This window comes from Aeromonas sp. V90_14, assembly GCF_029967615.1.
GTDB lineage: Bacteria > Pseudomonadota > Gammaproteobacteria > Enterobacterales > Aeromonadaceae > Aeromonas > Aeromonas hydrophila.
The window spans coordinates 1-54,371 of the sequence record NZ_JASCAS010000038.1 but is presented as its reverse complement, the minus strand read 5'-3'; the positions used below and the strand labels follow the sequence as shown (position 1 = coordinate 54,371).

Below are 54,371 nucleotides of genomic sequence, written 5' to 3'. Positions count from 1 at the left end.
TTGCATGAGGCGCTGGGGCGCCCCATGCAACACGTAATTGGGACATAGCCATAAAGAAACGGCCCCATCAAGGGGCCGTTTTCACATCGATTGGAGTCGGTTCGATTTATTCGACCGTGGCTTCCACATCGGTGAAGTACTCGATCTTGGCAGACTTGCGCAGCTCGTCGATGAGAGACTTGTAGCTCACCTGAGCCTTGCCCTGACCCAGCTGCCCTTGCAGCAGCTTGGCCATGCCGGACGGCTCCTTGGCGACAGTCACCTTGTCCAGGGCCACCACCACGCGGTCGCCATTGGCTTCGGTCACCAGCTCGACACTCGGCTTGCCGTCGATCGGATGAGGCATGCGGAAGGCCTGCGCCACCAGGTTCTGATCCAGATCCTGAGCGAAGCGGGCTACCCCGTCATGATTCTCCACCTTCAGCCCCAGCGCGGTCAGCTCGGCCTGGATATTCTCGCCAGCCTTGAGCTTGTCCAGCAGACCCTGCGCCTTGCCACGGGCCACTTCGCTGGCCTTGTCGTGCTTGATGGCTGCAATCACCTGGTCTTTCACCTCCGCCAGCGGTTTGGCCGCTTTCGGCTGATGACCGGTGATGTGCATGACCAGTGCCTTGCCATCCGCCAGTTCGATCACGTCGGAGTTGGTGTTGTCATCGCGCAGCTGCTCGGAGAAGGCGGCGGAGAGTGCCTTGGGATCGTTCAGCGGTGCCGGTGCATCAGCCTGGCTGAAGTAACCGGTGGACTGCACCTTCAGACCCATGGTGTCGGCGGTCAAGTCCAGCGAATCCGGGTTCTCGAAGCTGCTGTCGGCCATCTTCTGCTGCTCGGCAAAGAACAGCTCCTTGGCCTTGTCTGCCTGCAGACGGCTGATGGTCTCTGCTTTCACATCGGCAAACGGCTTGGTCTGGGCCGGTTCAACCCCCAGCAGCTTGATGACGTGGAAACCGAACGGGCTCTTCACCACGGTGGAGAGATCGCCGGCCTTGGTCAGCGCAAACGCAGCCTTCTCAAATGCCGGATCCATCACCCCTTTCTCGAACCAGTCCAGCTCGCCGCCTTTCTTGGCGGAGAAAGTATCGGAGGAGTCGGCCTTGGCCAGCGCGGCGAAATCGTCACCGGCCTTGGCTTTGGCCAGCACGGCTTCGGCCTTCTGCTCGGCGGCTTTCTCGTCCTTGCCGAACGGGATCAGGATATGAGCCACATGACGACGCTCGGCACGCTGGAACAGATCCTGGTGCTGATCGTAGTAATCCTGGGCATCCTGCTCGCTCACCTTGACGTCTTTGCCAAGGGTGGCGGCGTCCAGCAGCAAGTAGTCGACCTTGACCTGCTCGTCATTCATGAAGTGGCTGCTGTTGGCCTTGTAGTACTGCTCCACCTCTTCATCGGAGACTTTCACGTCCCCCAGGTAGGCAGATGCGGCCAGGCGCACCAGACGCAGATCGCGAGTCTGGTTGTAGAGCTTGTCCAGTTGCTCGGCTTCACCCTTGAGTGCAAATTCGGTGCCCAGCAGGGCGCCCATCAGTTGCTGGCGAACCATGTCCTGGCGCAGGGAGTCACGGAACATCTCAGGGGTCATGCCGGCGCGGCGGATCAGCTGCAGATAGCGATCGTTGTTGAACTTGCCATCTTCGGCAAACTCTGGCATGGCGACGATGGCCTGCTTGATCTGCTCATCGCTGACGCGCAGACCCAGTTCACGGGCCTTGCTGTCGAACAGGGCCTGATCGATCAGACGGTCCAGCACGCCACGGCGGAACTGCTTCATGTAGTCAGGATTGGCGGCCAACTGGCTGAAAGACTCCCCCATTTGGGATTCCATGCGGGCCCGCTCGTTGCGATAGGCATTTTCCAGCGCAGCGGAGCTGATGTCATTGCCGTTGACGGTGGCGGGGGCGGTACGAGCCGGGCCGTTGAGGTAGCTACCTACACCGGCCAAGGCAAAGGAGAGGATGATCAGGCCCAAGATAACCTTGGCTACCTTGCCCTGCGCCCCTTCGCGTAGTTTATCCAACATCATGTTTGTACTTATGCTCCCGAACTCGATGGGCGTAAATAATGAAAAGGCGCACCGATTGCGATGCGCCTTGGTCAATCAGTATGAGGGAGAGCCCTCTCACTTGTCTGGTCTGTGACCAAGGACGGTGGCCGATGTGATATCAGCGCCCGGCTTAGTTGACAGCGTCTTTCAGGGCCTTACCGGCTTTGAAGGCAGGAACTTTACCAGCGGCGATTTCGATGGTCGCGCCAGTTTGCGGGTTACGGCCAGAACGGGCAGCACGCTCGCGCACGGCGAAAGTACCGAAACCTACCAGAGCAACCTGGTCACCCTCTTTCAGGGCTTCACCCACGGCGTCAATGAAAGCATCCAGCGCACGGCCAGCAGCGGCTTTGGAGATATCAGCACCGTCTGCAATCTTGTCAATCAGTTGAGATTTATTCACTCTTATATTCCCCTTTTATCGAACATCGCTGCGGCGCCGATTTCCCTGGCCACAACAAGTGGAGGTTTTATAGCAAGCCTCCTGATCAGTTGCAAGTGACAATCTAGCGCAAACCCGCGCCACATCACGCATTGCGACTCATCATGAGTACCCGATCGGTGGTCAAGGCTACTTCCGTTATCCGGCGCATGCAAGCCTTAACCACCCCTCGAATGCGCCAAATTTGCGGCGCATCAACATTTACACGACAGAAACGCGCTCAAACCCTTGTGGATTGTCCTGCAACGCCAGTTCCAGCACCTCGTCAATCCAGCGAACCGGATAGATTTCAAGGTCTTGTTTGACGTTGTCCGGGATCTCCTCGAGGTCACGCTCGTTCTCTTTCGGGATCAGCACCCGCTTGATGCCACCGCGATGGGCGGCCAGCAGCTTCTCTTTGAGACCGCCAATCGGCAGCACTTCGCCGCGCAGGGTGATCTCCCCCGTCATGGCCACATCAGCACGAACCGGATTACCGGTCAAGCTGGAGACCAGGGCGGTACACATGGCGATACCGGCGCTCGGACCGTCTTTCGGGGTCGCCCCTTCCGGTACGTGCACGTGAATATCGCGCTTCTCGTAGAAGTCGGCATTGATGCGCAGCTTCTCGGCACGGGCCCGAACCACCGTCATGGCGGCCTGAATGGACTCCTGCATCACGTCACCCAGAGAACCTGTGTAGGTGAGCTTGCCCTTGCCCGGCATGTTGGTGGTCTCGATGGTGAGCAGATCGCCCCCCACTTCGGTCCACGCCAAGCCACACACCTGACCCACCTGGTTCTGGTCAGTGGCCTTGCCGTAGTCAAAGCGCTGCACCCCGAGGAACTCCTTGAGGTTGGCCTGATTGACCTGAACATGCTTGATGCTCTTGTCCAGCAGGATGCGCTTGACCGCCTTGCGACAAATCTTGGAGATCTCGCGCTCCAGGCTACGCACCCCCGCCTCGCGGGTGTAGTAGCGGATCACCCCGACCAGAGCGGAATCCTCGATGGTGATCTCGGACTCTTTCAGGCCGTTGCGCTGGATCTGCTTGGAGACCAGATGCTGCTTGGCGATGTTGAGCTTCTCATCTTCGGTATACCCGGAGAGGCGGATCACTTCCATCCGGTCCAGCAGCGGACCCGGGATGTTCATGGAGTTGGAGGTGGCCACGAACATCACGTCCGACAGGTCATAATCCACTTCCAGATAGTGATCGTTGAAGCTGTTGTTCTGCTCGGGATCCAGCACTTCCAGCAGGGCTGAGGCGGGATCGCCACGCATGTCCGAGCTCATCTTGTCGATTTCATCGAGCAGGAACAGCGGGTTCTTCACGCCGACTTTCGCCATCTTCTGGATGAGCTTGCCAGGCATGGAACCGATGTAGGTACGGCGGTGACCGCGGATCTCCGCTTCGTCACGCACCCCGCCGAGCGCCATGCGCACGTACTTGCGACCAGTGGCCTTGGCGATGGACTGACCGAGCGAGGTCTTGCCCACGCCGGGAGGCCCTACCAGACAGAGGATGGGGCCCTTGAGCTTGTTGACGCGCGCCTGCACCGCCAGATACTCGAGAATGCGATCCTTGACCTTCTCCAGGCCATAGTGATCGGCATCCAGCACCTCTTGCGCCTTGCCCAGGTCTTTCTTGACCTTGGAGCGCGCCTTCCACGGCACCTGTACCATCCAGTCGACGTAGCTGCGCACCACGGTGGCCTCGGCCGACATGGGCGACATCATCTTCAGCTTGGCGAGCTCGGCCTGCGCCTTCTCACGGGCATCTTCCGGCATGCCGGCCTCTTCAATCTTGCGATTGAGGGCTTCGAACTCATCCGGACTGTCTTCCAGCTCACCCAGCTCTTTCTGGATGGCCTTCATCTGCTCGTTGAGATAGTACTCGCGCTGGCTCTTCTCCATCTGCTTCTTGACCCGGGAGCGGATGCGTTTCTCGACCTGCAGCAGGTCAATCTCCGACTCCATCATGGCCATCAGAAACTCGATGCGCTCGGACACGGAGGCGATTTCCAGCACCTTCTGCTTGTCTTCGAGCTTGAGCGGCATGTGGGCGGCCATGGTATCGGCCAGGCGCGCCGCATCGTCGATCGCCGAAATCGAGGTGAGCACCTCGGGCGGGATCTTCTTGTTGAGCTTGATATAGCCTTCGAACTGACCGATGGCGGAGCGCACCAGCACATCCTGGTCCTTCTCCTCAATCGCCTTGGAGGCGATGTACTGTGCCTCGCCAACGAAGAAGTCCCGGTCGTCGATCATCCGCTCAAGACGGGCACGCTGGCCCCCTTCCACCAGCACCTTGACGGTGCCATCGGGCAGCTTGAGCATCTGTAGAATATTGGCCACTGTCCCGACGGAGAAAATCTCCTCCACCGTCGGCTCATCGGTTGACGCATCCTTCTGGGCCACCAGCAGAACTTTCTTGTCCTGCTCCATGGCCGCTTCCAGACAGCGAATGGATTTTTCCCGCCCCACAAAGAGTGGAATGACCATGTGGGGGTAAACCACCACGTCACGAAGAGGCAGGACGGGAATCTCGATGCGTTCTGAACGCTCTAGGTTCATATATGTCCTCTCGGCTTGTTATACCGTTGGCAAAGCGCTTGGCTGAGTATATGGGGGCGCTTAGATGAGATTCAATCGCCGAAACCGCAAAAAGCATGAAAGGGGCAAAAAGCCCCTTTCATTTGATTAAAAATCAGACATTTACTCTGATGCGGCGGCCTGGGTCTCGGGATTTTCGTAGATCATCAAGGGCGCGGAGTCCCCCTTGATCACGGTTTCGTCGATCACCACCTTGCTGACACCGTCCAGCGACGGCAGGTCATACATGGTATCGAGCAGCACGGCTTCCACAATGGAACGCAGACCGCGGGCGCCGGTTTTACGCTCCATCGCCTTGCGGGCAATGGCGTTCAACGCGTCGTCACGAAACTCCAGTTCCACCCCTTCCAGATCGAACAGCGCGGCATACTGCTTGGTCAGCGCGTTCTTCGGCTCTTTCAGGATCTGGATGAGGGCAGCCTCGTCCAGTTCGGTCAGGGTCGCTACCACCGGCAGACGGCCGATGAACTCGGGGATCAAACCGTATTTGATCAGATCTTCCGGCTCCACCTTGGCAAAGCTCTCGCTCAAGGTCGCCTTGGCGCTCTTGGACTTGACCTCGGCACCAAAGCCGATGCCGGTGCCCTTGACGGAGCGCTGCTCGATCACCTTGTCCAGACCGGCAAAGGCGCCACCGCAGATGAACAGGATCTTGGAGGTATCAACCTGCAAGAACTCCTGCTGCGGGTGCTTGCGACCACCTTGCGGCGGCACGGAAGCGATGGTCCCTTCGATCAGCTTGAGCAGGGCCTGCTGCACCCCTTCCCCGGACACGTCGCGGGTGATGGAGGGGTTGTCCGACTTGCGGGAGATCTTGTCGATCTCGTCGATGTAGACGATGCCGCGCTGGGCCTTCTCTACGTCGTAGTCGCACTTTTGCAGCAGCTTCTGGATGATGTTCTCCACGTCCTCGCCCACATAACCGGCTTCGGTCAGGGTGGTGGCATCGGCCATGGTGAAGGGAACGTCCAGCAGGCGAGCCAGGGTTTCAGCCAGCAGGGTCTTGCCGCTGCCGGTCGGACCGATCAGCAGGATGTTGGATTTGCCCAGCTCCACACCACCGGACTCGCTGCCGCTGCGCAGCCGCTTGTAGTGGTTGTAGACGGCTACCGCCAGCACTTTCTTGGCGTACTCCTGCCCGATCACATAGTCATCCAGATGAGCGCGGATTTCATGAGGGGTCGGCAGCTCGCTACCATCGCGCTTGGGCGAGATCTCACGGATCTCTTCGCGGATGATGTCGTTGCACAGCTCGACACACTCATCACATATGTAGACGGAAGGGCCAGCGATCAGCTTGCGCACTTCATGCTGGCTTTTGCCGCAAAAAGAGCAGTAGAGCAGCTTATCACCCTCACCCTTGCGTTTTTCTGTCATTCAGCAACCTCGTTTTATCAATAGAGGATGGATTGTCCTGTTGAGTTTACAACAGTCCGGAACACCCTGCCCATGCCTGATCTGCCGATTGAGGGCATCATCAAACCAGATGATGCCTTCGACGATGGTACGGGCTAGCTCGTGGCTCAGCCGCGGCGGCTCAGGACACCGTCAACCAGACCATAAGCCACTGCCTGCTCGGCCGACATGAAGTTGTCACGGTCGGTGTCACGCTCGATGGTGGCCATGTCCTGACCGGTATGGAAGGCCAGACGCTCGTTCAGGGTATTCTTGATCTTCAGGATCTCCTGGGCATGGATCTGGATATCAGATGCCTGGCCCTGGAAACCGCCCAGCGGCTGGTGGATCATCACGCGGGCATTGGGCAGGCAGAAACGCTTGCCCTTGGCACCACCGGCCAGCAGGAAGGCCCCCATGGAGCAGGCCTGCCCCATGCACACCGTGCTGACGTCCGGCTTGATGAACTGCATGGTGTCATAAATGGACATACCGGCCGTGACGGCCCCACCCGGAGAGTTGATGTAGATGCTGATGTCCTGATCTGGATTTTCAGATTCCAGGAACAGCAGCTGAGCCACCACCAGATTCGCCATGTGATCTTCAACCTGACCGGTCAGGAAGATCACCCGCTCCTTCAGCAGACGAGAATAGATGTCGTAGGAACGCTCCCCTTTCGCGGTTTGCTCTACCACCATCGGGATGAGCGCATTGCGTGGGGATTCAGTCACATCGTTATAGTTCTTGTACATAAGGCATTGTCCCTAAAATAAAATGGCCCGAGTGGAGATCACACGAGCCATTATACTTAACAGTCTTGACCTTAAGTCAAATGTTCTTAGGCAGCGGCACCGGACTTGTTGATCACTTCGTCAAATGCAACTTCCTTCTCGGTCACCTGGGCCTTGGACAGGATCAGGTCGATGGCTTGATCTTCAACTGCCAGGTTGCGAACGCCGTTCAGCATCTGTTCGTTCTTCTGGTAGTACTCGATCACTTCCTTCGGATCTTCGTAGGCAGTGGCCATGGATTCGATGATGCTGTTGACGCGCGCTTCATCAGCCTTGATCTCGTTGGTACGGATCACGTCGCCCAGCAGCAGACCTACGCGTACGCGACGCTCGGCCTGACCCTGGAACAGCTCGGCCGGCAGTTCAGGAGCGTTGCCGCCCTGGAAGCCACCGAAACGCTGCAGCGCCTGCTGACGCAGGGCATCGATTTCCTGAGCAACGGCAGCCTTCGGCAGATCGATCTGGTTGGCTTCAACCAGACCGTTCAGAACCTGCTCTTTCACGCTGTTTTTCAGGGCTTGAGCCAGTTCGCGCTCCATGTTCTTGCGCACTTCGGCTTTCAGCTCTTCAACGTTGCCGCTTTCGATGCCGAAACGCTTGACGAACTCTTCGGTCAGCTCAGGCAGGATCTGCTCTTCAACCTTGTTCAGCTTGGAAGCGAACTTGGCGGCTTTGCCTTTCAGGTTTTCAGCGTGGTAGTCAGCCGGGAAGGTCACGTCGATGGTGAACTCGTCGCCTGCTTTCTTGCCCATGATGGCGTCTTCGAAGCCCGGGATCATGCGACCGGCACCCAGTACCAGGTTGAAGCCTTCGGCCTTGCCGCCGTCGAACTCTTCACCGTCGATGGAACCGACGAAGTCCATGGTCACACGCATGCCATCGGCAGCGGCGGCGTCCACTTCACTCCAGGTAGCGTGCTGCTTGCGCAGGGTGTCGATCATGTTGGCCAGATCTTCATCCTTCACGGTAGCAACCGGCTTCTCGACCTTGATGGTCTCGAGGCCAGCCACTTCAAACTCGGGGTACACTTCGAAGGTCGCGGTGAATTCGAAGTCCTGACCTTCCTGGATCTCTTTCGGATCCATGGTCGGGGCACCGGCCGGGCTCAGTTTGTTTTCGATGATGGCCTTGATGAAGTTGCTCTGCATCATTTCGTCAGCAACGCGAGCATGAGCCATGGCGCCGAACATCTTCTTGATGATGGCAACCGGAGCCTTGCCAGGACGGAAACCGTCGATGCGACGGGTTTTGGCCAGGCCGTTCAATTCTTTGCGCACGGCGGCGTCAACGGTAGCGGCCGGTACGGTGATGGTAAGACGGCGTTCCAGACCCTGGGTTGTCTCTACAGAAACTTGCATTCTTCTACCTCGTTCAACTCAGCACTGCGTGCTGACCCTTTATTGCCCCTGGGCAAAGCCCGGAGTCTTCCTGTTTATAAAGACAACGACTGTCTTTGTGATGAGAAAATATGACGCGACATTATAGCGGCGCACTTTGATCGAGTCGAGCCACACGTCCCCCAACCGGGCAGGGGATGGCACAATTCCCGCCAAACTGCCCTTTATATGGGGAATGACGGGGCCGACTTCAAGCACACAAGCCGCAAGAATTTGCACTTGCTCACCTTTTTTCGTGCAAGAGCCTACTTTTTCACCTCATATCCCTCCATCGCGGTCTCTTTTCACCCCCTGCGACCCAAATTGTCCACCCCGCCCCTTCAACCATTGCGTCCATGACCATCGCTCGTTATGGTGGCAGCCATCTTGATAAGTCTGGAGTCACCGACATGGCCTTTTTCCGCTTCTTGTTCAATCTGCTCTGGTTCGTACTGGGAGGCGTCTTCATGGGGCTGGCCTGGTGGCTGGCCGGGCTGATCTGTTTTATCTCCCTCATCGGGATCCCCTGGGGACGCGCCTGCTTCGTCATCGGCACCTTCACCTTCTTCCCGTTCGGCAAGCAGGCGGTCAACCGCAAGACCATGACCGGTCTGAGCGACATGGGCACCGGCACCATGGGGCTGATTGGCAACATCATCTGGTTCGTGCTGATCGGGATCTGGCTGGCCATCGGCCACATCGCCTCGGCGTTGGCCTGCTTCGTCACCATCGTCGGCATCCCGTTTGGCATCCAGCACCTCAAGCTGGCGCTCATCAGCCTGGCCCCCATCGGCCAGATGATCGTCACCAATCAGGAGGCCGAATCCGGTCGTTATATTCGCTGAAGGCGATGCCGCCAGCCGTAAAAAAGGGCAGACTAGGGTCTGCCCTTTTTCATTGCCATCTTCGAGGTCATCCATGCTGCCCAGCCACTTCTTCGCCAATCTCGCCCGCATGAAGCTCATCTACCGCTGGCCGCTGATGCGCAACATCCAGCCCGAAAACATCGCCGAGCACAGTCTGCAGGTAGCCATGGTGGCCCACGCCCTCGGCCTCATCAAAAACCGGCTGTTTGGTGGCAGCGTGGATGCCGACCGCGCCGCCGTCATGGCCCTCTATCACGACAGCAGCGAGGTGCTGACCGGCGATCTGCCCACCCCGGTCAAGTACTTCAATCCCGAGATTGCCCGCGAATACAAGAAGATTGAGCTGGCCGCCGAGCAGCGCCTGCTGGGCATGTTGCCGCCGGAGCTGGTCGAGGATTTTCGCCCGCTGCTCGATTCGGCAGCCCAGGATGGCGAACTGGCCAGACTGGTGAAGGATGCCGACACCCTCTGCGCCTATACCAAGTGCCTGGAAGAGTTAAGTGTCGGCAACCGGGAATTCGAGCCGGCGCGCAAGCGCCTCGAGCAGATGCTGGCGGCCCGGATGAGCGACGAGATGCGCTACTTCATCGACATCTTCGTGGCGAGCTTCTCGCTGCCGCTGGATGAACTCAACGCCCACTGAACCAGTCAGTCCCCCTCAAAACAGCAGGGCCCGCCGGTTTGCACCGGCGGGCCCTTCGTTTTTATCAGCAGACAAGATGCCGCCTATCAGTGTCCCAACTCGCGGGACGGCACCAGCCCGCTCGCCCGCCAGGCGGGGTAGAGGGTGGCCAGCAGGCTCATCAGGATGGCGGCGCCTGTCACGATGAGCAAGTCCTGCATGTGCAGCTCGGTCGGCAGGAAGTCGATGAAATAGATGTCCGGGTTGAGGAAGCGATGGCCAATGAGCTTCTCGATGACACCCAGGATCTGGGTCAGCTTGCTGGAGAGCAGGCCGCCCAGCAGGGCGCCGAGCAAGGCACCCGCCACCCCGTTCACCATCCCCTGAATGACGAAGGTGAGCCGGATCTGTCCCGGGCTCGCCCCCATGGTCTTCAAGATGGCGATCTCGCTGCGCTTCTCGTTCACCGCCATCACCAGGGTGGAGACGATGTTGAAACAGGCCACCGCCACCACCATCAGCATCACCACGTACATCACGGTGCGCACCATCTGGATGTCCTGATAGAGATAGCCCTGGCGGCTCATCCAGCTGCTGATGTAGACGTAGTGCGGGAACTTCTGGGCGGCCGCCACCGTGATGGACTGCGCCTTGAGCACGTCGTTCACCTTGAGGCTGAAGCCCTCTACCGCACTGCCCATGCCGGTGATGGCCTGGGCATCCGCCAGATGCATGAAGCCGAGCACACCGTCCAGCTGGCCACCGATCTCGAGCAGCCCCACCACGGTAAGAGACTCGCGCTTCGGGTTCTTGATGCCGGCGGCATCGCCGCCCTGGGGCAGCAGCAGGGTGACGGTGTCCCCTATCTTGACCCCCAGCTTGTCGGCGATGGTCTTGCCGAGGATGAGGCCGTGCTCGCCGGCTTCCAGCTCGCGCAGACCGCGGCCCGTCATGTAGTTGCCCGCATCGGACAGATTGGCCTCAAGCTCCGGCAGCACGGCGCGCACCTGCAGCCCCTTGAGGGCACTGCCGTGCTCCAGCAGGCCGTCCAGCCGGATCACCGGGGCGGCAGCCTCCACCCCGGGCTGCGCCAGCAGGTAATCCCGCAGCTTGGGCCAGTTGGGGAGCGGTGCCTCCATTCCCATCAGCTCGCCGTGGGGCACCACGGAGAGCACCCGGTTTTTGAGTTCCCGCTCAAAGCCGTTCATGGCGGAGAGCCCCAGGATCAGCGCCATCACCCCGAGGGCGATGCCGATGAGGGAAGAGGCGGAGATAAAGGCGATGAAGCCGTTGCGACGGCGGGAGCGGCTGTAACGCAGGCCCAGAAACAGGGGCAGCGGCTTGAACATCAGGCGACCTCCGCCATCACGCCGCTCACCAGGGTCACCCGGCGATGGAGCTTGGCTGCCAGGCTGAGATCGTGGGTCACCACCACGAACGCGGTGCCGAGCTCGCGGTTGAGCTCGCAGAGCAGCTCATAGACGGCGGTGGCGCTGGCGTGATCCAGGTTGCCGGTGGGCTCGTCCGCCAGCACCAGGCTGGGTTCGTTGACCAGGGCACGGGCGATGGCCACCCGCTGGCGCTCGCCACCGGAGAGTTCGGACGGTCTGTGGTTGAGACGGTGGGAGAGCCCTACCCGCCCCAGCATCCGGCTCGCCTTGTCGGTCGCGCTCTTCACCGATTCACCGGCGATCAGCAGCGGCATGGCGGCATTTTCCAGCGCGGTGAACTCGGAGAGCAGGTGGTGGAACTGGTAAACAAAACCCAGCTCCTGATTGCGAAACTTCGCCTGGGTACGGCTGTCCCAGCGATGGATGTCCTGCCCCTTGAACAGCACGGCGCCGCTGGAGGGGTTGTCGAGCGCCCCCATCAGGTGCAGCAGGGTGGTCTTGCCGGAGCCCGAGCTGCCCACCACCGCCAGCATCTCGCCGGGCGCCACACTGAGGTCGATGCCCTTGAGTACCTGGGTCTCCAGATCGCCCTCTTTGTAGACATGGTTGAGGGCCTGACAGCGCAGCAGCGGCTCGCAGGAGACGGATTGATTCATAAAGGAGGCTCCACTTGCACCTGTAACAACGCCGGCGCCGGCAGCAACACCGGCACCAGTAACAACAGAAGATGAATTATTCATAACGCAGCGCCTCGGCCGGTTTGACCCGAGCCGCACGGGCCGCCGGGTAGAGGGTGGCGCTGAAGCTGAGCAGCACGGCGCCCAGCAAAATGGTCACGACCTGAGCGGGTTCGACGATGACCGGCAGGCCCGAACCGCCGGCCGTCATGTAGAGGTTGAGCCCCACCGCATCGAGCAAGGGGTTGAGTCCCATGGAGAGCGCCAGTCCAGCCAGACCGCCGAACAGGGCGCCGATGACCCCGCTGGAGGCCCCCAGCACCATGAAGATCTTGACGATGCCGGCCTCACTCATGCCCATGGTACGCAGGATGGCCACCTCTCCTTCCTTGTCGGTCACCACCATCACCAGGGCGGAGAGGATGTTGAAGGTGGCGACCGCGATGATCAGTACCAGCATCAGCCCCATCATCCGTTTTTCCATGGCCACCGCCTGGAACAGCTCGCCGCGCTCGCGGCGCCAGTCCTGCCACTCCAGGCCGTCCGGCAGCGCCGTCTTCACCACCTCGTCGGCGGCGAAGGGGTCATCCAGCCAGAGGCGGATGCCACCCACCTGATCCGCAGGCAATCGCAGCATGCGCTGGGCATCCCCCAGCGCAATCAGGGCGACCTGGCTGTCCACGTCGGCACCGACCCCGAAGATGCCGGAGACGGTGAAGAGGCGTTGGGCCGGCACCCGGCCAAACGGGGTGAAGCGGGTGCCTTCGGTCAGGATCAGACGGACCTGGTCGCCCATGGAGACCTTGAGACGATTGGCCACCCCCTGCCCCAGCACGATGTGGTATTCGCCCGCCTGCAGGCTGTCCAGACGCCCCATCTGCATCTGGGCGTGCAGGATGTCGTCCTTGGGCCACTGGGCGGGATCGATGCCCTGCACGCTGACGCCGGTGAGCTGACCGGGGCTTTGCAACATGCCTTCGCTGTCGAGCATGGGGGCATGGGCAATCACGTGCGGCAGCTTGGCCAGATCGGGCAGGCCCTGCGGCGCGACATCGATGCGCCCCGCCGGGCTGGTCACCACCACATGGGGGATCACCCCCAGGATGCGGCCCTTGAGCTGCCCTTCAAAACCGTTCATCACCGAGATGACCACCATCAGGGCGGCGACCCCGATGGCGATGCCGAAAGTGGAAAACAGGGAGATAAATGAAACGAAGCGATTGCTGCGTCGCGAGCCTGCATAACGCAGGCCGATGGCCAGCGACAGTGGCTGAAAAAGTCCAGTCTTCAAGGATATCTACATTGCCAACAAAATAAGATACCGGATAATAAAGGGAAACCGTCTATGACAACAAGGGATAGCCTCCATGCAGGAACAGTTCTTCAGTGTCACCCATGCCACACCGGTCAATGTGATCCCCATGCCCGGTGACTTTCATCTGCCCTCGCTGGAAGCACTGGAGGCCGAGCTGCCCGAACCCTTTCGCATCGCCTCCGCCATTACCTCCATCGACATGGTGACCAGCCGCCTGATCCGCAATCAGAACGATTCGATGCACGATCTGGTGGAGATCATCAACCAGCAGTCGCGCAAGATCGACATGATCATGGGCTATGTGCTGTCGGTGCAGGATCATCCGGAACATCGCTTCCACACCCTGCGCTTTGGCGCCGGCCAGCTGACCTACCTGCATCCGCGCCAGGGCCACGGCGAGGTGCCGCACCTGCACCAGATAGTGCGGCTCAAGATCTTCCTGCGCGAAGAGGCCTCCGCCATCTACTGCTACGGCCAGGTCAAGCAGCTGGAACCGAGCGAGCACGGCACCCACGTGATGCTCGACTATGTGCGGATCCGCGAGGATGACCGCGAACTGCTGGTGCGTGCCAGCCTGCATATCCAGTCCAAACAACTCAAACTTCGTGCGCAAGACCGTCAACGTTAAAAGAATCGAATGATGCCAATGAAGCTTCCCGCCTTGCCCGCCAAGGCGGGCCAAAAGTTAACGCTCGGCCAGCTGACAGGCAGCAGCCTCTCGCTGATGGCCGCCCGCCTCACCCAGGAGGCTCATCGCCCCGTCCTGCTGGTGACCGCCGATACCCCGAGTGCCCTGCGCCTCGAACAGGAACTGCAATACCTGCTGGCCGACACCGGCTGTCCGGTGCTGCTGTTCCCGGACTGGGAGACCCTGCCCTACGACACCTTCTCCCCCCATCAGGACATCATCTCCCAGCGGCTCGAGACCCTCTACAAGCTGCCGCAGATGAGCAGCGGCGTGCTGATCGTGCCCATCTCCACCCTGATGCTGCGCACGGCGCCCCGGGTCTATCTCGACAAATACAGCCTGATGGTGAAAAGCAGTCAGCGCCTCAATCTGCAGCAGTTGCGTGCGCGCCTCGCCGAGGCGGGCTATGTGGCGGTGGAGCAGGTGCTGGAGCACGGCGAATTTGCCGCCCGCGGCTCTCTGCTCGATCTCTTCCCCATGGGCAGTAGCAGCCCCTATCGCATCGACTTCTTCGACGACGAGGTGGACTCCATCCGCCCGTTCGACCCCGAGACCCAGCGCTCCAGCGAGCCGGTCAAGAGCGTCAGCCTGTTGCCGGCCCGGGAGTTTCCCACCGACGAGGGGGCCATCGAGCTGTTTCGCGGCCAGTATCGTGAACAGTTCGAGATCTCCCGCGCCGAGGGCTCCGTCTATCAGGAGGTGAGCAAGGGGCGCTGGCCGGCCGGCATCGAGTACTATCTGCCGCTCTTCTTCCAGCAGACCGCCAACCTGTTTGACCACCTGCCGGAGAACACCCTGCTGCTGACCGTGGGGGAGATCTACCCCGCCGCCCAGCGCTTCTGGAACGACATCGCTCAACGCTACGAGGACAGACGCTGGGACAATACCCGTCCCCTGCTGCCACCCCAACAGATTTACCTGCCGGTGGAGCAGCTGTTTGCGGCGCTCGGCCAGTACGCGGCCGTGCGGCTGCAGGAGGCCCCCACCGCCGGTGATGCGGGCCAGCACGACCTGCCCATCTCGGCGCTGCCCGAGCTGCAACTCGATCACAGCAAGGAGCAGCCGCTGCTGGCGCTCAACCAGTTCCTGCAAGGTTTTGCCGGGCGCACCCTGTTTGCGGTGGAGTCCGAGGGGCGGCGCGAGGTGCTGGGCGACCTGCTGGCCCGCATCGCGCTGCAGCCCAAGGAGTTCGCGTCACTCGATGCCTTCATCACCAGCAAGGCCCGTCACGGCCTGCTGGTGGCACCGCTCGAGCGCGGCTTTTTGCTGCGAGAGCCGGGGCAAGAGGAGCTGGCGCTCATCACCGAGACCGAACTGCTGGGCGGCAAGATCCGCAGCAAACGGCAACGGGAGAAGAGCAAGAACCTGAGCTCGGATGCGGTGATCCGCAACCTCGGCGAGCTGACCCAGGGTCAGCCGGTGGTGCACCTGGATCACGGGGTCGGCCGCTATCTGGGGCTGGAAACCATCGATGCCGGCGGCCTGCCCACCGAGTTTCTGACCCTGGAATATGCCGGCGGCGACAAGCTGTTCGTGCCGGTCACCAGTTTGCACCTGATCAGCCGTTATACCGGCTCGGACAACCCGCCCAGCCACAAGCTCGGCGGCGAGGCCTGGGTCAAGGCCCGGCGCAAGGCGGCCGAAAAGGTGCGCGACGTGGCAGCCGAGCTGCTGGATGTCTATGCCATGCGGGCGGCCCGTCACGGCTTTGCCTTCAAACACGACCGCGAGGCCTATCGCCAGTTTGCCGCCGGCTTCCCGTTCGAGGAGACCGATGACCAGCTCAACGCCATCAATGCGGTGCTCGGCGACATGTGCCAGGCCAAGAGCATGGATCGGCTGGTGTGCGGCGACGTGGGCTTCGGCAAGACCGAAGTGGCGATGCGGGCGGCCTTCGTGGCAGTGCACGGCGGCAAGCAGGTGGCCGTGCTGGTGCCCACCACCCTGCTCGCCCAGCAGCACTACGACAACTTCCGCGACCGCTTCGCCAACTGGCCGGTGCGGGTCGAGGTGCTCAGCCGCTTCCGCTCCGCCAAGGAGCAGACCGCCGTGATGAAAGAGCTGGCCGAGGGCAAGGTCGACATCATCATCGGCACCCACAAGCTGCTGGGCGCCGAGCTTACCTTCAAGGATCTGGGGCTGCTCATCGTCGACGAGGAGCATCGCTTCGGGGTGCGCCAGAAGGAGAAGATCAAGGCGCTGCGGGCCGATGTGGACATCCTCACCCTCACCGCCACCCCCATTCCGCGTACCCTCAACATGGCGATGTCGGGCATGCGGGATCTCTCCATCATCGCCACCCCACCCGCCAAACGGCTAGCCATCAAGACCTTCGTGCGCCAGCAAGAGCCGGCGGTCACCCGCGAGGCGGTGCTGCGGGAATTGAAGCGCGGCGGCCAGGTCTACTACCTGCACAACGACGTGGAGAGCATCGAAAAATGTGCGGCGGATCTTGCCGAGCTGGTGCCGGAGGCGCGCATCGGCATCGCCCACGGCCAGATGCGCGAGCGCGAGCTCGAGCGGGTGATGTCGGACTTCTACCACCAGCGCTTCAACCTGCTGGTCTGCACCACCATCATCGAGACCGGCATCGACGTGCCGAGCGCCAACACCATCATCATGGATCGGGCGGATCATCTCGGTCTGGCCCAACTGCACCAACTGCGAGGTCGGGTCGGTCGCTCCCACCATCAGGCCTATGCCTACCTGCTCACCCCTCATCCCAAGCTGATGACCAAGGATGCGGCCAAGCGGCTGGAGGCCATTGCGTCGCTGGAAGATCTCGGCGCCGGCTTTGCGCTGGCCACCCACGATCTGGAGATCCGCGGCGCCGGCGAACTGCTCGGCGACGATCAGAGCGGCCAGATTGAATCGGTCGGCTTCACCCTCTACATGGAGATGCTGGAGCAGGCGGTCGAGGCGCTGAAATCGGGCAGGGAGCCGTCGCTGGAACAACTCATGAGCCAGCACACCGAGGTGGAACTGCGCCTGCCGGCGCTGTTGCCGGACGACTACATCCCGGACGTCAACATGCGCCTCTCCATGTACAAGCGGATCGCCAGTGCGGCGGACGAGCAGGAGCTGCGCGAACTGAAGGTGGAGCTGATCGATCGCTTCGGCCTGTTGCCGGAGCCGACCAAAACCCTGCTGGAACTGGCCACCTTCCGCCAGCGCGCCACAGCGCTGGGCATTCGCCGGGTGGAGATGAGCGAGCGCGGTGGCTATCTGGACTTTACCCAGGAAACCAAGGTCAACCCTGCCTATCTGGTCAGGCTGCTCTCGGAGCAGCCGCGCATCTACAAGATGGACGGGCCGACCCGGCTGCGCTTCCAGGTGCCGACCCAGGACAGGGCCATGCGCCTCAAGCTGGTGGACGGCCTGCTGGCGGATCTGGCCAACAACAGCCTGTAGGCGGAAAGCGAAACAAAACGGGAGCCACTGTGGCTCCCGTTTTGTTTATGTTGGCTGGTGACGAGCGTCTCCCTTCTCCCCTTGTGGGAGAAGGGTCGGGGATGAGGGGGGCAGTGAAAACCATTCCCCTCACCCTGCCCTCTCCCAGAGGGAGAGGGAATCGCACCGGTAAACGTTGGGCTTCGCTGCGCTCAGCACCAACCTACACCTCTGATGATCAACCCTGATTAGCCGGATCCTCATGGGACGAGAACTCGCGCATAAAGGCCTCGGCCCGATCCACCATCTTGGTGGAGCCCACGAAATAGGGGGTACGCTGGTGCAACGCGGTGGGCTGGATGTCCATGATCCGGCCAAAGCCGTCTGATGCCTTGCCACCGGCCTGCTCCACCAAAAACGCCATGGGGTTGCACTCATAGAGCAGACGCAGCTTGCCGTTCGGCGAGTTGGTGCCGGACGGATAGATGTAGATGCCGCCCTTGAGCAGGTTGCGGTGAAAATCGGAGACCAGAGAGCCGATGTAGCGGGAAGTGTAAGGACGGTGGGTCGCCTCGTCCCGCTCCTGACAATATTTGAGGTACTTCTTCACCCCGTCCGGGAACTTGATGTAGTTGCCCTCGTTGATGGAGTAGATCTTGCCCTCCTCCGGAATGCGGATGTTCTCGTGGGAGAGGCAGAAGCAGCCGATGGAGGGGTCGTAGGTAAAGCCGTTGACGCCAAAGCCGGTGGTGTAGACCAGCATGGTCGAGGAGCCGTAGACCACGTAACCGGCGGCGACCTGGCGGTTGCCCGGCTGCAGGAAGTCTTCCAGGGTGACGCCGGCGCCCGGCTTGCTGACCCGGCGGTAGATGGAGAAGATGGTGCCGACGGAGACGTTGACGTCGATGTTGGAGGAGCCATCGAGTGGGTCGATCAATACCACGTACTTGGAGTGACGGGAGAGCTCGGAATCGAAGGAGACGAAGTCTTCCTCCTCTTCGGAGGCCATGCCACACACTTCGCCACGGGCTTCCAGCGCCGCCTTGAAGCGCTCGTTGGCGTAGACGTCCAGCTTCTGCTGCACCTCGCCCTGCACGTTTTCAGCGCCCATGGAGCCGATGATGTCCGCCAGCCCCGCCTTGTTGATCTCCCGGTTCACCACCTTGGCGGCCAGGCGGATGGAGCTGAGCAGCGAGGTCAGCTCGCCGGTCGCGGTGGGATAATCCGCCTGCTTTTTGACGATGAACTCGCCCATGGTGATCATGTTTCGCATTATTGTTCCTTTAAGATCGTTTCCGTTGGCCTTGAAAACGTTTGCACGCATAGACAAAAAAAGTGCCGATCCTCGGCAGCCTTGTTTTGTAACCTAATGTAACGCCTGTTTTTTGTTTTTGCAGCGAATTAAGCCGCTGAATAAACGCACATCTCCCCCGCCTTTTTCGCCCGAAACCGCCCTCAAACTGGTTTCAATCGGTAACTTTTTCGATGTTAATTCGTGGCAAAAACTCACGAAGATGTCGCCATGAGGGTGGCAAGATCCCCGCCATGCCCCCTATCTGGGACACATGCCATGGGGGACCTGTCTGCCTCTTGAGATCTCGCCATCAATCCCGCACACTGGCCCGGCTTTGGAAGCAAAAAAACATAAGGATATTCAATGAAAAGGACACTCATTGCCGGCACGGTTGCCGCCCTGTTCGCACTCCCCGCCCTGGCAGCCCAGGTACCGACCGGTACCCAGTTGCTGCCGGCAGAACAGCAAACCTTCATCCGCAACATCGCTACCGAACCCGCCTCCATCGACCCCCAGATGGTGGAAGAGAGCGCGGGCAGCGAAATCGTCAACGATCTGTTCGAGGGGCTCTACACCCTGGACGGGGACGGCAAGCTGCAGCCTGCCGGCGCCCTTGGCTACGAGCTCGACTCCACGGGCACCGTCTACACCTTCAAGCTCAGACCCGATGCCAAATGGTCCAACGGCGAGCCGGTAACGGCGGCCGATTACGTCTATGGCTGGCAGCGGGCGGCGGATCCCAAGAATGCCTCCAACTACGCCTGGTTCATCGAGCTGACCGGCGTCACCAATGCCGCCGAGGTCATTCAGGGCAAGCAGAGCCCGGATACGCTGGGCATCAAGGCGCTCGATGCCCATACCCTGCAGATCACCTTGAAAAACCCGGTGCCCTTTTTCCTGAAGACCCTCTCCCACTACACCACCTTCCCGGCGCCGAGGGCGACCATCGAGAAGTTCGGTCATGAGTGGGTCAAGCCGGGCAACATCGTCTCCAACGGAGCCTTCGTGCTCAAGGAGTGGACCCCCAACGAGCGTCTCATCTCCGAGCGCAACCCCCATTACTGGGACAACCAGCATACGGTGCTGAACAAGGTGTTCTATCTGGAGATCGTCTCCGACACCGCCGCCTACAACCGCTATCGCGCCGGCGAGCTGCACTACACCAGCTATCCGCTCGAGCAGTACAAGCAGCTCAAGCAGCAGAGCCCGCAGGAACTGGTAAGCGTGCCGACCCTGGCCACCTACTACTACGTGTTCAACACCCAGCGCAAACCGTTCGACAACCCCAAGGTGCGCAAGGCGCTCTCCCTGGCCATCGACCGGGACACCATCACCGAGAAGATCCTGGGGCAGGGCCAGATCTCCGCCTTCAGCCTGACGCCGCCCATAGTGGACGGCTTCGAGCTCAAGCGACCGGCCAGCGAGCAGATGAGCAAGGAGGAGCGGATCAAGCAGGCCAAGGCGCTGCTCGCCGAAGCGGGTTATGGCCCTGGCAAGCCGCTGGATGTGGACATCCTCTACAACACCAACGAGGGGCACAAGAAGATAGCGCTAGCCATCTCCTCCATGTGGAAGCACAACCTGGGGGTGCAGGCCAAGCTCAACAACATGGAGTGGAAGACCATGGTGTCGGCCCTCAACGAAGGGGACTTCGGGGTCAGCCGCTACGCCTGGAACGGGGATTACAACGATGCCTCCACCTTCCTCGACATCATGACCTCCAGCAGTAGCGCCAACAGCGGCAAGTGGTTCAACAAGCAGTATGATGCCCTGCTGGCCAAGGCCCATGACGCCAGGGATCCGGCCGAACGCAACCAGCTCTATCAGCAGGCCGAGGCCCTGATCGATGCAGAAGCGCCCATCGCCCCGGTCTATTTCTACGTCAAGTCCCGCCTGCTCAAACCCAACATCAAGGGCTACCCCTATCAGAACCCGCAGGATCTGGTCTACTCGAAAGATCTCTATCTGACCGCGCAATAAGGTTCGCTACCCTGCAGACAAAAAGACCGCCTTTCGGCGGTCTTTTTTCTCACTCGTCCCGGCAGGCGGCCAGTGCCACCCTGCGCCGGCGCAGCACCACAGGCTGCACCAGCAACTGGGCCAGCAGCACCCCAAACAGGGTCATGCCGCCGCCGATCAGATGATAACTGGTCAATCTCTCACCGAGCCAGCTGATGGCCAGAGCGGCGGTCATCACCGGCAACAGGTTCATGAAGATGGCGGTGCGACTTGCCCCGAGCAGGGCGATGCCCTGCATCCACAGCCAGGGCGACAGGGCCGAGGTCGGGATCCCCGCATAGAGGATCAGCCAGAGCGCCCGGCCGTCCGGCCACTGCCCGTCCATCAGCAGGTAGAACGGGGTGAGAAACAGCAGGCTGCAGAGCACCTGGCCGTAGAGCATGGACCAGTTGTCGAGCCCCAGATCCCACTTCTTGAGCAATACGCTGTAGAGCGCATAGGTGCCCGCCGACAGCAGCATGTAGACGGAGCCGATGTGGATGCCCTGGGTAAAGAGGCGGGCGGGATCCCCCTGCCCCAGCAAGATCGCCAACCCCAGGATGGAGATAACGCCGCCAAGCAGCGCCCCCCAGGTGGGGCGCTCGCGCAGCAACCAGATGCTGAGCAGCACCGTCATCAGCGGAGTCAGCCCCATCATCAGGCCGATCTCGGTGGCCCCCAGGGTCTGCGCCGCGTAATAGCCGAAGGTCTGGTTGAGCACCATGCCGAGCAGGGCCAGCGCCGCCAGCTGATAGAAGCCGGCGCGCAGCTTGGCGCGATCCCGCCAAGCCCGGTGCGCAAGGAACGGCGTCAAGATGATGGCGGCCACCATCCAGCGCGACCAGGCCAGCGCCGCCGGCGAGAGCACCCCCACCGCCAGTTTGCTGACGATGGCGTTGCCGGCCCAGATGGCCATGCACGAGAAGGGAAACAAGAAGGCAAGTGGCATCGCTATATCCAGAAAAAAGCAGCGGGTATTTCTGGCGGCAGTATAGGGGGGTCAACAGGATTAGCAAGCACCGCGCCGCCAGGGCAGAATTGGCTGACAAAAAGGGGGTCGAACAGCGCTGAAGAGGCCGCCGTGGGCCCAAAAACAGTCATGCCCGCACGGTGGCGGGCATGACGCGGATCAGCGAGGTGACGAAGCAATCACGCCGCATCCATGTGCAGTCTCGAGATCAACTCGTTGACCTCGACCACGGTCTGACGGTGGGGAATGTCCGCCGACGTGGGCATCATCAGCAGGCCGGACTGGAAGTCAAAGCGTCCTCTGCCGTGGATGTAAATCCGCCCCTTGAAGAAGGTTTTGACATGTTTTGCCACCATCAGCGGCAGGTACTTCTTGAACACTCTCATCGTTTGCAACCTCTTGCAGTTGTATCCGTATGACAGCAGCTTCTGCGAAATAATTCCGTAAATTCTGTATAAAAATCCGAAAAAATCGCGACTCTCTTCCCCAAAAAACCAATCTATAACTTTTTATTAACTTTTAGCGTATTGTATGTGGTCCTTCCAACCAGAGCAAGACCCCCTTGCCATCTTGCCACTCGATACAGGCCAGGCCTGAGGTGGCAAACATGGGGGCACCGGCTGCCGGACAGAGGCTCTGCACCAGATATCCCACCAGCGGCAGGTGGCTCACCATCAGGATGCTGTCGTGCTTGGCCGCCAGCGCGGTGAGGTAACTCGCCACGAAGGCCGGATCGCCATAGGGGGTGATGTCACCACTCTCTTCGACGGCCCCTGCCTTGGGTAATTCACTGCATATGCTCTGCCAGGTTTGTTTGGCGCGCAGATAGTTGCTGTGGATCACCCGATCCAGCTTGTCGCCAAGCTGAGGGGCCAGCCAGCGGGCCATGTGGATGGACTCTTCGATTCCCTGCTCGGTCAGTGGACGCTGTTCATCTGTTTTCGCATTCATGCCAGCCTGGCCATGACGCATGATGTAGATTTTCATTACAACCTCGCCCAACGGGCCTGTTTTGATAGCGGGGGGATCTTACCCCGCCATGCCGGGGGAAACAATTGCGCTACCTCTCAGAAAAGGGTTTGCCTCACCGGGTAGCGGGGTCGATAATCATGTTTAAATTCAAATAAATCCAACAAGAGTCACGCGCCAATGAGCCCATATGCCAGTCCCAACGACCATCGGCAGTACCACTATCTGGAGCTGGCAAACCGGCTCAGGGTCTTGTTGATCTGCGATCCCGACACCGACAAGTCTGCCGCCTCCCTGGCCGTCAACACCGGCCACTTCGACGATCCGGCGGACCGGCAGGGGATGGCTCATTTCCTTGAGCATATGCTGTTCCTTGGCACCTGCACCTATCCCAAACCTGGTGAATACCAGCAATTTATGAGCCGCCATGGCGGCAGCAACAACGCCTGGACCGGCACCGAGTTCACCAACTTCTTCTTCGAGATCGACAACGGCTTCTTCGAGGCCGGGCTGGATCGCTTCTCCCAGTTCTTCATCTGCCCCACCTTCGATCCCGAGTGGGTGGACAAGGAGCGCAACGCGGTCGACTCCGAATACCGCCTCAAGCTGCAGGACGACGTGCGCCGCAGCTACCAGGTACATAAGGAGACGGTCAATCCCGCCCACCCCTTCGCCAAATTCTCGGTGGGCAATCTGGATACCCTGGCCGATCTGCCCGGTCGGGATCTGCGCTCCGACCTCATCCGGTTTTACGAAACCCACTACAGCTCGGATCGCATGGCGCTGGTGATGATCTCGCCAGCCACCATCGAGACCCAGCTCGACTGGTGCGATCGCTTTTTCGCTCCCATTTTGAATCGCAATTTGGGAACGCCGACCCTCGAGATGCCCCTCTACCGGCTCGATGACCTGGGCATTCGCATCCAGATCAACCCGGTCAAGGAGACCCGCAAACTCGCGCTCACCTTCCCGTTGCCCAACGTGGACGAGTATTACGACAAGAAGCCCCTCACCTTCCTGAGCCACCTCATCGGTTACGAAGGAGACGGCAGCCTGCTCTCCCTGCTCAAGGCGAAGGGCTGGGTCAATCAGCTCTCCGCCGGCGGTGGCATCAGCGGCGCCAACTTCAAGGATTTTGGCGTCAATTTCGGCCTGACCCCGCTCGGGCTCGAACACGTCAACGAGATAGTGGCGGCCCTGTTCGGCTACTTGAAGCTCATCGAGCGCGGCGGGGTGGAAGCCTGGCGCTATGACGAGAAGCGCACCGTGCTTGAGTCCGCCTTCCGCTTTCAGGAGCGGGGCCGGGCGCTCGACACCGTCTCCGGGCTGGTGTTGAACCTGTTCAGCTACGCTCCCGATGACCTGCTCTACGGCGACTACATGATGTGCGCATACGACGAGCCGCTCATTCGCCGCCTGCTCGCCAAGCTCACCCCCCACAACCTGCGCCTGACCATCACGGCGCCGGAGCTCGGCACGGACCGGCTGGCCCGCTGGTATCAGACCCCCTACAGCGTGACCACCATCACCGAGGCGGAGAAGATCCGCTGGCAGCAGAGCGAACCGGATCCGGCGCTGGCCCTGCCGCTGCCCAACCCCTTCATCAGCAACCGACTCGATGTGCGCACGCCCGAGCTCACCGCCGACATGCCCGCCTGCCTGATTGATCGGCCCGGTTTTCGGCTCTGGCACCTGCACGAGCATCAGTTCAGCGTGCCCAAGGGCAACCTCTACATCTCCATCGACAGCGAGCACGCGGTCAAGAGCCCGCGCCACATCGCCATGGCTCGCCTCGCGGTGGAGCTGCTCACCGACCACCTCAACGCCCTCACCTACCCGGCGGAGCTGGCGGGGCTCGGTTATCAGATCTATGCCCACCAGGGCGGCTTTACCATCAACCTGAGCGGCTTTGCCGACAAGCAGCCGCTGCTGCTCGACATGATCCTCGGCAACCGCACCCTGGGTTACCCGGATCCGGCCCGCTTTGCCGAAATCAAAGAGCAGCTCATCCGCAACTGGGACAACCAGTCCAAGGCGCGCCCCATCTCCCAGCTGTTCAACCAGCTCACCAGCCTGCTGCAGCCCAACAACCCGCCGTTCGAGCAGTTGCTGCGCCACCTGCGCAGCGTCGAGCTGGGCGAGATGCCCGCCTTCGTGGCGAGTCTCTTTGCCGAGGTGCACGTAGAGACCCTGGTGCACGGTGACTGGACCGCCGCCGAGGCCCTCGAGCTCGCCGCCCTGCTGGAGCGCCACCTCGGCGTCAACAGCCAGCCCAGTGCCGAGACCCGCCGCCCGCTCATCTCCATTCAGGACAGGGGCACCCTCATTCGCGAACAGGGCTGCGAGCATGAAGACTCGGCTCTGCTGGTCTATTACCAGTCGCGCACCACCCGGGCGCGGGATCTGGCCTGCTTCACCCTGGCCAACCACATCATGTCCTCCACCTTCTTTCACGAGCTGCGCACCCGTCAGCAGCTCGGTTACGTGGTGGGGGCCGGCAACCTGCCCCTCAACCGCCATCCCGGCCTCATCTTCTACATCCAGTCGCCGGTAGCCGGGCCGCAGATCCTGCTGGATGCGGTGGAGGAGTTCATCGACCTGTTTCCGCTGGCCATGCTCGAGCTCACCGCCCGGCAGTGGCAGGACAGCAAGGCGGGCCTGCAGGCCCAGCTGAGTGAGCGGGATGCCAACCTGCGCAGTCGCGGCCAGCGGCTGTGGGTCAGCATCGGCAACAAGGATCTCGGCTTTGATCAGCGCGAAAGGGTGTGCGAGGAGGTCGGTAACCTGAGCCGCGCCGATCTGGTGCGCTTTATCACCCAGCTGAGATCGAGAACATCGGATCGGCTGATCCTCTGCAGCTATGGCCAGGGCCACGAGCACGACGAGCGCATCACCGGCCAGTTCATCGACGACCCCCGCGCGTTCCGGCTCAATGCCGCCACCTTCGAGGCCTGATCAGGCCGTCTGTTCCCCTTCTGGCAGCCAATAAAAAGCCGACCCCGTGGGGTCGGCTGGAAAAACCATAATCAATTGCGACCAGAGCCGCCAAAAGTGAACATGAGCGTGAAAATCAGACACTGAGTTGATGGTCGGCGGGCAGTCCCAAACCAGAGCGCGCCTGCCGATGACAACAGTGATTGAGAAACAGGCTCATCTTAGGCACTCCCCTCCCTTGTCACGTTGATCTATGTCAAAGGAGGTAATAAAGAGTCAACCAGCTGCAGCTTTATGGCCAGTTTTATCGCCTCAGCTCACGCTTTTGGTCAAGCCTCTGGACGGCGCACCAGCCGATAGGCCACCTCGTCGAAGTAGGAGAGCTGGCCCGACAGCACCCTGGGGTGATCGAGTTCGGCCGCTCGCCCCAGCACCTCGACCTGGAAGTGGCGCTCGAACAGGGTGCGCACTTCCATCTCCCCCACCGAGAACGGCGGCTGGCGCTGCTGCTCAGGCTGATATTCCAGAGTCACCAGCAGGATCTGACCACCCGCCTCGATAAGCCGGCTCATCAGTTCGGCATATTGACGGCGCATAGCGGTCGGCAGGGCGATGAGGGCTGCCCTGTCGTAGGCCAGCCGATAGCGGCGGCCAAGTTCGGAGGCGGCGAAAAAATCCCCCTCATAGATGCGCAGGCTGTCGTGCTGATGGCACTGATAGGGCCCCTCGGCACTAACTGTGTCGTTCAGCGTGTTCTCGCTGAAAAAGCTGTTGATGGCGACGGACGAGAGCTCGAACCCGTCGACCGGATGGCCCTGCCCGCTCAGCCAGAGCATGTCGCGGGACTTGCCGCACAGGGGCACCAGCACGGGCTCGCCCTGCTGCTGGGCCGACCACCAGGATTGCAGCCAGCGATTGAAATCCGCCTGATGAAAGCCGATCCGGTTCTCTTCCCAACGCTGATGCCAAAAAGCCGCTTCCATCCAGTCACCCCTGTCATGTAAAGATGCCTCAATATCACAACTTAGCCCGCTGCACGCAAGCACCAACAAGGCGGCAGCCGCAACTTTTGTCCAGAAAAGCGGAACAAAACAAAAAAGGGCCCGAAGGCCCCCTTTTGACATCTTTTTGTCATCCACTCCTGCTCTTTTTCGCCTGCTTTCCACCTGCTTACTACAGCGACGGCAGGGTGGGCCGGATCACTGCAAAGCCGGCTCGGCGCACCTGACCGCCGTCACCGCAGCAAGCCTGGCCGCAATCTCGGCAAAGTCGGGGCGCGCCGCCACCACCTCGGAGAGACAGTCATCCACCAGCGCATGCAGGGCATCCAGCCTGTCATCACAAGGGGCACAGCGGGCCAGCAGCTCTTCCAGCAGGCAGCCGAAGGCTCTCACTTCCAGTCGCTCCAGCAAGCCGGCCAGCTCACCATCGGTTCGCTCATAACAGGAGGCGGCGCCGAAATCCCCTAGCAGCAGCCGCCCCTCCTCTTGCAAGGAGAGCAGCATGTTGTGGGCGTAGAGATCGCCGTGCAGGATGCCGCGCCCGTGCAGATGCAGCGCGGCGCTCGCCACCCCCTGCGCCATGGCCAGCAGCGCAGCCGGGGTAAAGCGGGCATCGGCTTGATAGATATCGCGAGTGCAGGAGTCCAGGCTCGGCGGCCCCGCCAGGTTGATAAAATCAGGGTCTATCAGCGCCATCACCAACGCAGGAATGCCGGAGGGGTGATCGCCCACCCGCCCCTCGACCCCGACCAGATGGGGATGACGACCGGCCGCCAGCGACACCGCCAGCTCGCAGCGGGGCAGCCCATCACTGGTCACGGCCCCCTTGAAGCACTTGACCGCCACCGCCCGCGGCCCCGCCGGCGTGGCCAGCTCCGCGCGATGGATGACACCGGATGCCCCCTGCCCCAGCAGCCCGCCCACCTTAAGTGAATCCCACGGGATGTCGGCCACCGAGGCGCACTGGCCCAGCCGCTGCTCCTGCTTGTCGCTGAAGGGGTTGCCCGCATACGCCAGCCAGGCGAGGCGCGGCAGCCTCACCAGCCAATCCGGGAGCGCGTCGAGCCGGTTGGCGGCGATGCGCACCAGCTCCAGACGCTGGCAGTTGGCGAGGGTTGCCGGCAGCTCGCGCAGGCGATTGCCCGAGAGCATCAGCTTTTGCAGGGCGCCGCACTGACCCAGCTCATCGGGCAGCTGCTCCACCGCGTTGTCGGTCAGGATCAACCAGCGCAGCCCCGCCGGCAGCGACGTGGCAGGCACAGTGGCGATCTGGTTGGCCTTGAAGCCCACCATGGTGAGCGCCGGGCAGCGTCCCAGCACCTCGGGCAGCTCGGTAAAGCGGTTCTCGGAGCAGAAAATGATGCGCAGCTTGCTGAACTCGGCCAGCTCGTCAGGCAGCCGACTCAACTGGTTGCCGGTGAGATCCAGCACCTCCAGCGTCTCTTTGAGAGCCAGGATCTCGGGCGGGAACTCCGTCAGGTTTTCGGCGAGTTTGAGGTGGCGGGCGCCGCAGAGTTCACCTGCGCGCAGCTGTTCCAGGGTATGCATGACATCGTCTCTATCGGGGTGGCCGGTTCGCGGCCAACGGCGCTGCCGGTGGTTGGCCCAGCAGTCAAACCGGCAGTCAAAAAAAGAGGGGGCATTATAGAGAATGACGGCCGAAGATCCCCTGTTTTGTTGCCGCAAGGGCCTGCATCGGCGCACGGTACCGTGATAGGGGGGCAAAGAGAGCAAGATCCGGGTCGTGTCAGCGAGGGCCGGTTGCCATAGTGGGGTCAAACCAGAGTGGGGTTGAATCTATTGAGGTTTCAACCCACTGCCAACCCTGTGCGCCCGCACAACACACCTGCGAGGGAACTGCCATGTCATTACTGTCCAACAAGGTCGCCATCATCACCGGTGCCAGCTCCGGCATCGGCCGCGCCAGCGCCATCCTGTTTGCCCGGGAAGGGGCCAGCGTCGTCGTCGGCGCCCGCCGCCAGCCCGAGCTGGATCTGCTGGTGGAGGAGATCCGCCATGAGGGGGGACAGGCGGTGAGCCTGGCGGGAGACGTCAGAAGCGAGACTTACGCCCGCGCCCTGGTGGATCTCGCGCTGACCCGCTTCGGCGGGCTCGATATCGCCTTCAACAACGCCGGCATCACGGGGACACCGGGCAGCGTGCCGGCGCTTGAACTGGCGCAGTGGCAGGAAACCCTGGATACCAACCTCACTAGCGCCTTTGTGGGGGCCAAGTACCAGATCCCCGCCATGCAGGCACGCGGCGGCGGCTCGCTTATCTTTACCTCCACTTTCGTCGGCCATACTCTGGGGCTGCCCGGCATGGCGGCCTATGCCGCGAGCAAGGCGGGCCTCATCGGCCTGACCCAGGTGCTGGCTGCCGAATATGGGGCACAAGGGGTGCGGGTCAACGCCCTACTGCCGGGGGGTACCGACACCCCCATGGGACGAGCCTTTACCGATACGCCGGAGAATCTCGCCTTTGTGCAGAATATGCATGCCCTCAAACGGCTGGCTCAACCGGAGGAGATCGCCCGCTCGGCCCTTTATCTCGCGTCCGATGCATCCAGCTTTACCACCGGCATTGCCCTGCTGGCCGATGGTGGGGTATCTATTTGTCGCACATGACCTTGTCGCACCCAAGATGCTGCGGCTGCAAACCTATCGTGAGAGCGCCTTATGTCTGATTACGCCCGCATCGCCGATGCCATCCGTTTTATCGAATGCCAGGTGGCGCGCCAGCCCACCCTGGACGAGATAGCGGCGCACGTTCACTTAAGCCCCTTTCACTTCCAGCGGCTGTTCAGCCGCTGGGCCGGGGTGACGCCAAAACGCTATCTGCAGGTGCTGACCCTGGAGCGGGCCAAGGCGCTGCTGCAGGAGTCGCGCCCGCTGCTGGAGGTGGCCGATACCCTGGGCCTTAGCAGCGGCTCGCGGCTCTACGATCACTTCGTGCAGCTCGAAGCGGTGACGCCGGGCGAGTACAAGCAGCGCGGGGCCGGGCTGGTTATCGATCACGGGGTGCACGACACCCCCTTCGGCCAGGCGTTCGTCGCCCTCACCCCGCGGGGGGTGTGCAACTTCTCGTTTCTCGATGACCAGGCCCCACATGCGCCGCTGGCCGCCCTCGCCCAGAGCTGGCCAGAGGCAGAACTGAGGGAGGCGCCATCACGCACCCAGGGGGTCATCCACTCCATGTTCGACAGCAGCAAGGCGCCGGATCGCCCCATCTCGCTGCACGTGAGCGGCACCAACTTTCAGATCAGCGTCTGGCGGGCGCTGCTGCAGATCCCGCCCGCCAAGGTGATGAGCTACGCCCAGGTGGCAAGTGCCATCGGCAACCCCAAAGCCGCCCGCGCCGTGGGGCTGGCGGTGGGTGCCAACCCCGTCGCCTTGATGATCCCCTGCCACAGGGTCATCCAGCAAAACGGCAAACTCGGCGGCTATCACTGGGGGGAGACCCGCAAACAGGCGATACACGCCTGGGAAGCGGCGAGGTATGAGTAAACTTGGCCTGTTTCTGCTCGGCCTGATGAGGAAAACAGGAGTGTTGGTGGTGAGTTAGCAGACAATCAGGCAGCGCCGAACGAGCATTCACGATATAAAGCGAGGGCATTAGCAGAGTCGGGGGGCAGATCGCCCCTTTTTGTTGCCTTGGGGACGGACATGGGACTCCGCCCCCCATCGGATTGACCCACATAGGGTGCAATTTCATTACATCCTAGAGAACCTTAAGCATATTGTTGTCGTGGGGCTAAGCAGTTGTCCCAGACCAATTACCCCTTAGGCTTTATATGTTTAGAAATATAAATCCTCGGTAATAATTTGTGATACTTAATTCGTTGCTGCCATGCTTCAATCGCAAGCAAAAATTGGATTGAATGTATATCTGTTATCTTTTCCACATCATTTTCAAAGACAAACCACAATGCTGCATATTTTAATTCATTATCAAAAGGAATTGCTCGTTGCATTATGAGTTCTATGGAGTCTTTAGATTGCTCAATATTATAAATTAGTTCATGAGAGTCTTTAGATATTTTGACAGATATTATTTCATTATCTTTATACAAATCTGCAATTTCCAGTTTGTATTTTTTCTTCTTGTCATTAATTCTTTCGATTTCTGTCAGTTGACGATCCATTAGTTCATAGCCGTGTTCTTGACTTAGTTTCTTATTGAAGAAATACTCTCGGTAAGTTATTTTGTCATCAACCAACTCACCCTGCCCTATTCTTTGCTCCTTTTCATCTCGCCATGCAATATATTCACTTTCATCCAAAGGAATCATCTGAGTGATAGATATTGATTCTAATGACTTTTTCAAATAATCCATGAAGGTTTGGTTAAACTTATACCACTCTCCATGTTTCAAAAAATAATTATATCCCTCATACTCAACATAAAAATCAATAACTTCTTTTATTGACTTACTAAACACCCCAGAATCTTCACGTTTAAACTGCACCTTCAAATTATTAACATTGTCAATATTTTGATTTTCTTTAATGAAATCTCTTAAATACGAAACTTCTAATGTATTCCCAATGTCCTTTCTACATATTGTTTTTCTCTTGCTTTTGAACGAGAGTTGATAGTTATATTCATGGAAATTAAAACAGATATTTATTCCATAAACTCTGAATTCTTCAACAGCGACATGTGCTATACCTTCGGTAATTGAAGTGAATAAAATAGAATCTAAGTTTGTTATAATTTCTTCTTCAGAGACCGCTTCTAATTTTGGCAAGTTAATCACCGCCTCATCAGCAAGGGAGTCATTGATATAATTAAATATTTCTTCTAATTGCGTTGGAGATTTGTCTATATCCATTTGAATTGAATCTGCAAATATAATATTCTTATCACCCCACATTTCTTTATTGCTAGCTTTTAGTTTTAGATGCTCGACAGATTCTCCAGGATCATAACTGTCTTTTGTGAAGTTTTCGTACGAGGATATTTCTTGTCTTTTTGCTCCTGAAAAATATCTACTTTTCTTTAATAAGATTGTATCTTCATCAGCCATTCTAATTGCCAAGTTAATTCCAAAATCTAACTCAATGAACTTTGACAAATAGAAATGCGACTTTCCTAGGCTAACAGCAAAAACTTCGTTTTCATTATCAATTCTTGTGCATAACAACAGACCAAAAAAGAATTTATTCTGAGGCTTAGTTACATGATCACAAAAGAAATCTCTATAAGTACTCCACCACCATATATCATTCCCTACAATTTCTTCGGAAAAATAAAACGTCATTCTATATTGTATACTATTAACAGTTTTCTGTTCAACAAGACCAACAGTCCGAACTTTTTCTAATAAAGGATCTAATTTATTAGATCTAACTTTATAAATATTGTATGTATTGCTCATAGGAGTACCCTATTAAAAAACTAACGTGATTAGATGAAAAGTAGTTCTAATCCAATAACAGCTTCTACCCTTGAGCGCCCGACAGCCTCTAGTTTGCTGCCTCTGACCCGCACTGTTGCTCTGGACTGAGTTATAGATGACTTCAAAGAAGTCATCTCCAAACGACTATCTTAGGGAGCAAAATAGGCAAGAGAAAGAGGATGATGATCGTTTTCTGAGCAAGATCAACAAATTAATCAAAAAGTAAAAACTTGCAGTGCATCGGAAATGTTCAGATGTGAAAAGACGCCCTAAGGCGTCTTTCTTATTGCTTGGTGTTGGAGCCAACAGGTTGGAGGCAATTCCCCTCCCCGCCTTGCCCCGCAACCCAATCAGATCGGGGTGATGGAGGTAATATGGGCCGAGCCATCCAGGGACTGGAAGATCTGCACCACGGCTTCCCCGTGGATCGGGTTGGGCAGCGGTACCGTGGTTTTGCATTTGAAACGGTAGTTGGTGCCGGCGACGACCTGGGTAGAGACTTCAAAGGGGGTGTACTGCACCCCGACAAATCCTTCCAGCGCCTGGTTGAATACGGCCTGATCTTTGGCGCTCAGCTTGTGGTAGGCAGTCCATCCGCCCAACAACACTGCTTGTTCTGACATAACAAACCCTCCGTGATCTCTTGTCCCTACTCGTTTGGCTGTTCGGGTTCCGCCCCGTTTATTCAAGTGGTGTCCGGACTCCACCGGGGGCCACACCAGATTTGGTATGTCCGGTGTCGACAGTGCACATGAAGACGTTGCTGTCGCCACCCTCCCCTGCTGCCACGACCGCCGCCTCACGGCGTCGGTCTCAATTGGCATGGCTGAGCCTAGTGCGAGATCCATAAAACACCCCCTGTCAGAAATGACAGAGGCAGGTAGGCAAGAAAGCGGCTAGCGAGGGGAAAAGTGAGGCGCAAACGATTGGAAAAAGAAAAGACGCCGCAAGGGCGTCTTTTTTACATTTTTATGCTTGAAGGGTGAAAGGGCGTTAGCCGCTTATTCCCATTCGATGGTTGCAGGCGGCTTGCCGGAGACGTCGTACACCACGCGGGAGATGCCGTTGATCTCGTTGATGATGCGATTCGACACGTGACCCAGGAAGTCGTACGGCAGGTGAGCCCAGTGAGCAGTCATAAAGTCGATGGTTTCGACGGCGCGCAGCGCAATGACCCAGTCATATTTGCGACCATCGCCCATGACGCCAACGGAGCGCACCGGCAGGAACACGGCGAAAGCCTGGCTGACCTGGTTGTAGAGGTCGGCCTTGCGCAGCTCTTCGATAAAGACCGCATCGGCCTTGCGCAGCAGATCGCAGTACTCTTTCTTCACTTCGCCAAGCACCCGCACGCCCAGACCCGGACCCGGGAACGGGTGACGGTAGAGCATGTCGTAGGGCAGACCCAGCTCGAGGCCAACGCGGCGCACTTCGTCTTTGAACAGCTCGCGCAGCGGCTCCACCAGACCCATCTTCATCTCTTCCGGCAGGCCGCCGACGTTGTGGTGAGACTTGATGACGTGGGCCTTGCCGGTCTTGCTGGCGGCAGATTCAATGACGTCCGGATAGATGGTGCCTTGCGCCAGCCAGCGGGCGTTTTTCAGCTTTTTCGCTTCATCGTCGAACACTTCGACGAAGACGCGGCCGATGATCTTGCGCTTGGCTTCCGGCTCATCTTCACCGGCCAGGGCGGAGAGGAAGCGCTCTTCGGCGTCGACCTTGACGATGTTCAGACCAAAGTGATCGCCAAACATCTCCATCACCTGCTGGCCTTCGTTCAGGCGCAGCAGACCGTTGTCGACGAAGACGCAGGTCAGGCGATCGCCGATGGCACGGTGCACCAGCATGGCGACCACGGAGGAGTCCACCCCGCCGGAGAGGCCCAGGATCACCTCGTCGTCACCCACCTGCTCGCGGATGCGGGCAACGGCGTCGTCGATGATGGTGGCCGGGGTCCACAGGCATTCGCAGCCGCAGATGTCTTTGACGAAGTGCTCCAGCATGCGGGCACCCTGACGGGTGTGGGTCACTTCCGGGTGGAACTGCACGCCATAGAAACGCTTGGCTTCGTTGGCCATGGCGGCGTGCGGGCAGGTGGCGGTCTGGGCGATGGTGGTGAAGTCGGCCGGGATGGTGGTGACCTTGTCGCCGTGGCTCATCCACACGTCCAGCAGGGCATTGCCGTTGTCGGCGATGGCATCTTCGATGTTGCGCAAGAGGGCACTGGTCTTGCCGGAGTTGCCCAGCACTTCCACCTTGGCGTAACCGAACTCACGCTCGGTGGAGGATTGCACCTTGCCACCCAGCTGCTCGGCCATGGTCTGCATGCCGTAGCAGATGCCGAACACCGGCACGCCGGCGTTGAACACGTACTCGGGGGCGCGCGGGCTGCCCGCTTCGGTGACGGACTCGGGGCCGCCGGAGAGGATGATGCCGCTCGGATTGAATTCGCGGATCTGCTCTTCGGTCACATCCCAGGCCCACAGTTCGCAGTAGACGCCGATTTCACGCACGCGGCGGGCGATCAGCTGGGTGTACTGGGAACCGAAGTCGAGGATAAGGATACGGTGCTGGTGAATGTCTTTAGTCATTTTATTCCTGCATCAGGCTGCTGTTGTCACAAAAAGCACGGGATAAAAAAGCGGTGGAGAAACGGGGCCGCAGCCCCGTTTTATCAGCCCATCCGATAGTTGGGGGCTTCTTTGGTAATGGTCACGTCGTGAACGTGGGACTCTTTCATCCCGGCGCCCGAGATGCGCACGAATTCGGCCTTGGTGCGCATGTCGTCGATGGTGGCGCTGCCGGTCAGCCCCATGGAGGAGCGCAGGCCGCCCATCTGCTGGTGGATGATCTCTTTGAGGCGGCCCTTGTACGGCACGCGGCCTTCGATGCCTTCCGGCACCAGCTTGTCGGCGGCGTTGTCGGTCTGGAAGTAGCGGTCGCTGGAGCCCTTGGACATGGCGCCCAGAGAACCCATGCCACGGTAGGATTTGAAGGAGCGGCCCTGATAGAGCTCGATCTCGCCCGGCGCCTCTTCGGTACCGGCAAACATGGAGCCGACCATGACGCAGCTGGCGCCAGCGGCGATGGCCTTGGCCACGTCACCGGAGAAGCGGATGCCGCCATCGGCAATCACCGGGATACCGGTGCCTTCCAGCGCGTCGACGGCGTCGGAGATGGCGGTGATCTGGGGCACGCCCACGCCGGTCACGATACGGGTAGTACAGATGGAGCCCGGGCCGATACCGACCTTGACGGCGTTGACGCCGGCAGCGGCCAGCGCCTTGGCACCGGCGGCGGTGGCGACGTTGCCGCCGATGATCTGCAGATCAGGATAGGCTTCGCGGGTCGCCTTGATGCGATCCAGCACGCCCTGGGAGTGGCCGTGGGAGGAGTCGATCAGCAGCACGTCCACACCGGCTTCTACCAGGGCGGCGACGCGCTCTTCGTTGCCGGCACCGGCACCAACGGCAGCACCGACCCGCAGACGACCCTTGTCATCTTTACAGGCGTTCGGCTTGCGCTCGGCTTTCTGGAAGTCTTTGACGGTGATCATGCCCTTGAGTTTGAAGTCGGCGTTGACCACCAGCACCTTCTCGATACGGTGCTTCTGCATCAGGCCAACCACCTCTTCGCGGGGGGCGCCTTCACGCACGGTGACCAGACGATCCTTCTGGGTCATGATCTGTTCGACAGTCTGGGAGAGATCGATCACGAAGCGCACATCACGACCGGTGATGATGCCCACCAGCTGATTGCCCTCGGTCACCACCGGATAACCGGCGAAACCGTTCTTGTGGCTCAGCTCTTTGATCTGGGCGATGGTCATGTCGGGGCGTACGGTGACGGGGTCAGTGACCACGCCGCTCTCGTACTTCTTGACCTTGCGCACTTCGGCAGCCTGCTGCTCGATGGACATGTTCTTGTGGATAAAGCCGATACCGCCTTCCTGGGCCAGTGCGATAGCCAGACGGGCTTCGGTCACTGTGTCCATGGCAGCGGAAATCATGGGGATGTTCAGGCTGATGGCAGAGGTCAGCTTGGTACGCAGATCGGCAGTATTGGGAAGAACTTCGGAGTGGGCGGGAACCAACAGTACATCGTCGAAGGTTAACGCTTCTTTGGCAATCCTGAGCATGGCAATATCTCACCGTTGAGGAAGTGGGGGTGTAAAATATTGCCGACGAAGTTTACTCACGCATTGGTCACTGGTAAAGAAGTTTTTTGAATTTTTTATGGCGTTTTGGCCTTTTCAGCCGCCAAGCCGCTAAAAAACCAACATTTTCAGTCGCAAAACAGCCTTTTGGGGACAAAAGAGTTGTCTCATTGCGGTTTTATGCAAAAAAGTTCCCGTTTCATTTTTTCAGGCAGCCCCGCTTCCCCTCCCCCGTTGCAGACCGTTTGACTCTGGTCGAGCACACCCGACAACCAGCTCATGCCCGCCTGGCCATCCCCCTCAGACCCTGAATCGGGCAGAGCAACATCCGGGATGTGTCACCCAAACCGGCACGCCCAACGCAGGGGCCTTTTCGTGGTGCGGGTTTCCTTTGTGCCTGTGCCTGCGTATCATGATTAACAGTCTGAATTGAAATGGAATTTCATGATGAGCCACGGACACCAGCAAGGGCGCATGGCCATTACCCTGGCAGCACTGGGGGTCGTCTATGGCGATCTCGGCACCAGCCCGCTCTATGCCCTCAAGGAGAGCTTCGCCGGACACCTGGGTCTGCAGCCCACCCCGGAGGGGATCCTCTCCATCGTCTCCCTCTTCTTCTGGACCATCATGATCGTGGTCTCATTCAAATATGTGCTGCTGGTGCTCCGGGCCGACGACAAGGGAGAAGGGGGGATCCTTACCCTCGCCTCGCTGGCCTCCCGCCGCCTCCCGGCCAAGCCGCGCGCCCTGCTCATGCTGCTCGGTCTGGTCGGCGTGGGGCTGTTTATCGGGGATGCGGTGATCACTCCCGCCATCTCGGTGCTCTCGGCGGTCGAAGGGTTGCAGGTGATCACCCCGGAGCTGGCGCCGTTCGTGCTGCCCATCACCCTCACCGTGCTGGTGATCCTGTTCGGGGCCCAGCATTACGGCACCGCCGGCATCGGTCGCCTGTTCGGCCCGATCATGCTGATCTGGTTCGGGGTGCTGGCGGCGCTCGGGGCCTATGAGATCGGGCAAAACCCCGCCATCCTGCAGGCGGTCAACCCGATCTACGCCCTCGATTTCATGATCAGCCGACCGGGTATCGCCTTCATCACCCTGGGGGCCGTCGTGCTCTGCGTCACCGGGACGGAGGCGCTCTACGCCGACATGGGCCACTTTGGCCGTGGCGCCATCCAGCTGGCCTGGGGTTCTCTGGTGATGCCCGCCCTGCTGCTCAACTACTTCGGCCAGGGAGCCCTGCTGCTGCGCAATCCTGCCGCCATCGAAAACCCCTTCTACCTGCTTGCCCCCTCCTGGCTGGCCTTTCCCCTGCTGATCCTCGCCACCCTGGCCACCGTCATCGCCTCCCAGGCGGTGATCTCGGGCACTTACTCGGTGGTGCGCCAGGCCATCCTGCTCGGCTACCTGCCGCGCCAGGAGATCCGTCACACCTCGGAGCACGAGATAGGCCAGATCTACCTGCCGCTGGTGAACTGGCTGCTGCTGGGAGGCATCGTCATCGTCATCCTCTGGTTCCAGAGTTCTAGCAACCTGGCCGCCGCCTACGGCATCGCGGTGACCGGCACCATGGCGCTCACCACCCTGCTGCTGATGGTGGTGGCCGCCCGCCGCTGGAAGTGGTCGCGCTGGCTGATTGCGCTGGTGTGCGCGCCGCTGCTGCTGGTCGATGTCACCTTCTTTGCCGCCAATACCACCAAGTTTCTGGCCGGTGGCTGGCTCCCCATCCTGTTTGCGCTGCTGGCCATCATAGTGATGACCACCTGGAAGCGCGGACGGGAGCTGGTGCTCGACAAGCTGGAGCACAAGTCACTGGCGCTGAAGGGGTTTGTCGACAACATGCTGGCGCACCCGCCGCTGCAGGTCCCCGGCACCGCCGTGTTTCTCTCCAAGTCGGTGCAGGTGGTGCCCCACGCCATGCTGCACAACCTCAAACACAACAAGATCCTGCACGAACGGGTCATTTTCCTGACCGTTCATATCAAGGACGAGCCCTGGCTCTCCTTCAAGGAGCGCATCGAGCTCACCCACCTTGGCGAGGGGTTCTGGCAGGTGGTCGCCCACTTCGGCTACAAGGAGGTGCCCTCCATGGAGGAGATCTTCCAGGCCTGCGCCCAGGAGGATCTGAAGGTCACCATGGCCAAGACCTCCTTCTTCCTCTCCCACGAGAACCTGGTCAGCACCGATCTGCCCGGCATGGCGCGCTGGCGAGAGGGCCTGTTCGTCTGGATGAACCGCAACTCCCTCAAGGCGACCGACTTCTTTCATATTCCCGCCAACCGGGTGGTGGAGCTCGGGGTATTGCTGGAGTTGTGACGCCGCCAGCCAACAGGGGGTAAGACCGGTGCGAACGCACACCGCTCAACCCGTAGCCAGTCGGGAACGCCACTGCCCGGCTTCTTAATTTCCTGCGAGCCAGCCTTACCACGATTAAAATGCGATTGATAATGGTTGTTGTTTGTGATTCTTATTATCAGGCATGCTAGCGGCCTGACGCCTGTTCTGGCGCCTTCACACTAGCCGTTTGAGTATGAATATGAAGACCTGGAAGGGAGACAAGTGATGGACTCCTGCAGCCCGAGACCAACACTGCCCGCCAACGATCCCGACGCCGCCCGTCTCGCTTGCCTTGCCATCGCGATCGCCCTGCATCTTGCCGCCTTCTGGTGGCTCTATGCGCACCAGCCTGCGCCCATCACCCCGCCCTTGCCGCTGACCCTGTCGGCCCGCTGGGTTGGCGAGGCGACGACCAATGATGCGCCTGCCAAGGCGGCCCCCGCCCCTGCTCCCACAGCGCAGCAAGTACAAAAAGTGCAGCAAAAAGCCAAGCCATTGCCGACACCCAAAAAACCGCCGGCCAAGCCAGTCAAGAAAAGCGTCAAGCCGGTGGTCAAACCGCTTAAAAACCGTACCCCGCCGGTGCAGCCCGCCAAGGTCATGCCGGTGAGCAGTCCGCAACCGCCGGTCACTGCGCCCGCCCCTGCGATGGCGGCAACGGCCGCACAGGCGAGCGGCGGAAGTGCCAGTCAGAGTCCTGCCCACAAGGCTGGTGGCGGCGCGGGCAACAGCGCTCCCATCGCCCGCGATGCCCGGCTCAACAACCCCGAGCCCCAATATCCCTATGAGTCGAGACGACGGGGAGAAGAGGGGCGGGTCATCCTCAATGTACGGGTGACGGCCGAGGGCACCGCCGCCTCGGTGGAGGTGGACAAGAGCAGCGGCTATCGGCGGCTGGACATGACGGCCCGCAAAACCGTCAGCCGCTGGAAATTCATTCCTGCCAAACAGAACAACGTGGCCGTCGAGGCCTCGGCAAAAGTCACCATCATTTTCAAATTAAGGGCTTGAACATGGATCCTGAAATCGCAAGCAACGGCATGGGCATCGCCCACCTGCTCAGCCAGAACAGCGGTGTGGGGCTGATCCCCTTCATCCTGCTGGTATTGATGTCCCTTGGTACCTGCTACTACGCCCTGCTCAAGGGCTATCTCGCACAGCGGGAACAACGCCTCAACGCACGCTTCGTCGCCGATTTCTGGCAGCACGACAGCGTGCAGGAGATGGAGCGCCAGCTGGCCCACCTGCCGCCGCAGGAGGCCTATGGCCGGCTGACCGGCGCAGCGCTGGCGGCCGTGGCCCAGCTGAACCGGGCCGAGGAGCGTGCGGTCAGCTGCAAGCTGGGTTCGCCGGATGAATATCTGCTGCGCGCCATGCGCCGGGCCATCACTCAGGAGCGGGTGCGGCTGGAGCAGGGGCTGGCCTTCCTCGCCTCGGTGGGTTCGGCAGCCCCCTTCATCGGGCTGTTCGGCACCGTCTGGGGTATCTACCACGCCCTGCTGGCTATCGGCGCCGCCGGTCAGAGCAGTCTGGACAAGGTTGCCGGCCCCGTGGGTGAAGCGCTGATCATGACCGGCTTCGGCCTCGCGGTCGCCCTGCCGGCCGTGCTCATCTACAACTTCTTCGTGCGGCGCAATCGCCTCAGGCTCGCGGCGCTGGAGGAGTTTGGCCACGATCTGTTCACCCTGCTGGTGACCGGCTTCGAGCAGGTCGCCACCAACAACGTCACCCCGCTGGTCGAGCGGGAAACCAGACAGGGGCGTGGCTGATGGCATTTGGCAAACTGTCGGACGAGGGGGACGATCAACCCCTCTCCGAGATCAACATGATCCCGATGATCGACGTCATGCTGGTGCTGCTCATCGTCTTCATGATCACCGCCCCCCTGCTCACCAACGCGGTCAAGCTGGAGCTGCCAGAGGCCAGCAGCCAGCTCAACCAGCCAGACAAGCAGGACATCAATCTCGCCATCGATGGCACCGGCAAGATCTACTGGAACGATCAGCAGGTCGACGAAGCCGCCCTGCTCGCCAAGATGGAGAGCGCCGGCCAGGCCGAGGGGGAGCTGCCCGAGATCCAGCTGCGCATCGATCGCAAGGTGGAGTACGGCATCATCGCCAGGGTGATGGCCCAGGCCTCCCAGCACGGTCTGCACAAGATTGCCTTCGTGAGCCAGCCGGAGCCGTAACGCTCCCGTCACCCACACACAGGTACGCCAGGGCCTGGATGCCCTGCTGCCATCCAGGCAGTTGCCAGCACAGGCACCTTGTCGGCATCATGCCGATGCAGCGCCAATATTGGCCACCATCACCTCAAGGACGACACCATGAAACCTGCCGATTATGGGCGCCTGCTCCTGCTGGCCGCCATCTGGGGCGCCAGCTTCCTGTTCATGCGCATCGCCGCCCCGGCGTTTGGCGCCGTCAACACCACCTTCCTGCGGGTACTGTTCGCCCTCATCGGGCTTGCCGTCATGCTCCTGCTGCTGCGCGCCCCCATGGGGTTTCAGGGCAAGCTCAAGTCCGCCATGCTGCTCGGCGTCATCAACTCCGCCATCCCGTTTCTGATGTACGCCATCGCAGCCCTCTGGCTGCCGGCCGGCTACTCGGCCATCCTCAACGCCACCACGCCGCTGATGGGGGCCCTCATCGGCTTTTCCTGCTTCAACGAGCGCCTTGATCGGCGCAAATGGCTGGGGGTGGTATTGGGGGTGATCGGGATCAGCCTCATCACCACCACCGGCGAGGTGAGTGTCGGTGGGCATCTGCTGCCAGGGGTGCTGGCCTGCCTGTTTGCCACCGCCTGCTACGGCCTCGCCGGCTTTCTCACCCGCAGCTGGATCACCCATCGCGGCGGGCTCGATGCCAAGCTGGTGGCCTTTGGCAGCCAGCTGGGTGCCAGCCTGTTCCTGCTGCCCTTTTTCGCTTACCAGCTGGCGACCGGCCCCGCCGTAGACTGGGCCGTGCCCACCGCCTGGGCCAGCGTGCTGGCGGTCGGCGTAGTCTGCACCGCCCTCGCCTATCTGCTCTATTTTCGACTGATCGCCGATATCGGCCCGCTGCGCAGCCTCACCGTCACCTTCCTCATTCCCCCCTTCGGCATCTTGTGGGGCGCGCTGGTGCTGGGCGAGACCTTGAGCCAGGGCTTCGTGCTGGGGGGCCTGGTCGTCTGCCTCTCGGTCTGGCTGGTGACCAGCCAGACCAGCCCCCCGGCCGTTCAGGCCCGGACGCAGCCTCAGGATCCGGACGCACGCTGAACCCGACAGGGCCAGCGCCGCTCGGCGTTCGCCCCGAACTGCGTTAAGATGGCGCCATTGTTTTATGACCCCGCCCCCAAGGCGGGGCACACAGCGCAGGACCAGCCTTGAACTACCGCAACGAACCGAGTCAAAGCAGACAACAGCAGGTCTTTACCGTCACCCGCCTCAACAGCGCCGTGCGCATGATCCTGGAGCAGGATCTGGGGCTGGTGTGGTTGACCGGCGAGCTCTCCAACCTGGCGATGCCAAGCTCCGGCCACTGGTACTTCTCGCTCAAGGACATGTCGGCCCAGGTGCGCTGCGCCATGTTCAAGGGCAACAACCGGCGGGTGGCCTTCCGTCCGCAGGATGGCATGCAGGTGCTGGTGCAGGCGCGGGTCTCGCTTTATGAGCCGCGCGGCGACTACCAGCTGATCATCGAATCGATGCAGCCAGCGGGCGACGGCGTGCTGGCGCTGCGCTTTGAGGAGCTCAAGCGCCGCCTCGGCGCCGAGGGGCTGTTTGACGAGGGGCGCAAGCGGCCGCTGCCGCGCGAACCGCGCGCGGTGGGCCTCATCACCTCTGCCACCGGCGCTGCCCTCCACGACATGCTGACCGTGCTCAAACGCCGCGCGCCGGATCTGCCGGTGTTTATCTACCCCACCCAGGTGCAGGGCAGCGCCGCCATCGGCCAGATCGTCTCTGCCATTGCCCTCGCCAACCGCCGCGCCGAGGTGGATGTGCTGATCGTCGGGCGCGGCGGCGGCTCACTTGAAGATCTCTGGTGCTTCAACGAAGAGGCGGTGGCGCGCGCCATCGCCCACTCCGCCATCCCGGTGGTGAGCGCGGTGGGCCACGAGGTGGATATCACCATCAGCGACTTTGCCGCCGACTTGCGCGCCCCGACTCCGTCGGCAGCCGCCGAGCTGGTGGCGCCGGATCAGAGCGCCCGTGCCCAGCGCCTCGCACATCTCAAGCAGCAACTGCTGCAGGCGATGAACCGCCAGCAGACCGCCGCCCGCCACGATTTCATCCTGCTGCAAAAGCGGCTCGACCATCAGGATCCGAAGCGACGGCTGGAGCAGCAATCCCAGCGCCTCGACGAGCTCTCCGCCCGCTTGCAGCAGCTGATGAACCACAAACTGCATCAAGGGGAGCGGCGCCTCGCCAACCTGGAGCTGCGCCTGCAGGGCAAGAGCCCGGAGCGCTTGCTGGCCGCCGGCAAGCGTCGCCACCAGCTGGCCGAGGAGCGCCTCCATACCCTCATCGCCAAACGCCGGGATCTGGCGGACCACCGCCTCGCCATGCTCAGTGCCCGCCTCGACGGGGTGAGCCCGCTCGCCACCCTGGGACGCGGCTACTCCATCACCCGCACTCAGAGCGGTGAGGTGATCAGCCGCGCCGCCCAGGTGGATGCCGGCCAGACGCTGCTCACCCAGCTTGCACAGGGGCAGCTGCGGGTGCGGGTGGAAGAGGTCCACCAGCCATAACGAACAAGGGGGCACATCAGGTGCCCCCTTGTTTATCATCCTCTCTTTGTCAGGCCCTCTCGGCCAGCGCACTCACACCAGCGAATGGCGCACCGCCTGCGCCGGATCGGCAGGCACCGTACCCGACCCCGCCAGCGGGTTGAGCTGCAAGTATTCAAACAGCCCGGCCTGCAGATTGACGTTCCAGAAACGCCCCGCCAGGGTAAGCTCGAGCCGTACCTCGCTCAGCGTTGCCAGCCCATGTTGCTGCCAGGCCTCGAACAAGGGTTGCAGATGTGCCCGCAGCGACGTCGGCAAGCGGGCCAACGCCAGCCAGCCGCTGTCGAGCGCGCCGCGCAGCAGGCCATCGAGGCGGCCATTGGGATTACGCCCCATCACCATGCCGGGAGCCCGCTGATCCGCCGCCAGCGCCTCGTGCCAGAGCGCCAGATCCCGGCCATACATGAGGCCGTGCCCATGCACGTTGCCGCCGGCCCCGGCCCCGAAGGGGAGGATCTCGGCGCCGCGCTTGGCCATCTGGTTGTAGCGGCTCTGTTCGGCCTCGCCGCGCCGCCAGTGGCTGCAGGAGAGCCGCTGCCAGCCCCCCTGCTCCAGCGTCTGGGCCCCATAGGCATACATGGCGGCCCGCTGTTGACCGTCGGCGGCCCAACCGAGCTTGCCCCTCGCCTCGGCACGGGCCAGATTGGTGCCGGCCATGGCGATGAGTTGATAGAGATCCACCCCATGCACCCCGCTCGCCATCACATCCGCGATGTCCTGACGCCACACGGCATCATCCTGGCCCGGCAGGCCGAAGATGAGATCGACCACGATCACCGCATCGTCGTGACGGGTCAGCTCCCCCAGCCGGGTCAGCAGGGTCTCCCTATCGTCGAAGCGGGCCGCCTCCTGGCGCACCTCGGTATCAAAGCTCTGCACCCCGAACGAGAAGCGGTTGAAGCCGCCCGCCAGCGCACTGTGCCACTTGGCATCATCAAAACCGTTGAGGCGCCCCTCCAGGGTCACCTCCGCATCCGAAGTCAGAGGAAAACGACGGATGGCGGCGGCCAGCATCGCCAGCTCGTCGGCGCTCATGTCTGTCGGCGTGCCGCCCCCCACATAGACGGCCGATAAGGGGCGGCTCTGGGTGAAGGGTGTCTCGGCGGCCTGGGCAAGCGCGCTACAGAGCGCGTCGACATAGCGGGTGATGCGGGCCGGGTTGGCGCCATTTTCAAAGAAATTGCAGAAGCTGCAACGCTTGCGGCAAAACGGAATGTGGATATAGAGCGCCCGCTCATCCGCCTCGCTCTCACGGTGCCACCAGGCTTGCCAGTCGGCATGGTCGAGGGTGAGCGGGCGCATGCCGCCGCGACTGGCGTGAGCCGAGGTCTTGGTGCCAAAGGCGAACTTGAGGGGATCCGGGGTGGCAAGACCGGTCATGGTCGGGGTCAGCTGTGGTGTCATGGCAGGCAAGGTTATCAGGTGAAATAATGCAAATGATAACCACTATCAATAAATACCAAGTTTGTGCTGGATCAACTCAACGACGAACAGCTCTCGTTTGCTACGCACCATTAACCTCCAACACGGATCCAGTTAACAGATAATTTACTCAAGATGAGGTAGGGTGTGCCGATAGAGAACCATCTCCCCCGTTCTGATGAGCGAGCGCGGGGAGAGTCATCAACCATTGACGATCGCTCACCTGCGCATGGACCTGCCAACGATGCAAAATCTGTCTCTGAACTGGAAAATCTTTCTCCCCCTCGCCCTGGTCATCGGCTGCACCTTCGCCCTCAGCTTCGAGCTCTCCGCCTGGCTGCAACGGGATCTCGCCATCCGGCTGGCGGGCGAAAAGGTGGAGAGTGCCGCCAACACCTACATGGATCAGCTCAACGTGCTGATGATGACGGGGGCCATCGCCAACCGCCAGATCGTGCAGACCAAGCTCAAGAGCGAGGCAGGCATCGTCGAGGCCCGCCTGATCCGCGCCCCGGCGGTGACCAGCCTGTTCGGCCCCGGTCACCCGGATCAGCAGATTGAAGACAAGCTGGACGAGCGCGCCATCAACCAGGGGGAGACCATTCTCGAGCAGCAGGGCAACCAGCTCACCCTGATCAAACCCTTCAAGGCCTACAAGGAGTACCGCGGTACCCAGTGCACCACCTGCCACCAGGTGGCGGAAGGTACCGTCATGGGCGCGGTGCGCATCAGTTACGATCTCAGCCACACCTTTGGCGAGATCCATCGCAACAACCTGATCCTGAGCGGCAGCCTGGTGGCGGTGTTCGGGCTGGGCTTCGGCCTGCTGGGCTGGGTGCTGCAACGCTACATCAAGCGGCCGGTACGCCATCTGCAGTTGGCCATGACCCGCATGGCCAAGGAGCGGGATCTCTCCCTCCCCCTGATCAATCCCAACCGGGATGAGCTGGGCGAGATGACCCGCGCCGTCAGCGACATGGTGCAGGGGTTTCGCCACAGCCTGCAGGAGGTGGAAAGTGCCACCCACCAGCTCTATCAGGAGTCCAACCAGATCCGCCAGGTGGCGACCCAGACCGAAGGCTCGGCCCGCCAGCAGGAGAGCATGACGGTACAGGTGGCCGCCGCCGTCAGCGAGCTGGCCGCCAGCTCCCACGAGGTGCGCGAACACGCCCGCAAGAGCGCAGAGCTCTCCGCCCTCACCAACCAGGATGCGGCCAACACCAGTCGCCTTGCCCAGCACTCCATCAACGACATGGGCGAGATGTCGGCGGAGATCGAGCGGGTCGACAGGGTGATCCAGCAGCTCGACAACCGCTGTCTGGCGGTCGACGGGGTGCTGGAGGTGATCAAGGGGATCGCGGATCAGACCAACCTGCTGGCCCTCAACGCCGCCATCGAGGCGGCCCGGGCCGGCGAGCAGGGTCGCGGCTTTGCGGTGGTGGCCGACGAGGTGCGCGCCCTCTCCAACCGCAGCCGCGCCGCCAGCGAGGAGATCTCCCAGATGATCGCCGCCCTGCAGAACGAAGCCCAGAGCGCAGTGTCAGTGATCGGGGATGCCAAGGCCAAGGCGGACGAGAGCATCCACAAGACAGAGGCGACCCTGGCCGCCATGCAGAACATCATCGGCCGCATCAGCAGCATCAACGATCTCAATGCCCAGATGGCGCAATCCGCCGAGGAGCAGGACAGGGTCTGCAGCGAGGTGGACGGCTCGGTGAGCGACATTCGCAACACCTCCAACGACACCCTGGGCCAGGCCCACGCCGCCAACCTCGCCAGCGTCCAGCTGGTGGAGCAGTGCCGCAAGCTCGAGCAGCTGCTCAAGACCTACCGCTGGTGATCATGCCTGCCGCCCGCTCTGGCCAATAAAAAAGCGCGACCCAGGGTCGCGCTTTTGTTTTGTGTGTCGTAGCTCAGGCGCGCCAGGCGGCGCCGCCTGGCCGAAATCAGCCTGCGTTGCGGGTGGCCACCGCATCGGCCAGATTGCGCAGCAGGGTCTCGGTGTCGGCCCAGCCGATGCAGGCATCTGTGATGCTCTGACCGACGGTGAGTTCGCACCCTTCCACCAGATCCTGACGGCCCTCCACCAGATGGCTCTCCACCATGACGCCGAACACCGCCTTGCTGCCGGCACGCAGCTGACCGGCCACGTCCTCGGCCACCAGCATCTGGTTCTTGAACTGCTTGCTGCTGTTGGCGTGGCTGAAGTCGATCATCACCTTCTGCGGCAGACCGGCCTTCTCCAGCCCCTTCACCACCTCGTCCACGTGGGCGGCGCTGTAGTTTGGTTCACGACCACCGCGCAGGATGATGTGGCAGTCCGGGTTGCCCCGGGTGGCGACGATGGCGGAGTGGCCGTACTTGGTCACCGACAGGAAGTGGTGCGGCGCACTGGCGGCCCCGATGGCATCGATGGCCACCTTGATGGTGCCGTCGGTGCCGTTCTTGAAGCCCACCGGACAGGAGAGACCGGAGGCCAGCTCGCGGTGCACCTGGGATTCGGTGGTACGGGCCCCGATGGCGCCCCAACTCATCAGATCCGCCACGTATTGCGGGGTGATCATATCGAGGAATTCGGAGGCGGTCGGCAGCCCCATGTCGTTGAGATCCAGCAGCAGTTTGCGACCGATGCGCAGGCCGTCGTTGATCTGGCAGCTGTTGTCAAGGTAGGGGTCGTTGATCAGCCCCTTCCAGCCCACCGTGGTACGCGGCTTCTCGAAGTAGACCCGCATCACGATCTCCAGCTGGCCCTTGAGTTCGTCACGCAGCACCTTGAGGCGCTTGCCGTACTCCAGCGCGGCGGCGGGGTCGTGAATGGAACAGGGGCCGATCACCACCAGCAGGCGCTGATCTTCACCGGCCAGGATCTGATGGATGGCCTGACGGGATTCAAAGACGGTACTTGATGCGGTCTCGGTGGCCGGAAACTTCTCAAGCACCGCAACCGGGGGCAATAACTCTTTGATTTCACTGATACGAACGTCGTCGGTTTGATGCTGCATGACAAGGCTTCCTGCTAGATGACTGCGATAAAGAAACTTCAATCTAGCCCGCACGGGCAGCGGTGTAAATAGAAAATTACATTATCTAGGAAGGAATTTTCTTATCCCGCCTTGCAAGTTTTAATAATGCTGCTAAGCGAGGATGAAGAGAGGGGGTAGCAGAGCGGGACAGCCCAAAGAAACAGGCCCGCAGCGAGGCGGGCCTGGGTTCATCACGCGCGCTGACTGATGCTGGCCAGCTTGTCGAAGTAGTCCGGGAAGGTCTTGGAGGTACAACCCGGATCATTGATGGTGACGGCGGTATCAGACAGCGCCACCAGCGAGAAGCACATGGCGATGCGGTGGTCGTTGTAGGTATCGATGGCCGCATGCTTGAGCTGCGCTGGCGGGGTGACGGTGATGAAGTCACGCCCCTCCTCCACCTCGACGCCCAGCTTGCGCAGCTCGGTCGCCATGGCGTGCAGGCGGTCGGTCTCCTTCACCCGCCAGTTGTAGATGTTGCGAATCGAGGTGGGCCCCTCGGCGAACAGCGCGGCCACGGCGATGGTCATGGCCGCATCGGGGATGTGGTTCATGTCCATGTCGATGCCATGCAACGGCGCCTGCTCGGCCTCGATGAAGTCATCGCCCCAGGTGATGCGGGCGCCCATCTTCTCCAGCACGTCGGCGAAGTGGATGTCGCCCTGAATGCTGTGCTTGCCGATGCCGGTGACCCGCACCTTGCCCTTGATGGCGCCCGCCGCGAGGAAGTAGGAGGCGCTGGAGGCATCCCCTTCCACCAGGAAGTCACCCGGACTGACGTAGGTCTGGTTGCCCTTGATGTAGAACAGCTTGTAGTTGTCGTGCTCGATGACCACTCCGAACTGCTTCATGATGTGCAGGGTGATGTCGATGTAGGGCTTGGAGACCAGCTCCCCCTTGATGTGGATGCGGGTGTCACCCGCCGCCATCGGCGCCGCCATCAAAAACGCCGTCAGGAACTGGCTGGAGACGGAACCATCGACGTGCACGTCACCGCCCCACAGCCCCTTGGCATCCACCACCAGCGGCGGATAGCCATCTTTCTTCAGGTACTGGATATGGGCGCCCGCTTCGCGCAGGGCATCCACCAGATGGCCGATGGGGCGCTCTTCCATGCGCGGTTCCCCGCCCAGGGTGTATTCGCCGGAGCCCAGACACAGTGCGGCGCACAGCGGTCGCATGGCGGTGCCTGCGTTGCCGAGGAACAGATTGACCGGCGCCGATACCGCGAAGCTGCGACCCAGACCGTGCACGGTGCACTCGGTCTTGTCGGCGGAGAGCTTGTACTTGACCCCGAGCTGGGTCAGCGCCGCCAGCATGTGACGAATGTCATCGCTGTCGAGCAGGTTGGTGAGCCGAGTGGTGCCACGGGCCAGGGCTGCCAGCAGCAGGGCCCGGTTGGACACGCTCTTGGAGCCGGGCAGATTGACCTCACCGGCCACACGAGAAATAGGTTCCAAACGCAACGAATTCATAGACTTCCTGTACGATCTCAAAAAAATGACCTGACCGGACGTTAGCAGCCCGCGCCCTGCTCGGCAAGACTGCGGGTGGCACAAAAGCAGGCGGCGGGGGCAGCCGGTCCGGCATCACGGAAAAAACAGACGCCGGGGAGTCCCCGGCGTCGGCAATCGGGGAAAAACGCCTCAGCCGTGGCGCTTGGCAAAGCCGTCCATAAAGCTGACCAGCGCCTTCACCCCTTCCAGCGGCATGGCGTTGTAGAGGCTGGCGCGCATGCCGCCGACGATGCGGTGGCCCTTGAGTGCCAGCAGGCCGGCGGCTTCCGATTCGGCCAGGAACAGCTTGTCCAGCTCGGCATTTTTCAGCTGGAACGGGATGTTCATCCGCGAACGGCAGCTGGCATCCACCTGGTTGCCATAGAAGCTCGACTGATCGAGATAGCCGTAGAGGAAATCGGCCTTCTCCTTGTTGCGCGCTTCCATCGCCGCAAGGCCACCCTGTTCTTTCAGCCACTCGAACACCAGCCCGGCCAGATACCAGGCGTAGGTGGGCGGGGTGTTGAACATGGAGTCGTTCTTGGCGGTGAGCTGGTAGTCGAAGATCGACGGCACATCGGCGCGGGCCTGGTTCAGCAGATCGTCGCGCACGATGGCGATGGCCAGCCCCGACGGGCCGATGTTCTTCTGGGCGCCGGCATAGATGATGCCGAAGCGGCTCACGTCGATGGGACGGGAGAGGATGGTGGAGGAGAGATCCGCCACCAGCGGCACGTCACCGGTAGCCGGGATGTCGAACATCTCGATGCCGTCGATGGTTTCGTTCGGGCAGTAGTGCACATAGGCCGCATCGGCGCGAAACGCCGGGGTCGGCAGCAGGTGGGAGATGCCCTCGGCACTCTTCGCCACCCCGTCAAAGGTCTGGATATCGCCGTACTTGTGCGCCTCGTCCACGGCACTCGCAGCCCAGACACCGGTCAGCAGATAGTCAGCCTTCTTGTTGGCGCCGCCGAGCAGGTTCATGGGCACGGCAGAGAACTGGCCACGGCCACCGCCGTGCATGAACAGCACCTTGTAGTTGTCCGGCACCGCCAGCAACTCGCGCAGATCGGCTTCGGCCTTGGCGGCGACCGCCATGTAGGGCTTGCCGCGGTGGGAAAGCTCCATGACCGAGGCTCCCAGCCCCTGGAAATTACAAAATTCGCGCTGGGCGCGCTCCATGACTTCGACCGGCAACATGGCGGGGCCGGCGCAGAAGTTGTAAATCTGTTTGCTCATGACGCTTTCCGTGAGTGGATGAGTGTGATCGGTGACTTGTCTGGTTTTACACAAGTGCAGCCCCCGGATCAAAGGCTTTTTGGGAGCTGGCTCAACCTTTTGTCGACCCGCCGACAGAAAAAAGCCCTGAACGGGTCAGGGCTTGCAGAGAACATGCGTGGAAACAGGCGTCTGCCGGTGCTCAATGCCCCCGGCCCCCTTTTTCATCAGGTTACAGCTTGGCGGTGAGCTCCGGCAGCAAGGTGAAGAGATCCCCCACCAGCCCGTAGTCGGCCACCTGGAAGATGGGGGCCTCGCTGTCCTTGTTGATGGCGACGATCACCTTGGACTCCTTCATCCCCGCCAGATGCTGGATGGCACCGGAAATACCGACCGCGATGTAGAGCTCGGGAGCCACCACCTTGCCGGTCTGGCCCACCTGCAGATCGTTGGCGACAAAGCCCGCATCCACCGCGGCCCGCGATGCCCCCACCGCGCCGCCCAGCTTGTCGGCCAGCGCCTCTATCAGGGCGAACTGCGCCTTGGAGCCGAGCGCCCGTCCACCGGAGACCACCACCCGCGCCGCCGCGAGCTCGGGTCTGGCGGAGCGCACCGCGCGCCGTTCGATGAGGCGGGTACGGCAGGCCACCTCGCTCACCGGCAACCGCTCCACCTGAGCCTGGCCGCCGCTCGCCGCCTTGGCGAAGGCGGTGGGCCGGATGGTCAGCACCTTGATGGGGGCGCTGCTCGCCACCCGGGCCAGCGCGTTACCCGCGTAGATGGGGCGCAGGAAGGTGTCGCCACTCTCGATGCCGGTCACCTCGGAGAGCATCTCCACCCCGAGCCTGGCCGCCACCCGCGGCAGCAGATCCTTGCCCTGGGTGCTGGCGGCCATCAGGCAGTGCTGGTAATCCCGCGCGATATGGGCCAGCAGCGGATCGACCCCGTCGTTCAGCCCCTCCGCCAGCATGGGATGCTCGGCCAGCAGCACCCGGCTCACCCCCTGCAGGGCGGCGGCCTTTTCACCTGCCTCGGTCAGCCCCTGCCCCAGCAACAGCAGATGCACCTCGCCGCCCAGCTGGCTCCCGGCAGTGACCAGACGGGCCACGTTGTCGGCCAACTGGCCCTGATGATGTTCGGCAATGATCAATACGCTCATGACTGCCCCTTGCTATCGTCCGTTGATGTCCCTGCCTGTGCGCCCATCACGCCCCCGAGCTTGTCGCCGGCGGGCGGGGTTCTGTTGATTGCTGGCAGCATCAGAGTACCTTCGCTTCGTGCTTGAGTTTGTCCAGCAGCTCGTCCACCGAGCCCACCATGATGCCGGCGCTGCGGGCAGCGGGGGCCATCACCCCGAGCAGCCGGGTCTGAGCGGCCGGCTCGACGCCGAGGTCGGCGAAGGACGCGCTCTCAAGCGGCTTGCGCTTGGCCTTCATGATGTTGGGGAGCGAGGCAAAGCGCGGCTCGTTGAGGCGCAGATCCACGGTTACCACCGCCGGCAGCGGCATGCCGAGGGTCTCGAGGCCGCCGTCGATCTCGCGGGTCACCTGCAATTCGCCCTCCACCAGCTTGATGGCGGAGGCGAAGGTGGCGAGCGGCCAGTCATTGAGGGCGGCCAGCATCTGGCCCACCTGGTTGTTGTCAGAATCGATGGACTGCTTGCCGAGCAGCACCAGATCGGGCTGCTCCAGCTCGCACACCTGTTGCAGGGCACGAGCCACGGTGAGCGGCGTCAGGGTCTCGCCAGTCACGTAATGACGCGCCCGATCTGCCCCCAGCGCCAGGGCGTGACGCAGTTGTTCGGCCGCCGCCTCGGGGCCGAAGGTCACCACCACCAGCTCGCTCGCCACGCCGGCTTCGCGCAGCCTGACCCCCTCCTCCACCGCAATTTCACAAAACGGGTTGATCCCCATCTTGACGTTGGCCAGCTCCACGTCTGAGCCATCGCTCTTGACCCGGACCTTGACGTTGTAATCCAGCACCCGCTTGACCGCGACCAGCAGCTTCATGACGCGCATCCCTCGCTTCTGTTGAGTGAATCCATGAAAACCCTCACATTTTTTTGCTTACATTTACTTTACGTTTACGTAAACTACCAGCACTACCCTAGGCCAAGTCGAGCACAGAGGCAAGATGGAACGCGAAGCAATGGAATTTGATGTCGTCATCGTCGGTGGCGGCCCGGCGGGACTCAGTGCCGCCATCGCCCTCAAACAACACAATGCCGAGCTGTCGGTCTGCCTGCTGGAGAAGGGGGCGGAGATCGGCGCCCATCTGCTCTCCGGCGCCCTGCTGGATCCCGTCACCCTCAAGGAGCTGCTGCCAGAGAGCTGGCAACAGGCCCCGCTCGGGGTCGAGGTCAACGACGATCAGGTGCACCTGCTGCAAAGCGACAGCCGCGCCCTGCAACTGCCCAACTGGGCAGTGCCGCCGCGCATGCACAACGAGGGCCGCCGCATCATCAGCCTCGGCAACCTTTGCCGCTGGCTCGGTCAGCAGGCCGAGCAGCTGGGAGTCGAAATATACCCGGGTTTTACCGCAAGCGAACTCATCATGGAAGCGGGACGGGTCAAGGGTGTGATCACCGGCGATCTCGGGCTGGATCGGGCGGGCAATCCGAAAGCGGATCACGTGCCCGGCATGGCGCTGCTCGGTCGCTACACCCTGTTTGCCGAAGGGGCGCGCGGCCATCTCGGCAAGCAGCTGATCGCCGGCTTTCAGCTGGAAAACGCCGCCCAGCCGCAGCATTACGCCATCGGCTTCAAGGAGCTGTGGCAGCTCCCCCCCGGCCAGGGCAAACCGGGCCGGGTGCTGCACGGCAGCGGCTGGCCGCTCTCTGAGGGGAAGGAGGACAAGAGCCAGGGCGGCTTCTATCTCTATCACCTGGAGCAGGATCAGGTGGCGGTCGGTCTCATCGTTGATCTCAACTACCGCAACCCCTGGCTCAGCCCGTTTGACGAGTTTCAGCGCCTCAAGCACCACCCGCTCATCGCCGCGGCATTGCAGGGGGGCGATCGCATCAGCTACGGCGCCCGCGCCATCGCCAAGGGGGGCTGGCACTCCCTGCCCCGCATGCACTTTCCCGGTGGCCTGCTCATCGGTTGCGATGCCGGTACCCTCGACTTCTCCCGCATCAAGGGGATCCACACCGCCATGAAGTCCGGCATGCTGGCGGCCAAGACAGTCGCCATGAGTCTGCGCGGCGGCGATGAAGGGGGCCGGGATCTGGCCGAATACGGCGATGCGCTGCAACAGAGCTGGCTGGCCCATGAGCTCAAAACAGCGCGCAATTTCGGCGCCGCCCTGCACCGCTGGGGCCCCTGGCTCGGTGGCGCCTTCAACTGGCTGGAGCAGCGGCTGTTTGCTCGTACCTCGCCCTTCACCCTGCTGGACAAGGAGCCGGACTACCGCCAGCTGCGCATGGCCAGCCGCTGCCAGCCCATCGACTACCCCAAGCCGGACGGCAGGCTCAGCTTCGACAAGCTCTCGTCTGTCTACCTCGCCAACACCAGCCACGACGAGGATCAGCCCTGCCACCTCAAGCTGCAGGACGCGACTATCCCGGTGGCAGTCAACCTGCCCACCTGGGCCGAACCCGCCCAGCGTTACTGCCCGGCCGGGGTGTTCGAGATCCTGGGCTCGGAGAGCCTGCCCCGCCTGCAGATCAACGCGGCCAACTGCATCCACTGCAAGACCTGCGACATCAAGGATCCGAGCCAGAACATCATCTGGACGCCGCCGCAGGGCGGCTCTGGCCCCAACTATCCCAACATGTAACAGGCTTGCCCATGCAGAC

41 protein-coding genes are annotated in these 54,371 nt (G+C 61.2%); 16 read left to right on the top strand and 25 right to left on the bottom strand.

The features are described 5' to 3' along the window. Positions 1-106: 106 nt before the first annotated feature. From ppiD to tig, 6 genes are all read right to left on the bottom strand, one after another. Positions 107-2,020: a peptidylprolyl isomerase gene (gene ppiD, locus QLG02_RS15945; protein ID WP_282465644.1), complete on the bottom strand. Its 1,914-nt coding sequence runs from the start codon at positions 2,018-2,020 to the stop codon at positions 107-109. Positions 2,021-2,171: 151 nt separating this feature from the next. Continuing rightward, positions 2,172-2,444, bottom strand: a complete 273-nt coding sequence (gene hupB / locus QLG02_RS15940) for a nucleoid-associated protein HU-beta (protein ID WP_005315375.1) — start codon at positions 2,442-2,444, stop codon at positions 2,172-2,174. A gap of 240 nt (positions 2,445-2,684) precedes the next feature. Beyond that, entirely contained in the window at positions 2,685-5,039 is a 2,355-nt protein-coding gene (lon, locus tag QLG02_RS15935) for an endopeptidase La (protein WP_011705882.1), read from the bottom strand. Positions 5,040-5,180: 141 nt separating this feature from the next. Beyond that, positions 5,181-6,455: an ATP-dependent protease ATP-binding subunit ClpX gene (gene clpX / locus QLG02_RS15930; protein WP_005301524.1), complete on the bottom strand. Its 1,275-nt coding sequence runs from the start codon at positions 6,453-6,455 to the stop codon at positions 5,181-5,183. 146 nt (positions 6,456-6,601) lie between these two features. Beyond that, positions 6,602-7,225, bottom strand: coding sequence for an ATP-dependent Clp endopeptidase proteolytic subunit ClpP (gene clpP, locus QLG02_RS15925; protein ID WP_005301526.1), 624 nt, complete (start codon positions 7,223-7,225; stop codon positions 6,602-6,604). 86 nt (positions 7,226-7,311) lie between these two features. After that, the gene (gene tig, locus QLG02_RS15920; protein WP_016350912.1) at positions 7,312-8,622 is read right to left on the bottom strand and encodes a trigger factor; all 1,311 of its coding nucleotides are present in this window, start codon (positions 8,620-8,622) and stop codon (positions 7,312-7,314) included. 428 nt (positions 8,623-9,050) lie between these two features. On the opposite strand from tig, the gene QLG02_RS15915 reads away from it, so the two are divergent. Then, entirely contained in the window at positions 9,051-9,485 is a 435-nt protein-coding gene (locus QLG02_RS15915; RefSeq protein ID WP_011705879.1) for a YccF domain-containing protein, read from the top strand. Positions 9,486-9,558: 73 nt separating this feature from the next. Continuing rightward, positions 9,559-10,149 carry a 5'-deoxynucleotidase gene (yfbR, locus tag QLG02_RS15910; protein ID WP_146062822.1) on the top strand — a complete coding sequence of 197 codons (591 nt, stop codon included), beginning with the start codon at positions 9,559-9,561 and terminating at the stop codon, positions 10,147-10,149. Positions 10,150-10,235: 86 nt separating this feature from the next. Here the strand turns inward: yfbR and lolE are convergent, their stop codons facing one another. From lolE to QLG02_RS15895, 3 genes are all read right to left on the bottom strand, one after another. Continuing rightward, a complete protein-coding gene (gene lolE / locus QLG02_RS15905; RefSeq protein WP_024943966.1) occupies positions 10,236-11,477 on the bottom strand; it encodes a lipoprotein-releasing ABC transporter permease subunit LolE in 1,242 nt (413 codons plus the stop codon). Further along, complete coding sequence (lolD, locus tag QLG02_RS15900) at positions 11,477-12,175, bottom strand: lipoprotein-releasing ABC transporter ATP-binding protein LolD (RefSeq protein ID WP_020480138.1); 699 nt, start codon at positions 12,173-12,175, stop codon at positions 11,477-11,479. Before lolD ends, lolE begins: the two co-directional genes overlap by 1 nt. Positions 12,176-12,251: 76 nt before the next feature. Further along, positions 12,252-13,487, bottom strand: a complete 1,236-nt coding sequence (locus QLG02_RS15895) for a lipoprotein-releasing ABC transporter permease subunit (RefSeq protein WP_282465643.1) — start codon at positions 13,485-13,487, stop codon at positions 12,252-12,254. A 76-nt stretch (positions 13,488-13,563) separates the two neighbouring features. On the opposite strand from QLG02_RS15895, the gene QLG02_RS15890 reads away from it, so the two are divergent. Both QLG02_RS15890 and mfd read left to right on the top strand, forming a co-directional pair. Next, entirely contained in the window at positions 13,564-14,139 is a 576-nt protein-coding gene (locus QLG02_RS15890) for a hypothetical protein (RefSeq protein WP_011705874.1), read from the top strand. Positions 14,140-14,148: 9 nt separating this feature from the next. Further along, positions 14,149-17,610, top strand: a complete 3,462-nt coding sequence (gene mfd / locus QLG02_RS15885; RefSeq protein ID WP_282465642.1) for a transcription-repair coupling factor — start codon at positions 14,149-14,151, stop codon at positions 17,608-17,610. 217 nt (positions 17,611-17,827) lie between these two features. On the opposite strand, the gene fbp is transcribed toward mfd, so the two are convergent. Further along, positions 17,828-18,862 carry a class 1 fructose-bisphosphatase gene (gene fbp / locus QLG02_RS15880; protein WP_011705872.1) on the bottom strand — a complete coding sequence of 345 codons (1,035 nt, stop codon included), beginning with the start codon at positions 18,860-18,862 and terminating at the stop codon, positions 17,828-17,830. 384 nt (positions 18,863-19,246) lie between these two features. Here fbp and QLG02_RS15875 point away from each other — a divergent pair, with 384 nt between their 5' ends. Next, on the top strand, positions 19,247-20,863 hold the full coding sequence (locus QLG02_RS15875; RefSeq protein WP_282465641.1) for a peptide ABC transporter substrate-binding protein: 1,617 nt from the start codon (positions 19,247-19,249) through the stop codon (positions 20,861-20,863). Between the two features lie 49 nt (positions 20,864-20,912). Here the strand turns inward: QLG02_RS15875 and QLG02_RS15870 are convergent, their stop codons facing one another. The 3 genes from QLG02_RS15870 to sixA form a co-directional block, all read right to left on the bottom strand. Continuing rightward, positions 20,913-21,830, bottom strand: coding sequence for a DMT family transporter (locus QLG02_RS15870; protein ID WP_282465640.1), 918 nt, complete (start codon positions 21,828-21,830; stop codon positions 20,913-20,915). Between the two features lie 200 nt (positions 21,831-22,030). Then, entirely contained in the window at positions 22,031-22,237 is a 207-nt protein-coding gene (locus QLG02_RS15865; protein WP_016350921.1) for a DUF1107 domain-containing protein, read from the bottom strand. A gap of 133 nt (positions 22,238-22,370) precedes the next feature. Beyond that, a complete protein-coding gene (gene sixA, locus QLG02_RS15860) occupies positions 22,371-22,838 on the bottom strand; it encodes a phosphohistidine phosphatase SixA (RefSeq protein ID WP_011705868.1) in 468 nt (155 codons plus the stop codon). Positions 22,839-23,000: 162 nt separating this feature from the next. On the opposite strand from sixA, the gene QLG02_RS15855 reads away from it, so the two are divergent. Continuing rightward, positions 23,001-25,775, top strand: a complete 2,775-nt coding sequence (locus QLG02_RS15855; RefSeq protein ID WP_282465639.1) for an insulinase family protein — start codon at positions 23,001-23,003, stop codon at positions 25,773-25,775. Between the two features lie 308 nt (positions 25,776-26,083). Here the strand turns inward: QLG02_RS15855 and QLG02_RS15850 are convergent, their stop codons facing one another. Both QLG02_RS15850 and QLG02_RS15845 read right to left on the bottom strand, forming a co-directional pair. Further along, complete coding sequence (locus QLG02_RS15850; RefSeq protein ID WP_282465638.1) at positions 26,084-26,737, bottom strand: thiopurine S-methyltransferase; 654 nt, start codon at positions 26,735-26,737, stop codon at positions 26,084-26,086. 216 nt (positions 26,738-26,953) lie between these two features. Further along, entirely contained in the window at positions 26,954-28,303 is a 1,350-nt protein-coding gene (locus QLG02_RS15845) for a leucine-rich repeat-containing protein kinase family protein (RefSeq protein ID WP_282465637.1), read from the bottom strand. Between the two features lie 314 nt (positions 28,304-28,617). On the opposite strand from QLG02_RS15845, the gene QLG02_RS15840 reads away from it, so the two are divergent. Continuing rightward, positions 28,618-29,382 carry an SDR family oxidoreductase gene (locus QLG02_RS15840; protein WP_282465636.1) on the top strand — a complete coding sequence of 255 codons (765 nt, stop codon included), beginning with the start codon at positions 28,618-28,620 and terminating at the stop codon, positions 29,380-29,382. A 51-nt stretch (positions 29,383-29,433) separates the two neighbouring features. Then, positions 29,434-30,261, top strand: coding sequence for a methylated-DNA--[protein]-cysteine S-methyltransferase (locus tag QLG02_RS15835; RefSeq protein ID WP_282465635.1), 828 nt, complete (start codon positions 29,434-29,436; stop codon positions 30,259-30,261). A gap of 269 nt (positions 30,262-30,530) precedes the next feature. Here QLG02_RS15835 and QLG02_RS15830 read toward each other — a convergent pair whose 3' ends face one another. From QLG02_RS15830 to guaB, 4 genes are all read right to left on the bottom strand, one after another. After that, positions 30,531-32,135, bottom strand: a complete 1,605-nt coding sequence (locus QLG02_RS15830; RefSeq protein ID WP_282465634.1) for a DUF6119 family protein — start codon at positions 32,133-32,135, stop codon at positions 30,531-30,533. Positions 32,136-32,506: 371 nt separating this feature from the next. Next, positions 32,507-32,779 (bottom strand): hypothetical protein, encoded by a 273-nt coding sequence (locus QLG02_RS15825; RefSeq protein ID WP_010633780.1) that lies wholly within the window; start codon positions 32,777-32,779, stop codon positions 32,507-32,509. 378 nt (positions 32,780-33,157) lie between these two features. Continuing rightward, positions 33,158-34,747 carry a glutamine-hydrolyzing GMP synthase gene (gene guaA, locus QLG02_RS15820; RefSeq protein ID WP_016350936.1) on the bottom strand — a complete coding sequence of 530 codons (1,590 nt, stop codon included), beginning with the start codon at positions 34,745-34,747 and terminating at the stop codon, positions 33,158-33,160. A gap of 83 nt (positions 34,748-34,830) precedes the next feature. Then, a complete protein-coding gene (gene guaB / locus QLG02_RS15815; protein WP_011705859.1) occupies positions 34,831-36,294 on the bottom strand; it encodes an IMP dehydrogenase in 1,464 nt (487 codons plus the stop codon). A 465-nt stretch (positions 36,295-36,759) separates the two neighbouring features. On the opposite strand from guaB, the gene QLG02_RS15810 reads away from it, so the two are divergent. From QLG02_RS15810 to xseA, 6 genes are all read left to right on the top strand, one after another. After that, positions 36,760-38,628: a potassium transporter Kup gene (locus tag QLG02_RS15810; RefSeq protein WP_282465633.1), complete on the top strand. Its 1,869-nt coding sequence runs from the start codon at positions 36,760-36,762 to the stop codon at positions 38,626-38,628. Between the two features lie 246 nt (positions 38,629-38,874). Then, positions 38,875-39,660: an energy transducer TonB gene (locus tag QLG02_RS15805; RefSeq protein WP_282465632.1), complete on the top strand. Its 786-nt coding sequence runs from the start codon at positions 38,875-38,877 to the stop codon at positions 39,658-39,660. Between the two features lie 2 nt (positions 39,661-39,662). After that, positions 39,663-40,418, top strand: a complete 756-nt coding sequence (locus QLG02_RS15800) for a MotA/TolQ/ExbB proton channel family protein (protein ID WP_010633777.1) — start codon at positions 39,663-39,665, stop codon at positions 40,416-40,418. Continuing rightward, the gene (locus QLG02_RS15795) at positions 40,418-40,837 is read left to right on the top strand and encodes a biopolymer transporter ExbD (protein WP_215782901.1); all 420 of its coding nucleotides are present in this window, start codon (positions 40,418-40,420) and stop codon (positions 40,835-40,837) included. Before QLG02_RS15800 ends, QLG02_RS15795 begins: the two co-directional genes overlap by 1 nt. A gap of 138 nt (positions 40,838-40,975) precedes the next feature. Then, positions 40,976-41,905 carry an EamA family transporter gene (locus QLG02_RS15790; RefSeq protein ID WP_282465631.1) on the top strand — a complete coding sequence of 310 codons (930 nt, stop codon included), beginning with the start codon at positions 40,976-40,978 and terminating at the stop codon, positions 41,903-41,905. A 107-nt stretch (positions 41,906-42,012) separates the two neighbouring features. Next, on the top strand, positions 42,013-43,377 hold the full coding sequence (xseA, locus tag QLG02_RS15785) for an exodeoxyribonuclease VII large subunit (RefSeq protein ID WP_282465630.1): 1,365 nt from the start codon (positions 42,013-42,015) through the stop codon (positions 43,375-43,377). Between the two features lie 72 nt (positions 43,378-43,449). Here xseA and hutW read toward each other — a convergent pair whose 3' ends face one another. Next, positions 43,450-44,820, bottom strand: a complete 1,371-nt coding sequence (gene hutW / locus QLG02_RS15780) for a heme anaerobic degradation radical SAM methyltransferase ChuW/HutW (protein WP_282465629.1) — start codon at positions 44,818-44,820, stop codon at positions 43,450-43,452. A gap of 262 nt (positions 44,821-45,082) precedes the next feature. On the opposite strand from hutW, the gene QLG02_RS15775 reads away from it, so the two are divergent. Next, complete coding sequence (locus tag QLG02_RS15775) at positions 45,083-46,678, top strand: methyl-accepting chemotaxis protein (protein ID WP_026080109.1); 1,596 nt, start codon at positions 45,083-45,085, stop codon at positions 46,676-46,678. Between the two features lie 106 nt (positions 46,679-46,784). Here the strand turns inward: QLG02_RS15775 and aroG are convergent, their stop codons facing one another. The 5 genes from aroG to QLG02_RS15750 all read right to left on the bottom strand — a co-directional run bounded on the left by aroG (position 46,785) and on the right by QLG02_RS15750 (position 52,584). Then, on the bottom strand, positions 46,785-47,840 hold the full coding sequence (aroG, locus tag QLG02_RS15770) for a 3-deoxy-7-phosphoheptulonate synthase AroG (RefSeq protein WP_282465628.1): 1,056 nt from the start codon (positions 47,838-47,840) through the stop codon (positions 46,785-46,787). A 212-nt stretch (positions 47,841-48,052) separates the two neighbouring features. Continuing rightward, positions 48,053-49,336 (bottom strand): 3-phosphoshikimate 1-carboxyvinyltransferase, encoded by a 1,284-nt coding sequence (gene aroA / locus QLG02_RS15765; RefSeq protein WP_162901914.1) that lies wholly within the window; start codon positions 49,334-49,336, stop codon positions 48,053-48,055. Between the two features lie 171 nt (positions 49,337-49,507). Then, positions 49,508-50,596 (bottom strand): 3-phosphoserine/phosphohydroxythreonine transaminase, encoded by a 1,089-nt coding sequence (serC, locus tag QLG02_RS15760; protein WP_085735076.1) that lies wholly within the window; start codon positions 50,594-50,596, stop codon positions 49,508-49,510. Positions 50,597-50,807: 211 nt separating this feature from the next. Continuing rightward, entirely contained in the window at positions 50,808-51,734 is a 927-nt protein-coding gene (locus QLG02_RS15755; RefSeq protein WP_282465627.1) for an FAD-binding protein, read from the bottom strand. Between the two features lie 100 nt (positions 51,735-51,834). Beyond that, entirely contained in the window at positions 51,835-52,584 is a 750-nt protein-coding gene (locus tag QLG02_RS15750; RefSeq protein ID WP_044800141.1) for an electron transfer flavoprotein subunit beta/FixA family protein, read from the bottom strand. A 124-nt stretch (positions 52,585-52,708) separates the two neighbouring features. Here QLG02_RS15750 and QLG02_RS15745 point away from each other — a divergent pair, with 124 nt between their 5' ends. Further along, entirely contained in the window at positions 52,709-54,352 is a 1,644-nt protein-coding gene (locus QLG02_RS15745; protein WP_282465626.1) for an electron transfer flavoprotein-ubiquinone oxidoreductase, read from the top strand. Positions 54,353-54,371: the final 19 nt, after the last annotated feature.

Excerpts from the sequence above, each read along its gene's own strand:
- ppiD (WP_282465644.1), bottom strand. The coding sequence starts at position 2,020 with ATGATGTTGGATAAACTACGCGAAGGGGCGCAGGGCAAGGTAGCCAAG.
- QLG02_RS15775 (WP_026080109.1), top strand. The coding sequence starts at position 45,083 with ATGCAAAATCTGTCTCTGAACTGGAAAATCTTTCTCCCCCTCGCCCTG.
- QLG02_RS15865 (WP_016350921.1), bottom strand. The coding sequence starts at position 22,237 with ATGAGAGTGTTCAAGAAGTACCTGCCGCTGATGGTGGCAAAACATGTC.
- QLG02_RS15890 (WP_011705874.1), top strand. The coding sequence starts at position 13,564 with ATGCAGGAACAGTTCTTCAGTGTCACCCATGCCACACCGGTCAATGTG.
- sixA (WP_011705868.1), bottom strand. The coding sequence starts at position 22,838 with ATGAAAATCTACATCATGCGTCATGGCCAGGCTGGCATGAATGCGAAA.
- QLG02_RS15835 (WP_282465635.1), top strand. The coding sequence starts at position 29,434 with ATGTCTGATTACGCCCGCATCGCCGATGCCATCCGTTTTATCGAATGC.
- QLG02_RS15825 (WP_010633780.1), bottom strand. The coding sequence starts at position 32,779 with ATGTCAGAACAAGCAGTGTTGTTGGGCGGATGGACTGCCTACCACAAG.
- mfd (WP_282465642.1), top strand. The coding sequence starts at position 14,149 with ATGATGCCAATGAAGCTTCCCGCCTTGCCCGCCAAGGCGGGCCAAAAG.
- guaA (WP_016350936.1), bottom strand. The coding sequence starts at position 34,747 with ATGACTAAAGACATTCACCAGCACCGTATCCTTATCCTCGACTTCGGT.
- lolD (WP_020480138.1), bottom strand. The coding sequence starts at position 12,175 with ATGAATCAATCCGTCTCCTGCGAGCCGCTGCTGCGCTGTCAGGCCCTC.
- QLG02_RS15810 (WP_282465633.1), top strand. The coding sequence starts at position 36,760 with ATGAGCCACGGACACCAGCAAGGGCGCATGGCCATTACCCTGGCAGCA.
- hutW (WP_282465629.1), bottom strand. The coding sequence starts at position 44,820 with ATGACACCACAGCTGACCCCGACCATGACCGGTCTTGCCACCCCGGAT.
- QLG02_RS15845 (WP_282465637.1), bottom strand. The coding sequence starts at position 28,303 with ATGCATACCCTGGAACAGCTGCGCGCAGGTGAACTCTGCGGCGCCCGC.
- QLG02_RS15800 (WP_010633777.1), top strand. The coding sequence starts at position 39,663 with ATGGATCCTGAAATCGCAAGCAACGGCATGGGCATCGCCCACCTGCTC.
- tig (WP_016350912.1), bottom strand. The coding sequence starts at position 8,622 with ATGCAAGTTTCTGTAGAGACAACCCAGGGTCTGGAACGCCGTCTTACC.
- aroG (WP_282465628.1), bottom strand. The coding sequence starts at position 47,840 with ATGCAGCATCAAACCGACGACGTTCGTATCAGTGAAATCAAAGAGTTA.
- QLG02_RS15790 (WP_282465631.1), top strand. The coding sequence starts at position 40,976 with ATGAAACCTGCCGATTATGGGCGCCTGCTCCTGCTGGCCGCCATCTGG.
- clpP (WP_005301526.1), bottom strand. The coding sequence starts at position 7,225 with ATGTACAAGAACTATAACGATGTGACTGAATCCCCACGCAATGCGCTC.
- QLG02_RS15840 (WP_282465636.1), top strand. The coding sequence starts at position 28,618 with ATGTCATTACTGTCCAACAAGGTCGCCATCATCACCGGTGCCAGCTCC.
- QLG02_RS15755 (WP_282465627.1), bottom strand. The coding sequence starts at position 51,734 with ATGAGCGTATTGATCATTGCCGAACATCATCAGGGCCAGTTGGCCGAC.
- QLG02_RS15875 (WP_282465641.1), top strand. The coding sequence starts at position 19,247 with ATGAAAAGGACACTCATTGCCGGCACGGTTGCCGCCCTGTTCGCACTC.
- lolE (WP_024943966.1), bottom strand. The coding sequence starts at position 11,477 with ATGTTCAAGCCGCTGCCCCTGTTTCTGGGCCTGCGTTACAGCCGCTCC.
- clpX (WP_005301524.1), bottom strand. The coding sequence starts at position 6,455 with ATGACAGAAAAACGCAAGGGTGAGGGTGATAAGCTGCTCTACTGCTCT.
- lon (WP_011705882.1), bottom strand. The coding sequence starts at position 5,039 with ATGAACCTAGAGCGTTCAGAACGCATCGAGATTCCCGTCCTGCCTCTT.
- QLG02_RS15855 (WP_282465639.1), top strand. The coding sequence starts at position 23,001 with ATGAGCCCATATGCCAGTCCCAACGACCATCGGCAGTACCACTATCTG.
- QLG02_RS15870 (WP_282465640.1), bottom strand. The coding sequence starts at position 21,830 with ATGCCACTTGCCTTCTTGTTTCCCTTCTCGTGCATGGCCATCTGGGCC.
- QLG02_RS15830 (WP_282465634.1), bottom strand. The coding sequence starts at position 32,135 with ATGAGCAATACATACAATATTTATAAAGTTAGATCTAATAAATTAGAT.
- aroA (WP_162901914.1), bottom strand. The coding sequence starts at position 49,336 with ATGAATTCGTTGCGTTTGGAACCTATTTCTCGTGTGGCCGGTGAGGTC.
- QLG02_RS15805 (WP_282465632.1), top strand. The coding sequence starts at position 38,875 with ATGGACTCCTGCAGCCCGAGACCAACACTGCCCGCCAACGATCCCGAC.
- QLG02_RS15750 (WP_044800141.1), bottom strand. The coding sequence starts at position 52,584 with ATGAAGCTGCTGGTCGCGGTCAAGCGGGTGCTGGATTACAACGTCAAG.
- QLG02_RS15915 (WP_011705879.1), top strand. The coding sequence starts at position 9,051 with ATGGCCTTTTTCCGCTTCTTGTTCAATCTGCTCTGGTTCGTACTGGGA.
- QLG02_RS15850 (WP_282465638.1), bottom strand. The coding sequence starts at position 26,737 with ATGGAAGCGGCTTTTTGGCATCAGCGTTGGGAAGAGAACCGGATCGGC.
- guaB (WP_011705859.1), bottom strand. The coding sequence starts at position 36,294 with ATGCTCAGGATTGCCAAAGAAGCGTTAACCTTCGACGATGTACTGTTG.
- serC (WP_085735076.1), bottom strand. The coding sequence starts at position 50,596 with ATGAGCAAACAGATTTACAACTTCTGCGCCGGCCCCGCCATGTTGCCG.
- yfbR (WP_146062822.1), top strand. The coding sequence starts at position 9,559 with ATGCTGCCCAGCCACTTCTTCGCCAATCTCGCCCGCATGAAGCTCATC.
- QLG02_RS15795 (WP_215782901.1), top strand. The coding sequence starts at position 40,418 with ATGGCATTTGGCAAACTGTCGGACGAGGGGGACGATCAACCCCTCTCC.
- fbp (WP_011705872.1), bottom strand. The coding sequence starts at position 18,862 with ATGCGAAACATGATCACCATGGGCGAGTTCATCGTCAAAAAGCAGGCG.
- QLG02_RS15745 (WP_282465626.1), top strand. The coding sequence starts at position 52,709 with ATGGAACGCGAAGCAATGGAATTTGATGTCGTCATCGTCGGTGGCGGC.